This is a genomic window from Paenarthrobacter sp. 10L420 (assembly GCF_056395385.1).
Window position 1 is genome coordinate 1 of sequence record NZ_JBFTJK010000009.1, and the last position, 55,620, is coordinate 55,620.

The 55,620-nt window shown below is 62.8% G+C and carries 53 protein-coding genes; 29 read left to right on the top strand and 24 right to left on the bottom strand.

What is annotated here, in order from left to right; all coding sequences use genetic code 11:
- Nucleotides 1-209 precede the first annotated feature (209 nt).
- Nucleotides 210-1,058, bottom strand: a complete 849-nt coding sequence (locus AC1DD5_RS14330; protein ID WP_477521869.1) for a DMP19 family protein — start codon at nucleotides 1,056-1,058, stop codon at nucleotides 210-212.
- A 165-nt stretch (nucleotides 1,059-1,223) separates the two neighbouring features.
- Between AC1DD5_RS14330 and AC1DD5_RS14335 the strand changes: the two genes are divergently transcribed.
- On the top strand, nucleotides 1,224-4,658 hold the full coding sequence (locus AC1DD5_RS14335) for a DEAD/DEAH box helicase (protein WP_477521870.1): 3,435 nt from the start codon (nucleotides 1,224-1,226) through the stop codon (nucleotides 4,656-4,658).
- A gap of 78 nt (nucleotides 4,659-4,736) precedes the next feature.
- On the opposite strand, the gene AC1DD5_RS14340 is transcribed toward AC1DD5_RS14335, so the two are convergent.
- The 3 genes from AC1DD5_RS14340 to AC1DD5_RS14350 form a co-directional block, all read right to left on the bottom strand.
- Nucleotides 4,737-5,915: an MFS transporter gene (locus AC1DD5_RS14340; protein WP_477521871.1), complete on the bottom strand. Its 1,179-nt coding sequence runs from the start codon at nucleotides 5,913-5,915 to the stop codon at nucleotides 4,737-4,739.
- A complete protein-coding gene (locus AC1DD5_RS14345) occupies nucleotides 5,912-6,574 on the bottom strand; it encodes a GntR family transcriptional regulator (RefSeq protein ID WP_477521872.1) in 663 nt (220 codons plus the stop codon). Before AC1DD5_RS14345 ends, AC1DD5_RS14340 begins: the two co-directional genes overlap by 4 nt.
- A 213-nt stretch (nucleotides 6,575-6,787) precedes the next feature.
- On the bottom strand, nucleotides 6,788-6,943 hold the full coding sequence (locus AC1DD5_RS14350; RefSeq protein ID WP_477521873.1) for a hypothetical protein: 156 nt from the start codon (nucleotides 6,941-6,943) through the stop codon (nucleotides 6,788-6,790).
- On the opposite strand from AC1DD5_RS14350, the gene AC1DD5_RS14355 reads away from it, so the two are divergent.
- A complete protein-coding gene (locus AC1DD5_RS14355) occupies nucleotides 6,942-10,382 on the top strand; it encodes a discoidin domain-containing protein (RefSeq protein WP_477521874.1) in 3,441 nt (1,146 codons plus the stop codon). The two genes, AC1DD5_RS14350 and AC1DD5_RS14355, sit on opposite strands and share 2 nt — an antisense overlap.
- Before the next feature lie 86 nt (nucleotides 10,383-10,468).
- On the opposite strand, the gene AC1DD5_RS14360 is transcribed toward AC1DD5_RS14355, so the two are convergent.
- From AC1DD5_RS14360 to AC1DD5_RS14375, 4 genes are all read right to left on the bottom strand, one after another.
- Entirely contained in the window at nucleotides 10,469-11,269 is an 801-nt protein-coding gene (locus AC1DD5_RS14360) for a GNAT family N-acetyltransferase (protein ID WP_477521875.1), read from the bottom strand.
- Nucleotides 11,270-11,352: 83 nt separating this feature from the next.
- Complete coding sequence (locus AC1DD5_RS14365; RefSeq protein ID WP_477521876.1) at nucleotides 11,353-13,260, bottom strand: DUF2264 domain-containing protein; 1,908 nt, start codon at nucleotides 13,258-13,260, stop codon at nucleotides 11,353-11,355.
- Nucleotides 13,260-14,411, bottom strand: coding sequence for a LacI family DNA-binding transcriptional regulator (locus AC1DD5_RS14370; RefSeq protein ID WP_477521877.1), 1,152 nt, complete (start codon nucleotides 14,409-14,411; stop codon nucleotides 13,260-13,262). The genes AC1DD5_RS14365 and AC1DD5_RS14370 overlap by 1 nt, the downstream gene beginning before the upstream one ends.
- Nucleotides 14,404-16,362 (bottom strand): heparinase, encoded by a 1,959-nt coding sequence (locus tag AC1DD5_RS14375; RefSeq protein ID WP_477521878.1) that lies wholly within the window; start codon nucleotides 16,360-16,362, stop codon nucleotides 14,404-14,406. The genes AC1DD5_RS14370 and AC1DD5_RS14375 overlap by 8 nt, the downstream gene beginning before the upstream one ends.
- A 164-nt stretch (nucleotides 16,363-16,526) precedes the next feature.
- On the opposite strand from AC1DD5_RS14375, the gene AC1DD5_RS14380 reads away from it, so the two are divergent.
- The 5 genes from AC1DD5_RS14380 to AC1DD5_RS14400 are packed head-to-tail and all read left to right on the top strand — an operon-like array spanning nucleotide 16,527 to nucleotide 21,465.
- Nucleotides 16,527-17,540 (top strand): hydroxyacid dehydrogenase, encoded by a 1,014-nt coding sequence (locus AC1DD5_RS14380; protein WP_477521879.1) that lies wholly within the window; start codon nucleotides 16,527-16,529, stop codon nucleotides 17,538-17,540.
- A gap of 58 nt (nucleotides 17,541-17,598) precedes the next feature.
- Complete coding sequence (locus AC1DD5_RS14385) at nucleotides 17,599-18,879, top strand: ABC transporter substrate-binding protein (protein WP_477521880.1); 1,281 nt, start codon at nucleotides 17,599-17,601, stop codon at nucleotides 18,877-18,879.
- Between the two features lie 8 nt (nucleotides 18,880-18,887).
- The gene (locus AC1DD5_RS14390; RefSeq protein WP_442003323.1) at nucleotides 18,888-19,814 is read left to right on the top strand and encodes a carbohydrate ABC transporter permease; all 927 of its coding nucleotides are present in this window, start codon (nucleotides 18,888-18,890) and stop codon (nucleotides 19,812-19,814) included.
- The gene (locus tag AC1DD5_RS14395; protein WP_477518527.1) at nucleotides 19,814-20,758 is read left to right on the top strand and encodes a carbohydrate ABC transporter permease; all 945 of its coding nucleotides are present in this window, start codon (nucleotides 19,814-19,816) and stop codon (nucleotides 20,756-20,758) included. The genes AC1DD5_RS14390 and AC1DD5_RS14395 overlap by 1 nt, the downstream gene beginning before the upstream one ends.
- 5 nt (nucleotides 20,759-20,763) lie before the next feature.
- Nucleotides 20,764-21,465 carry a hypothetical protein gene (locus tag AC1DD5_RS14400; RefSeq protein ID WP_477521881.1) on the top strand — a complete coding sequence of 234 codons (702 nt, stop codon included), beginning with the start codon at nucleotides 20,764-20,766 and terminating at the stop codon, nucleotides 21,463-21,465.
- 131 nt (nucleotides 21,466-21,596) lie between these two features.
- Here the strand turns inward: AC1DD5_RS14400 and AC1DD5_RS14405 are convergent, their stop codons facing one another.
- Nucleotides 21,597-21,935, bottom strand: a complete 339-nt coding sequence (locus AC1DD5_RS14405) for a hypothetical protein (protein ID WP_216926732.1) — start codon at nucleotides 21,933-21,935, stop codon at nucleotides 21,597-21,599.
- Nucleotides 21,936-22,044: 109 nt separating this feature from the next.
- On the opposite strand from AC1DD5_RS14405, the gene AC1DD5_RS14410 reads away from it, so the two are divergent.
- Both AC1DD5_RS14410 and AC1DD5_RS14415 read left to right on the top strand, forming a co-directional pair.
- Nucleotides 22,045-22,689: a CG0192-related protein gene (locus tag AC1DD5_RS14410; protein ID WP_442016036.1), complete on the top strand. Its 645-nt coding sequence runs from the start codon at nucleotides 22,045-22,047 to the stop codon at nucleotides 22,687-22,689.
- A gap of 85 nt (nucleotides 22,690-22,774) precedes the next feature.
- Nucleotides 22,775-23,233 (top strand): hypothetical protein, encoded by a 459-nt coding sequence (locus AC1DD5_RS14415; protein WP_477518529.1) that lies wholly within the window; start codon nucleotides 22,775-22,777, stop codon nucleotides 23,231-23,233.
- 56 nt (nucleotides 23,234-23,289) lie between these two features.
- Here AC1DD5_RS14415 and AC1DD5_RS14420 read toward each other — a convergent pair whose 3' ends face one another.
- From AC1DD5_RS14420 to AC1DD5_RS14430, 3 genes are all read right to left on the bottom strand, one after another.
- Nucleotides 23,290-23,592, bottom strand: a complete 303-nt coding sequence (locus AC1DD5_RS14420) for a DUF3040 domain-containing protein (RefSeq protein ID WP_442003328.1) — start codon at nucleotides 23,590-23,592, stop codon at nucleotides 23,290-23,292.
- 135 nt (nucleotides 23,593-23,727) lie between these two features.
- Entirely contained in the window at nucleotides 23,728-24,495 is a 768-nt protein-coding gene (locus AC1DD5_RS14425; RefSeq protein WP_477521882.1) for a carboxymuconolactone decarboxylase family protein, read from the bottom strand.
- Between the two features lie 25 nt (nucleotides 24,496-24,520).
- On the bottom strand, nucleotides 24,521-25,915 hold the full coding sequence (locus AC1DD5_RS14430; protein ID WP_477521883.1) for an MFS transporter: 1,395 nt from the start codon (nucleotides 25,913-25,915) through the stop codon (nucleotides 24,521-24,523).
- Nucleotides 25,916-26,009: 94 nt separating this feature from the next.
- Here AC1DD5_RS14430 and AC1DD5_RS14435 point away from each other — a divergent pair, with 94 nt between their 5' ends.
- Nucleotides 26,010-26,408: a nuclear transport factor 2 family protein gene (locus tag AC1DD5_RS14435; protein ID WP_477521884.1), complete on the top strand. Its 399-nt coding sequence runs from the start codon at nucleotides 26,010-26,012 to the stop codon at nucleotides 26,406-26,408.
- A 6-nt stretch (nucleotides 26,409-26,414) separates the two neighbouring features.
- Here the strand turns inward: AC1DD5_RS14435 and AC1DD5_RS14440 are convergent, their stop codons facing one another.
- From AC1DD5_RS14440 to dnaK, 4 genes are all read right to left on the bottom strand, one after another.
- On the bottom strand, nucleotides 26,415-26,837 hold the full coding sequence (locus AC1DD5_RS14440) for a heat shock protein transcriptional repressor HspR (protein ID WP_442003331.1): 423 nt from the start codon (nucleotides 26,835-26,837) through the stop codon (nucleotides 26,415-26,417).
- 10 nt (nucleotides 26,838-26,847) lie between these two features.
- Nucleotides 26,848-27,822, bottom strand: a complete 975-nt coding sequence (locus tag AC1DD5_RS14445) for a DnaJ C-terminal domain-containing protein (protein ID WP_477521885.1) — start codon at nucleotides 27,820-27,822, stop codon at nucleotides 26,848-26,850.
- A gap of 192 nt (nucleotides 27,823-28,014) precedes the next feature.
- Nucleotides 28,015-28,674 (bottom strand): nucleotide exchange factor GrpE, encoded by a 660-nt coding sequence (locus AC1DD5_RS14450; RefSeq protein WP_477521886.1) that lies wholly within the window; start codon nucleotides 28,672-28,674, stop codon nucleotides 28,015-28,017.
- 2 nt (nucleotides 28,675-28,676) lie between these two features.
- Nucleotides 28,677-30,548, bottom strand: a complete 1,872-nt coding sequence (gene dnaK, locus AC1DD5_RS14455) for a molecular chaperone DnaK (RefSeq protein WP_477521887.1) — start codon at nucleotides 30,546-30,548, stop codon at nucleotides 28,677-28,679.
- A 368-nt stretch (nucleotides 30,549-30,916) separates the two neighbouring features.
- Here dnaK and AC1DD5_RS14460 point away from each other — a divergent pair, with 368 nt between their 5' ends.
- Nucleotides 30,917-31,240, top strand: a complete 324-nt coding sequence (locus AC1DD5_RS14460; protein WP_477521888.1) for a hypothetical protein — start codon at nucleotides 30,917-30,919, stop codon at nucleotides 31,238-31,240.
- 21 nt (nucleotides 31,241-31,261) lie between these two features.
- On the opposite strand, the gene AC1DD5_RS14465 is transcribed toward AC1DD5_RS14460, so the two are convergent.
- Genes AC1DD5_RS14465 through AC1DD5_RS14475 form a run of 3 tightly spaced genes read right to left on the bottom strand, consistent with a single transcriptional unit; the run spans nucleotide 31,262 to nucleotide 33,799 of the window.
- The gene (locus AC1DD5_RS14465; protein ID WP_477521889.1) at nucleotides 31,262-32,206 is read right to left on the bottom strand and encodes a DUF817 domain-containing protein; all 945 of its coding nucleotides are present in this window, start codon (nucleotides 32,204-32,206) and stop codon (nucleotides 31,262-31,264) included.
- Nucleotides 32,199-33,005: an oxygenase MpaB family protein gene (locus tag AC1DD5_RS14470; protein ID WP_477521890.1), complete on the bottom strand. Its 807-nt coding sequence runs from the start codon at nucleotides 33,003-33,005 to the stop codon at nucleotides 32,199-32,201. Before AC1DD5_RS14470 ends, AC1DD5_RS14465 begins: the two co-directional genes overlap by 8 nt.
- A gap of 41 nt (nucleotides 33,006-33,046) precedes the next feature.
- Nucleotides 33,047-33,799 (bottom strand): TetR/AcrR family transcriptional regulator, encoded by a 753-nt coding sequence (locus AC1DD5_RS14475; protein WP_477521891.1) that lies wholly within the window; start codon nucleotides 33,797-33,799, stop codon nucleotides 33,047-33,049.
- A gap of 139 nt (nucleotides 33,800-33,938) precedes the next feature.
- Between AC1DD5_RS14475 and AC1DD5_RS14480 the strand changes: the two genes are divergently transcribed.
- Nucleotides 33,939-34,871, top strand: coding sequence for an NAD-dependent epimerase/dehydratase family protein (locus AC1DD5_RS14480; protein WP_477521892.1), 933 nt, complete (start codon nucleotides 33,939-33,941; stop codon nucleotides 34,869-34,871).
- Between the two features lie 49 nt (nucleotides 34,872-34,920).
- The gene (locus AC1DD5_RS14485) at nucleotides 34,921-35,175 is read left to right on the top strand and encodes a hypothetical protein (protein ID WP_477521893.1); all 255 of its coding nucleotides are present in this window, start codon (nucleotides 34,921-34,923) and stop codon (nucleotides 35,173-35,175) included.
- A 10-nt stretch (nucleotides 35,176-35,185) separates the two neighbouring features.
- Here AC1DD5_RS14485 and AC1DD5_RS14490 read toward each other — a convergent pair whose 3' ends face one another.
- Nucleotides 35,186-36,019, bottom strand: coding sequence for an alpha/beta fold hydrolase (locus tag AC1DD5_RS14490; RefSeq protein WP_477521894.1), 834 nt, complete (start codon nucleotides 36,017-36,019; stop codon nucleotides 35,186-35,188).
- A 97-nt stretch (nucleotides 36,020-36,116) separates the two neighbouring features.
- Nucleotides 36,117-37,187 (bottom strand): PDDEXK nuclease domain-containing protein, encoded by a 1,071-nt coding sequence (locus tag AC1DD5_RS14495; RefSeq protein WP_477521895.1) that lies wholly within the window; start codon nucleotides 37,185-37,187, stop codon nucleotides 36,117-36,119.
- A gap of 57 nt (nucleotides 37,188-37,244) precedes the next feature.
- Here AC1DD5_RS14495 and AC1DD5_RS14500 point away from each other — a divergent pair, with 57 nt between their 5' ends.
- The 14 genes from AC1DD5_RS14500 to AC1DD5_RS14565 all read left to right on the top strand — a co-directional run bounded on the left by AC1DD5_RS14500 (nucleotide 37,245) and on the right by AC1DD5_RS14565 (nucleotide 51,329).
- Nucleotides 37,245-37,403 (top strand): hypothetical protein, encoded by a 159-nt coding sequence (locus tag AC1DD5_RS14500; protein ID WP_477521896.1) that lies wholly within the window; start codon nucleotides 37,245-37,247, stop codon nucleotides 37,401-37,403.
- On the top strand, nucleotides 37,400-38,413 hold the full coding sequence (locus AC1DD5_RS14505; RefSeq protein WP_477521897.1) for a hydroxyacid dehydrogenase: 1,014 nt from the start codon (nucleotides 37,400-37,402) through the stop codon (nucleotides 38,411-38,413). The genes AC1DD5_RS14500 and AC1DD5_RS14505 overlap by 4 nt, the downstream gene beginning before the upstream one ends.
- Before the next feature lie 52 nt (nucleotides 38,414-38,465).
- Nucleotides 38,466-39,203, top strand: coding sequence for a hypothetical protein (locus AC1DD5_RS14510; protein WP_477521898.1), 738 nt, complete (start codon nucleotides 38,466-38,468; stop codon nucleotides 39,201-39,203).
- 37 nt (nucleotides 39,204-39,240) lie between these two features.
- Nucleotides 39,241-40,665, top strand: coding sequence for a phage tail sheath family protein (locus AC1DD5_RS14515; protein WP_477521899.1), 1,425 nt, complete (start codon nucleotides 39,241-39,243; stop codon nucleotides 40,663-40,665).
- 1 nt (nucleotide 40,666) lies between these two features.
- Nucleotides 40,667-41,146, top strand: a complete 480-nt coding sequence (locus AC1DD5_RS14520; protein WP_159708998.1) for a phage tail protein — start codon at nucleotides 40,667-40,669, stop codon at nucleotides 41,144-41,146.
- A gap of 1,193 nt (nucleotides 41,147-42,339) precedes the next feature.
- Nucleotides 42,340-43,098: a CIS tube protein gene (locus AC1DD5_RS14525; RefSeq protein ID WP_477521900.1), complete on the top strand. Its 759-nt coding sequence runs from the start codon at nucleotides 42,340-42,342 to the stop codon at nucleotides 43,096-43,098.
- Nucleotides 43,095-44,615: a phage baseplate assembly protein V gene (locus AC1DD5_RS14530; RefSeq protein WP_477521901.1), complete on the top strand. Its 1,521-nt coding sequence runs from the start codon at nucleotides 43,095-43,097 to the stop codon at nucleotides 44,613-44,615. The genes AC1DD5_RS14525 and AC1DD5_RS14530 overlap by 4 nt, the downstream gene beginning before the upstream one ends.
- A 3-nt stretch (nucleotides 44,616-44,618) precedes the next feature.
- Complete coding sequence (locus tag AC1DD5_RS14535) at nucleotides 44,619-44,957, top strand: hypothetical protein (protein ID WP_477521902.1); 339 nt, start codon at nucleotides 44,619-44,621, stop codon at nucleotides 44,955-44,957.
- A gap of 13 nt (nucleotides 44,958-44,970) precedes the next feature.
- Nucleotides 44,971-45,405 (top strand): GPW/gp25 family protein, encoded by a 435-nt coding sequence (locus AC1DD5_RS14540; protein ID WP_477521903.1) that lies wholly within the window; start codon nucleotides 44,971-44,973, stop codon nucleotides 45,403-45,405.
- Entirely contained in the window at nucleotides 45,402-48,023 is a 2,622-nt protein-coding gene (locus AC1DD5_RS14545) for a hypothetical protein (RefSeq protein ID WP_477521904.1), read from the top strand. Before AC1DD5_RS14540 ends, AC1DD5_RS14545 begins: the two co-directional genes overlap by 4 nt.
- A complete protein-coding gene (locus AC1DD5_RS14550; protein WP_477521905.1) occupies nucleotides 48,010-48,597 on the top strand; it encodes a hypothetical protein in 588 nt (195 codons plus the stop codon). Before AC1DD5_RS14545 ends, AC1DD5_RS14550 begins: the two co-directional genes overlap by 14 nt.
- Entirely contained in the window at nucleotides 48,590-49,066 is a 477-nt protein-coding gene (locus AC1DD5_RS14555) for a hypothetical protein (protein ID WP_477521906.1), read from the top strand. Before AC1DD5_RS14550 ends, AC1DD5_RS14555 begins: the two co-directional genes overlap by 8 nt.
- 54 nt (nucleotides 49,067-49,120) lie before the next feature.
- Nucleotides 49,121-50,050 carry a PASTA domain-containing protein gene (locus tag AC1DD5_RS14560; RefSeq protein WP_477521907.1) on the top strand — a complete coding sequence of 310 codons (930 nt, stop codon included), beginning with the start codon at nucleotides 49,121-49,123 and terminating at the stop codon, nucleotides 50,048-50,050.
- Nucleotides 50,051-50,102: 52 nt separating this feature from the next.
- Nucleotides 50,103-51,329 (top strand): pyridoxal phosphate-dependent aminotransferase, encoded by a 1,227-nt coding sequence (locus AC1DD5_RS14565; protein ID WP_477521992.1) that lies wholly within the window; start codon nucleotides 50,103-50,105, stop codon nucleotides 51,327-51,329.
- A 10-nt stretch (nucleotides 51,330-51,339) separates the two neighbouring features.
- Here AC1DD5_RS14565 and AC1DD5_RS14570 read toward each other — a convergent pair whose 3' ends face one another.
- From AC1DD5_RS14570 to AC1DD5_RS14580, 3 genes are read right to left on the bottom strand one after another with little or no spacing between them, the layout of a single operon-like run.
- The gene (locus AC1DD5_RS14570; protein WP_477521908.1) at nucleotides 51,340-52,377 is read right to left on the bottom strand and encodes a zinc-dependent alcohol dehydrogenase family protein; all 1,038 of its coding nucleotides are present in this window, start codon (nucleotides 52,375-52,377) and stop codon (nucleotides 51,340-51,342) included.
- Nucleotides 52,378-52,422: 45 nt separating this feature from the next.
- Nucleotides 52,423-53,475, bottom strand: a complete 1,053-nt coding sequence (locus AC1DD5_RS14575) for a CU044_5270 family protein (RefSeq protein ID WP_477521909.1) — start codon at nucleotides 53,473-53,475, stop codon at nucleotides 52,423-52,425.
- Nucleotides 53,441-54,037, bottom strand: a complete 597-nt coding sequence (locus AC1DD5_RS14580) for an RNA polymerase sigma factor (RefSeq protein WP_477521910.1) — start codon at nucleotides 54,035-54,037, stop codon at nucleotides 53,441-53,443. The genes AC1DD5_RS14575 and AC1DD5_RS14580 overlap by 35 nt, the downstream gene beginning before the upstream one ends.
- Nucleotides 54,038-54,223: 186 nt before the next feature.
- Here AC1DD5_RS14580 and AC1DD5_RS14585 point away from each other — a divergent pair, with 186 nt between their 5' ends.
- Nucleotides 54,224-54,682: a carboxymuconolactone decarboxylase family protein gene (locus AC1DD5_RS14585; RefSeq protein WP_477521911.1), complete on the top strand. Its 459-nt coding sequence runs from the start codon at nucleotides 54,224-54,226 to the stop codon at nucleotides 54,680-54,682.
- A 17-nt stretch (nucleotides 54,683-54,699) separates the two neighbouring features.
- Nucleotides 54,700-55,593, top strand: coding sequence for a sigma-70 family RNA polymerase sigma factor (locus tag AC1DD5_RS14590; protein WP_477521912.1), 894 nt, complete (start codon nucleotides 54,700-54,702; stop codon nucleotides 55,591-55,593).
- Nucleotides 55,594-55,620 lie beyond the last annotated feature (27 nt).

The following is a 55,620-nucleotide window of genomic DNA, read 5'->3' on the forward strand; positions in this document are numbered from 1 at the left end:
GCCGGCAACGGCAAACAACACTCGATGCCTGCTACGCCCGCAACCCACACCGCTACCGCCGCAGGCCCACCGCACCCGGAGTCCCTCCCCGGGCCGGCATCAACCACAAACAACCCACCCCGCTGTCACAAACAGCTTGATATATACCGACGCTACGGCGATCTCGCAGTGTTCCGGCGTTCTCGGCGGGTCACGCGCGATCGAACGAATTACGCGTCCGCGAGCTCCTCGGACTCTTCGAACTCCACGGCAGCGATGATTTCCTTGGTCTCCGGGTGGATCATGAATGCTTCGTCGTCGTCCTCCACCATGATGTAGTCGCCGTGGTCGGTGGCGAAGTGCCAGGCGAGGGTCTTCACGCCGTCGTGCTCGTAGTTGGGGTCTCCCATGGTGATCTTCTGCAGCGCGTAGCCAGCCACATCGCACAGTTCCCGGATGATGACCTCGAACTCGGGAGCGTTGGCAAGGGCTTCTTCGTCTGCGTCAGCCTGGCGCTCGGCAAGGTCCGGAATCAGGGCGACGCGCTCAGCAATGTGCGCTTCAAGCTCCTCATCGGAGAGGACCAGCAGTTCGGACGAGCCGCGAAGGTAGGCGGCGTTGAGGTCGATGATGTCCTCTTCTTCCAGCAATGCCTCGAATTCGCCGTCGAGCTCATCCAGGACGACAACAGCGGCGAGAGGCGTTTCGGACTCGTCCAGCTCGCCGTCGAGGTAGGCCTCGGCGTCGTCCTCACTCAACGCATCAAAGGCTGCTGCGGTGCGGTTGAACAGGTCAAGGTGCCGGGTGGCGCCCATGCCTTCCAAACCGGCACGCACGTAGGCGTCAACCTCTTCACGCTCCGGGGCGGTGAACACGTACTGGGCGAATCCACCGGCCAATGCCTGGGTCATGTAGAAATCGACAAAGTAGCTGTTGAGCGCAGCCGGCGCGATTTCGTCGCTGTTGAGGAGCTCCGCGTACATCTGGTTCACGACGTTGACGTTGGAATCCACTACGTCTGCATTGCCCGCTTCAAAGCTGGTTTTGTTCAGGACGACGGGGTACTCGTTGGTAGTCATGGGAAATCCTCACTGCTGAAAGCTGTTGGTGCTCCGGACGCTTTCAACGTACGCGTGGGAGCAGCGCGGCAATCGAGGTAGAGGTTAACGGAGGGCGAAGTTTGGGAGCCGTTTTCTGCTGACTAAGATTGAGCAGATAACCTCCTGCCGAAAGTAGCCCGACGCATGCCGTCCCACACAGACGAAACCTGGGAACTGGCCATTCAGACTCCTGCCATTAACGACCGCTCTTTGGCGGCCGGACTGGCCTATGCCATGGGCAGCCGCGTGAGCGGAATTTCTTTCGATTCGGCCACCGGTCTCTTGCTTGGCAAGGTCCGCGGCACTGGGCCGCAACCGTATTCGACGTCGGCCAAGCTGGTTCGCAAGCCCAGCGGCTGGAGCTGCACAGTAGGTATTTGCAGCTGCCCGGTCCGCAAGGATTGCAAGCATGTGGCCGCGTTGCTTTTCACGGCTGAAGACCACCCCACCATTCGCGCCCAGCTCCTGTCCCAGGCACCGGGGATCCAGACCTCGCGCCTTGGGTCCTCCGAGCAGGGCGGTTCCGGGCGGCCGGCTTGGGAGCAAGCCCTCAACAGGCTGATCGCGAAGCCGGGCACCGCACCGAGCACTGCCGGCATTCCGCTCGCCCTGCAGTTCGAGGTGGAGGAACCGGCCGCCCACTTCTCCTACACAGGCCGCCGTGACCCCATGCGCAGTGTCCGGCAGCTCAAGGCCCGCCCCGTGATGATGGGTGCCAAGGGCAAATGGATCCGCGGCGACGTCTCCTGGAACAACCTCAGCTACGTCAGTTTCCGCCGCGAATTCAATGAGGCACACGTCGAGTGGCTTCAGACTTTCCTCGCTGCGCACGGTTCCAGCAATGGCCGCCAGCAACCGTCCGGCGCCATGTGGTTGAGCCTGAACGACTTCGCCGCCAAGAACCTCTGGACCCTCCTCGCCGACGCCACTAAAGCCGGCATTCCGCTGATTCACGCGGCTGGTAGCGAGCCTGTCCACGTCGAGACCCAACCCGCCGTCGTCGGACTCAGTTTGGCGCGCCTTGAAGCGTTGGGCGCCAAAGACGGGAAGCAAACGCCCGACGGCGGCCTGCAGCTTGCGCCGTCGGTGACGGTAGGCGGCGAGCAGGTTGATGCCGGAACTGTGGGCTTCCTGGGCAAGCCTGCGTATGGGATTTTCTTCACGCATTCCGGCGCCGAAGCCCTGCCCGGCGTGCCTCAGCAGAACAACCTGATCACGCTCGCCCCGATTGAAGGCGGCGTCAGTGATGAACTGCTGGAGTTTGTTACCGAGGGCGAAACGCTTCAGATTCCGGCCGAGGACGAGAGCAGGTTCCTGACCTCGTTCTACCCGAAGCTGCGGCAGTCAACGCCCGTCAAGGCGGCGGATGAATCCGTGGAACTGCCAACTCTGGCGGTGCCTACGCTCTCCTTGCTCGCCAATTACGGCACCGATCACAAGGTCCGGCTGCACTGGGAGTGGCACTACAAGTCCGGCACGTTGGTCACCGCGCAGCCCTTGTGGCGGCATCCGGATGACCGTGGCTACCGCGATGACCTCGAGGAAGCCCGGATCCTGGATTCGATCGGCCGGCCGTGGGACGTGGTGCCTGCGCTGGCGGAATCCGCTACTGGCGGCTGGGGCGCTCCGCGGCTCGCTGCCTCGGCTGAGCTTTCCGGGCTGGACACGCTGGCTTTCACCGAGGAGATCCTGCCAGCGCTCAAGGACCTGCCCGACGTCGTGGTCGAAACCTCCGGCGACATCGCAGATTATCGCGAAGCCGCCGAAGCTCCCGTTGTCTCCATCTCCACGAAGGAAACGGCGAGCGGCGACTGGTTCGATCTCGGCATCGTCATCACACTCGAAGGCGAACCGGTCTCGTTCGCCGCCGTGTTCTCCGCCCTTGCCGCCGGAATGAGCCGCATGCTGTTGCCCAGCGGCGCCTACTTCTCGCTCGACCTGCCCGAGCTGCACCAGCTGCGCGCACTGATCGACGAAGCCAGGTCCCTCCAGGACAACCCGGATAACAAGGACGGCACCCTGCAGATCAGCCGCTTCCAGGCCGGACTCTGGGACGAGCTCGCACAGCTGGGGATCGTCGACGAGCAGGCCGCCGCGTGGCGTGAGGCCGTGGGCGGATTGCTCGACGACGGCGTCACCGGGCTTCCGCTGCCGGCTGGCCTTAACGCTGAGCTGCGTCCGTATCAGCTTGAGGGCTTCAACTGGCTCAGCTTCCTGTTCAAGCACAGCCTGGGCGGCGTGCTGGCCGATGACATGGGCCTGGGCAAGACTGTGCAGGCGATCGCACTGATCTGTGCGGCCAAGGAGTTGGCTGCTGCTACGGCTGATTCCTCAACGCGCGCTCCGTTCTTGGTGGTGGCCCCCACCAGCGTGGTGAGCAACTGGGCCGCGGAAGCGCAGCGCTTCGCTCCCGGGCTTGTGGTGCGGACCGTGGGTGAAACTTTTGCGAAGAGCGGCCTGTCACCCGTCGACGCGTTGGCGGGTGCCGACGTCGTTATTACGTCCTATGCCCTGTTCCGCATTGATTACGATGCCTACGCAACATTCCAGTGGGCCGGCCTGATGCTGGACGAGGCGCAGTTCGTGAAGAACCACCAATCCAAGGCATACCAGTGCGCGCGCAAGCTGCCGGCCCGGTTCAAACTGGCCATCACGGGCACTCCGCTGGAGAACAACCTCATGGAGTTCTGGGCGCTGACATCGATCGTGGCGCCCGGCCTGTTCCCGAGTCCCAAGCGGTTCGCGGAAAATTACCAGAAGCCAGTGGAGAAGAACGGCGACTCGGCGCAGCTGGCCAAGCTCCGGCGTCGTGTCCGTCCGCTCATGATGCGCCGCACGAAAGAGCAGGTCATCAAGGACCTGCCGCCCAAGCAGGAGCAGGTCCTGGAGGTGGTGCTCAACCCGCGGCACCAGAAGGTTTACCAGACGCACCTGCAGCGCGAACGCCAGAAGATCCTGGGGCTGATCGATGACGTGAACAAGAACCGTTTCACGATCTTCCAGTCACTGACCTTGCTGCGACAGCTTAGTTTGGATGCGTCGTTGGTGGATTCGTCGCTGTCAGGGGTGCGGTCATCCAAGCTCGATGTGCTGTTCGAGCAGCTGGAGGACCTCATCTCCGGGGGCCACAGGGCGCTGATCTTCAGCCAGTTCACGGGATTCCTGGGCAAGGTGCGTGAGCGTTTGGACGCCGAGGGTGTGGAGTACTGCTACCTCGATGGCAGCACCCGAAACCGCGGCGATGTGGTCAGCGAGTTCAAGAACGGTGCTGCTCCGGTGTTCCTGATTTCACTGAAGGCCGGTGGCTTCGGGCTCAACCTGACCGAGGCGGATTACGTGTTCCTGCTGGATCCGTGGTGGAATCCCGCGTCCGAGGCGCAGGCTGTGGACCGTACCCACCGCATCGGACAGGCCCGCAACGTCATGGTCTACCGCTTGGTCGCGAAGGACACTATCGAGGAAAAGGTCATGGCGCTGAAGGCCAAGAAGTCGCAGCTGTTCGCGGATGTGATGGAAGGCGACGCGCTGGCTGGTGGCTCGTTGACGGCGGATGACCTGGCGGCGCTGTTCGCCGAATAATCTCCCCAAACTAGCTCGCATTAGTGGTTGTTCCCAGCGCTGGGAACAACCACTAATGCCAGTCAGTTGGGCCGGAGGTCAGTCGTCCAGCCGCACCCCACGCAGTAACAGCATCGTCCCGCCAACAGCCACTGCGGAAGCCAGGAAGACGCCTGCCGCGCCGAGTCCCACGGCCACAACTCCGATCGCGCTCGGCAGGACAACTTGGCCCACCCTGTTGCCGGCGAGCCTCAAGGCCAGCGCACGTCCGCGTTGGCCTTCGGGGGCCTGGGCTGAGAGCCAGGACATGGTCAGCGGCTGGCCGATTCCCAGGCCTAGGCCTAGGAACGCCATGACGACGAAGAGCAACCACATGGGCATCGGAATGGCAGCTACTGCCAGTGACACCGTGGAAACCGCCAGGCTCAGGACCAGCAGCCTCATCCGTCCCAGTTTCCGGGACATGTTGCCAAGCCCCAGCCGCGAAACCATGGACAACACCGCGCGAACAGTCAGCATCAGGCCAACAGTTGCCGCACTCAGGCCCCGCTCTGCACCCAGGGCGGGTAGATAGACGACGGTCAGGTCCACCACTGCCAGGACGGTGGCGCTGGTTGCCAACGCCCGGACCACGCCAGGGGTTTTGAGCAGTGCCATGGCGCCGCCCTTGGCGCCAGCGGATCCCTTGGACATACGCCTTCTCCGGCTGACCTTGGACGAGACAACAAAAGTTGTTACGAAGAGCACCAGGCTCATGGCCGTCGCCAGAAGGAAGATCGCGTTAGTATCCGGGCGGACGGAGGCGCCGCCCACCAAGGAAATCACCAGCGGTCCAAGTGCCTGACCCAGCGATGCGGCGAACGTCAGATATCCGAAGGCGGAGTCCAAGCGCGCCGACTCTGCATTGTTCGCAACCACCGCCTGCTGCCCCACAACACAAGCGAGCTGCCCGGCGCCAAGAAGGGCCGTCCCAGCTACGAGGGCGGGAACTGATGTTCCGAAGAACAGCAGAAAAGCGGAACAACCCAGCACGACGGCGGACCCTATCGCCATGAGCCGACGCTCACCAAGGCGATCCACGAGTCCGCCGATGGGCAGCGCGAGGAGCAGTGGGAAGACTGCGTAGCTTGCAGCGAGAAGACCGAGCGCAAACCCGGGGACGTCCAGTTCCAACGCCCTGTAGCTGGTGGCTGGCCGGACCAGGAAAGTAACGGCCTGGATGAGGGCCGAATGGATCAGAAGAGCGGTGGACGAGCGCCGTCCCAGTTCGCCAATCATCCGATCACGGGACCGGCGCCTGAAATGGCGCGCAGCGTCTCATCCCGGGCGGCGATGACGTGGTCGAACGCGATCTTCGCCGCCTTGTCCGGCTTTTTCGAGGCTATGGCTTCCACAAGTACCCGGTGGTCGGCGAGGGCCTCTTCCCGGCGGTCGGGGGAGTTGTTGGTGAAGTGCCTGTACCGCTCAACTTGGCTCGAGATCTGGTCATGGAAGCGTTGAGCCCACGAGTTCCCGGCGATAGCTGCGATGGTGGCGTGCAAGGTCACGCCATACTTCATGGCTTCATCAGCGAATCCCACCATGGCTGCATTGCGTTCAAGGATCCCGTGCAGCTTCTCGATTTCCTCCATTGTCGCCTTGGCACACGCTTCGCGGGCCATCAACGATTCCAGTGCAGCCCGTACATCGTAGAGTTCGGAAATCGCCGTCGCGTCCAGCAACGGAACAACTACTCCCCCGGTGGCTTGCTGCTCCAACAGGCTCTCGGAAATCAAGCGCCGGATGGCTTCCCTCAGAGGCGTTCGACTGACTTGGAGCTCAGTGGCCATCGCTGGCTCGTAGATGCGCTCTCCGGGTTTGAGCTCGAGACTGAGGATGCGCCGTTTGAGCTCGCTGTAAACGAGATGCGCTCCCGTGTTCCGTGGTTGATCTGCCATGCTGCCACCCTGGCTAAGAGTTGTGTGTACTTGTATACATCTATACAACTTGTGGGAATTGTGAGCAAACCGGAAGCAACCCGGGGTCACTTATGGCCCCTTCCGAGGCGAAACATGGGCCAGAAGTGACCCCGCGTTGCTTGAATGGAGGCGACCACTTCTGACCAACCCCGTTCGAGCCTGTTCGAGTGCCTTGTTGCCCCGTCAAGGGCCTCATAGGGTCGCATTGCCCAGCCTTCCAAAAGCCGGGCCAAGCACCGAGACAACCCTGACGATGAGGTCCACCATGGCGTTTACCGCGCGAAGAATCCGAAGGCCAGTGGCTGTGCTGGCGGCAGCTGTCACTACCGCAGCGAGCCTTGCACTCATGCCCGCAACAGCACCGAAAGCAACAGCCGACGATGCAGCAGCCGTAACCATCACCCCTAACCCCGCCAGCCGGGGCAAGGCCTTTGAAGGTTGGGGAACGAGCCTGGTGTGGTTTGCGAATGCGACGGCGGGCTACTCCCCCGAGCTGCGTGAGGAGCTGTACCAGAAGGTCTTCGGCGAGGACGGCCTCAACCTCAACATCGCCCGTTACAACGTGGGCGGCGGCAATGCCTCGGACGTAGCCAACTATCTCAACGACGGCAGCGCTGTGGAGGGATGGTGGAAGCCGGTCACCGACGCGCAAGCCGGCCAGGCGCCGTCGAACCTTTACAACCCCGACGGGACAGTCGACAAAACACAAGCCAACAAGCTCGCATTCCTGAATCAGTGGAACCCGGATGACCCCGCGTCCTATAACCCCGACGCCGATCAGAACCAACGGTGGTGGGTGGAGCGCCTCGCCGCCGACCAGCAAATCACCCACTGGGAGGCCTTCAGCAACTCCCCACCCTGGTTCATGACCAAGAGTGGCTACGTATCCGGCCAGGTCAACACCAACAAGGGCGAGAACCTGCTGCCCGAAGCTGAAGGTAAGTTCGCCTCTTACATGAGGCACGCCGTCGAGCTTCTCGAAAAGGGCAGTGGCATCAAGGTGGACACTATCGATCCGTTCAACGAGCCGAACTCGGGCTACTGGGGCACGGACATCAACGCCGCCACGGGGAAGCCGCCGACGACGTACACGCAAAAGCAGGAGGGCGCGCTGATCTACCCTGCCGCCCAGGATCGCGTCACCAAACTCCTGGCCGCGGAACTGGAGAAGGGCAGTACGGATGCGGTCATCTCCGCGATGGACGAGACGGATCCCACCAAGTTCATGACCAACTGGAACGGCTACAGCCAAGAGGCCAAGGACGCGGTTGGGCAGCTTAATGTCCACACTTACGGAACCAATGATCGCCGCAGGGTCCGCGACCTCGCCAACTCCACGGACAAGCCGCTGTGGATGAGCGAAGTGGGCGGATTCTGGACGGGCAACCCGGCGCTCGGCGATTCCACCAGCGGCTGGGACCGTTCCAACATCACCAACGGCCTGGGCATTGCAGGGCGCATGGTGAACGACCTCCGCGAACTCGAACCGGACGCGTGGGTCTTCTGGCAGCCTGTTGAGGACACGTACAAACAGGAAAAGGCGGACAAGGGCTGGGGTTCCATCTACGTTGACTTCGACTGCAATTACGAGGGCCGCGAAGGCTTCTCCAATCGCCGGCTCAATGACGGCGCTTCGCAGGAACAAGCCAAGTGCAAGGTCCTGACCAACCAGAAGTACAACACCACCCGCAACTTCACCCACTATATCCGTCCGGGCGACTTCCTCATCCAGAACGACAACGCCAAGACCGCCAGCGCCCTCCGCGCGGACGGCAACGGCGCCACCCTGGTCCACTTCAATGACACCCCGACGCCGGAAAAGGTCACCATCGATCTGAGCCGTTTTGGCAGCATCGCGGCAGGCGCTAGCGTCACGCCGGTGGTCACCACCAAGTCCCCGCTGGATGACATCGAGAAGAACGCGCTGGTGAAAGGTGCGCCTGTCGCCGTCAACACCACGTCAAAGTCCGCCACGCTTGAGGTTCCTGCCGCCTCAGTGGTGACGTTCGTCGTCGACGGCGTCAGCGGAGTTTCAGACGACGCCGCGCCTGTGCAGGACGGCCACAGCTATCACCTCACCGGTGAGGCAAGCGGCAAGTACCTGACGGCGCGCCCGGATGGTTCTTCCTCGATCGAAGAACTGGGTACGGACGCTGCGGGCGTGGCTCCGCAGATCTGGACGTTCAACGCAGTGAATGCTGACGATGAGTTCGCGAATGATCGCCGTTGGGTCCTGACGAACAAGGACGGCCAGGTGCTCACAGGCAATGGTGGTGTGCTGAACGCCAGTCAATCCGGTGCTGCTTCGCTTGCTTCCCTGACCTTGGACCAAGCCAAGGCGACTCCTGCTGCACAGTGGATAGTGACGACGGAGAACGGCAAGCAGTGGTCGCTGGTGAACGCTGGCGCTGCAATTGCCCTGCAGGTGTCGGGTAACCAGACTGCGGCCGGAACGTCTGTGGCGTTGGCGTCCTCAACAGGAACCACAGCTACAGCAACAGGCAGCCCGCACCAGTCCTGGGCCTTCACGGACATCGCGGACTTGAAACTTCTGGGCACTCAGCCTTTGGAGCTCAGCACGCTCACCGGCGTCGCACCTGTCCTCCCCAGCACGGTGACTCCGCTCTACAAAGCCGGCCCGGGCAAACCGCTTGCAGTCACGTGGTCCCCTGTAGATCCAGCAGCGTGGCAGAAGGAAGGGAAGGTTGCACTCCACGGTTCAGGTGTTGATCCGTACGGCCAGACGTTCACTGATGCGCTCTTGACTGTGACTGTAGGGCAGTACGTGGCAACGGATCCGGCGTCTGTGACTGTTGGTGTCGGCTCCACTTTGGCCTCGGTCCAAGCGGCAGCGCCGAGCACGGTCCCCGGCCAAATCGCTGACGGTCCTGCCCGCAATCCACTGCCAGTGGCGTGGGACTGGTCTTCTTTTGATGCTTCATCGCTGCAATCGACTGGTTCAGTGACCGTTCCGGGTAAGGCTGGCTCCCTGTCCGCGACCCTCTCTGTCGTGGTGGTGGACCGGGTTCCGAGCAGCAACATCTGCAAGGACGACCCCACAACAAGCGCAACCGCCAGCTACACCGAGGGCTCCTACATCGCCAAGAACACGTGCGACGCCAACGCCTCCACCCGCTGGTCCAACTGGGTAAGCGGTGGCCGGGCCGGTGACAGCCTGAGCTACGCCTTCAGCCGGGACTACACCGTTTCCTCCGTGGCCGTGACGTCTGCGGAAAAAGCAGCGCAGAGCCTCAAGATCCAGTACCAGGACGCCGCTGGCATCTGGAAGGATACGTCCGCCGGAACCATCACGGGACTCTCGACGGCGGCACCGGTCACCGTCCGCTTCGACCCCGTGACCACACGTGGGATCAGGGTTTCGTTCGTGACCACGGGTTCGTACACGAAGGTCGCTGAGGTGGCCATCGCCGGTTCCCGCTTGGCGGATGCCGGGCTCGCCGATCTCGGCAGGCTCCTTGTGAACCAAGCCTCGGTCGTGGGTTTTGCTGCCGGAACCAGCGACTATCGGGTGTTGTCGACGTCGGCGACTCCCGCCGTCGTCGGCTACCCGCTGGACACCAACGCGAAGGTTACGGTCCAGCAGCCCACCGCTGAGAACCCGACGGCGGTCGTCACCGTGACAGCGCCGAATGGGACCACGAAGGAGTACCGGGTGACGTTCTCCACCGGTAAGGACGCGTGCAAGAGCAATGGATGGAAGACGAGTCCATCGCCGGTGTTCGGTGATCAGGGCGAGTGCGTGACCTACTTCGCCGAGCGGAAGTAGGCACGATTTGTCACTACCCGTGCCTCCTCCAGATCCGTCCGGAGGAGGCGCGGGGTGCTTAAACGTGTTGGCCACAGACGGATTCTTCAGCCACGCGCCCAGCGGTACGGGGTGGTCGTCGAGACCTTGAGCAGTCCGGAGCGCTCCAGAATTGGGCGCGAGAATTCGGTGGAGTCGCTGTGGATGAGGGTCTTTCCCTTAGCGAGCGCGGACTGGGCACGGCGCGCCGTCAACGCCCGGTAAATCCCGCGGCCACGCCATTCTTGGCGGGTCGCGCCACCCCAGATTCCGGCGAAGTCGGTGCCGGGGACGGGTTCCAGCCGTCCGGCGCTGACGAGGTGACCGTCCGCCTCTGCCACCCACAGCTCCATGCTCTCGTCCAGAGAAAGCCGGCGCAGCAAGGCATCAGCCATCTCATCCGACACCGGTTCGCCGAACACCTCGTCCTGCATCGCGCTCATGGCTCGCACGTCCGGTTCGTCGACCACTTGCCGCAGCGTCACGCCGTCGGGAAGAGGCACATCGACGCTCAACGCCCGGGCTTCGCCGATCATGATCGATTCCGGATCGTCTTGAGTGAAGCCATTGTGCAACAGAGCCTCGTGCAAACCAGGAGCATGATCGTGGCCACGGGTTTTCCATTCGACTTTGATGATTTCGGGTTTGGCCTGGAAGTACGCGATCGCCTCTTCGACGAGCCGCCTGACGCTTTGCTCATCCGCATCGCCGAGGTCCCGGTACGTGATGAACCCGCGTCCGCCAAGGAACGTCGCCAGACGGAGGGGGCCGTGCTTAGTGACCTCCAATGCGCTCGGAGTCTCCGCATCGGTACGAAGCTGCTGATCATAGGCTGCGAGGAACCGGGCCTTCGTCTCGAGTTGAGTCATTCCGCGAGCCTACTGCAACGTGGCGAGTCGCCCGATTCGATGGCTGGCTGCGCACAAGGCCGTGCGCAACGTCGAATGCGCAGCTACGCGTCGAAATGGGCGAGCCGCTCGAGGTCCACGGAAGCACCATCCGGGAACACGAAGCGCCCCTCGCCCTGCCCTTCCCCGGCAACAAACGTGACCCCTGCTTCCGGCGAAGCACCTCCCTCACCGGCGAGAATCACGACGGCGGCATAGTCGCCGCCGTGCACGGTGCCCGCGGTTCCCACCCACGGAATAGTGAGTTCCGAACCCATCGGGTGTGCCCCGGACTGGACAAATGTCCCGGACGCGTCCAGTGCGAAGCCAAAACCAGGCACCGCCCGGACAGAGCTCACCACGGAAGACGCAGCATCCACCGGCCACCCGCCAATCCGCAGCGAAGCCCCCGAAGAAGCAGCACCCCGCACCCGAACCAGCCGAAGCTCCACAGTCCCGCGCGTCACAGAAACCACTGTGACCGAAGGCCCGGGAGTCGCAGTTCCGGCAACCCCACTGCCGTGGTCGGGGCCGGCGTCGGGATCAGGAGTAATCCAGTGAGCAGTGAACCGTGATGCGCCCACCTGGACTCCGCCCTCGGAAGACGAACCAAGGTACTCAAACCCGGTCCGATGCGTCAGCGCACCATCAGCGTCAGCGAACGTCACGGCGTTGTCCACGGACTCTGCGGAGAGGTCGGGGAACGTGTGCGTGGAGTACCCCATCCGGGCGTAAAGAGGGCTGTCGGCAACCAAAGCCCCAACCACAGCGTGATCGGTCGCGTGGTTCCGGATCCGAACCACCCCGTCGGCAACAGTCCCGTCCACCTGCCACCCCGGAGCCGCGATTAAGCGCTGGGTGTCAGAAACCTCAACAGGCAGGGGAGCTTCCACCGCAGTCCACGCAGGGTGATCCGCTGGCAACGCCAACCCGAGCATCCCCTTCGCAGCCCAGTACGGCGATCCAGCGCCGGAGTACGCCTGCTTCATGCCTGCGAACTCGCCGTGCCAGCCGATGGACAGGAGCCCATCCTCAGTGATGGACCCGTGCCTGGCAAAGTAGTCGAGCATTCCGGAGGCAGTCCGGCGCGCCAAACCCGGCTGCAGACGTGTGTGCCCGGACAACTCCCCTGCCCAGAACGGCGCTGCGGCTGCGAACCGGTATATCAAGCTTCGCCCCTGAATCATAGGAGCCCCGTTGGACCCGACCAGGTAAGAAGCGTCATCCAGGAAATCAGCCAGCCGGTCGCCGTCGAGCTTCTTGCGTGCGGAAACCCGGGGATCGGAAGGTGCCATCAGAGCCCACAGCTGCGGGTACACCTGGAAAGCCCAGCCGACGTAGTGGTCGTACGCGCGCTCCGGTCCATCAGCAAACCAGCCCCCGCCCCGGTAGAGCGAGTCGTGGATGGCGAGTCCGGCGTCGATGTCTTCGTCCGAGTAGCGCCCACCAACAGAAGCCAGGAACGTCTCCACCACAATCTGGAACCACACCCAGTTGATGGGCGGATAGTCCTCGCCGATCACGGTCTCAAACCAGGCTATGATCTGCTCCTGCACACGCTGCGGGAGCTTGTCCCACAGCACATCGCGGGTCAGTGCCAGGCCAACCGCCAACGACGCCGCCTCTACCTTCGCCTGTCCCAGCTCCCCTGGTGTCGGCCACCGGTTGGGGTTTGCGGGGTTGGTTCCGGCGTCGAGCCCCTCGGCGTACCACTCGGCGATCCAGCCGGTGGTGGCAGGATCCCCGGCGATGCGGAAGGAAGCAAGCAGGAAGGTCCGGGCGAAGGCTTCCAGCGAATCACTCCGCGGGCCGTACCGGCTGTTGGCGCCCGGGAGGTGAATGTTCGCGTGGTCCTCGGTCCCAAATTGGTGGGCCGAACGCAACAAGTAGTCCGTATAAGCGCACCAGTGATCGCGGGTCAAGCCGGTAAAAGGTGACAATGCAAAGTCCAGCGGAGGCAGCACAAGAGCCATCAGAGCGAATCCTCCAGCACAACGCCTGTCCGGACGCGCGGAGCACCCACGGACGATTCCCGTACGATCAATTCGGGGTTCAGGTCAATCCGATGCACGGGGCGCATCCTTCCTTCGGCCAGGCGGGCAGCCATGAGCTGCACTGCAACCTTGCCGACGTAGCTTTTGGGGGGCCGCACCGCGGAGATCGCAGGCTCGGCAAGGTAGGCAACTTCGTCGTCGTATCCCACGATCGCCATGCTGCCGGGAACGTCCACGCCACGGTCCACGCAGTGCTGCACGAACGCCACGGCTTGGGTATCTGAGTGCACCAACATAGCGGTGGTCCCCGAAGAACGGCAGAGTTCCAGGACGTGGTCAAAGTGTTTGGCGCGTTCGCCATTATCCAGCTTGGCCGAATCCTCGTGGATGGATTTGTCCAGCGGGATCTTGAGCGCGGCAAGGGCTTGCTTCCAGCCGCGGACCACGTGCGGGCTGGTGGGACTGGTGGAATCCGTGAGGCAGCCGATCATCCGGTGCCCCTCCTGCCACAGGTGCCGCACAGCCATTCCCGCCCCGAATGCATGATCAGTCGCCACCCATTCAAGGCGGTGGGCCGGGATCTCGGAGGGCGCACGCCGCTCGGTCAGGATCACGGGGATGGGCAAAGCATTGAGCCAGCGCAGCAGCTCCTTGCCATGCTCACCGCTCATATCCGGCGCCACGATCAGCCCGTCGATGTTCTGGGTATCCAGCAGTGCCTGGACTTGGCGACGATTATCAGCAGCATCGTAGGCTGAGCCGCGAACCAGAATCCGGAGGTTCTGCAGTTCGGCCTCGCCGCGGGCACCGCTGATGACTTGCGGCCAGTAGTAGTCGAGCGAGGGAACCACCATGCCGATGGAATAGCTGTGCGCCGATGGCCTTCCCACCGCAACTGAGCGGTCCAGTGGACTGGGAAGCGTAGCGCCGCCATGCACGCGGGAAACGAGGCCTTCATCGGCCAGAATGTTCACGTCACGCCGGATGGTCAGTTCGCTGACACCGAGTTTCAAGGCGATGTCGCGCACGGTGATAGCACCGTGGGCGCGCAGTTCCTCCATCAACCGCTCCCGGCGTTGCAGCGAAAACAGCGACTTACCGCTGCCCTCGGGACTTGTTTCGTTAGTCATCGATGGTCTCCACAGTGAGGGTGAATGCGCCCGAAGCGCGGGTTTCGGCGGGCATGCGGAATCGCAGGCGCGTTAGCTTTTCGCCCCAAACGCCGCTGAGGAGCGGATCGTCGAGGTGCCATTCGTCCACGAGCACGACGGCGGTGGCCGGCTTCCAGCGGAGGTGCACTCCCCTGGTGGTGTCCACGTTGGGAATGCCGTCGGGCGTGACCGTCGCCGTCGCGTCATGACCCAAGCGAACGGTGCCGGCCGCGAGATAGGTGATGTCGACGTCGGCCGTTCCCTCCGCTGGGGCTGGCGGCAGGTTCCAACGGTCATCTATCACCACGGTTCCAAGTTCCCGGTTCAGCATGGAGGTCCGGATCCACTGCTCAGCGTGGTCCAGCCCGTAGGCGGAGCCAAGTCCGAGTGCGAGGGCCGGCTCCTCGGGAGTGGGCTCCTGGAGAACCGTAGCGGCGAAGGACGAACCGGTCCCCTGCTCCAGGCCGAACGGCGCCGGCACGCTGTGCCACGCGCTTTGCATGGCCCGGATCTGATACCGATCAGGGCCGAACGTCTGCGCGGTGTAGGTGGGCTGGCCGGCGTCGACCAGCAAGGGGACCCCGTCCATGGTGACCACCACGGAGCCGACGTCGCGGTGATTGTGGTGCTCACCGTTATGGCCGCCCTTGGCTGCGAGCGTGAGCCCGTCTGTGGTGCCGGGAGTTTGCCGGGCGATCATGATCTGGACGGAAGGAAGGTACGTCCCCCAACTAGGTCGCAGCTGTGCGCGTTTTGAGGGCTCAAAACGCGCTGTGCTGCTACTTAGTTGGGTAAGGGAGGTGAGGACGCGGCCTAGCCCAGCCCACGGTTCGGGTTCGGGTTCGACGGCGGCAAAGGTTGCGGCATGGTGGGCTGCCTCGGAGTCACCGAGTCGCACGGCCCAACGGTGCAGCATGTCCCAGGGAAGGCCTGCGGGCGCGCGGGCAGGACCGTCGGCGACGTTCAGGAACCAACGATGCCCCAGATGCATCCGGTACGGGAAGGCGACGAGTTCCCGGATCACCGGCAGGTCCACGTTGAGCATTCCACCGGTAGCTTGCTCCAGGACGGCGAGGCCTTCCAGGGCACGGCCGGCCCCGTTCCACCAATAGGCGAAGCCTTCGTCAATAGCGCCGTCAGCAGGAATCGAGGCAAGAAAACGGTCAAGTCCCTCGATGCACCGGGCGACAGTTTGAGCCTGCACTTCCGGATCATCTACCAGCAACAGCGCGGCCACAATGATGTTCGAGTGGATCCACGGATTCCAGTTGTGGACGTCCCCGTCAAGGCCCAGCCAGTGCCAGTCCAGCCTGTCCAGGAACGGGCGGATTACCCGCTCGTCGGCCTCCAAGTGAATGCGTTTCCGCAGGCCAGGAGCGCGCTCATCCAGCTGCTCACCAAGCACCAAATCCAGCCACGCGAGCTGGGCAACTACCTCACCGGCGCCCAGGTCCAGGTAAGGGCGGGAGCGGTCAGGAACCACTTCGCCGTTGCGCGTAAAAATATCATCGTGGGCGGCCCAACTCCAGGAGCTCTGCTCGCACAGGAGGTAGGCGCCGTCGATTACTTCATCAAGCCACTCGGCTGGGTCCGAGCCCTCCACCGCAGCCATCACGACGGCGCGCGTCAGCCGCTGCTGCCGGCTCGCCACCAGTTCTTCGTACGCCGTGCGATTGCCGTCGCGAAAGTAGCGGGCGTAGTGGGACACGAGCGGTTGAGGCCAGGGAGTGCCCTTCTCCGTCGTGGCCTGGCTGCGTATCTTCGTGAGCGAGCATGCAGCAACGCGCTGCCATCCGGCGTCGGACACTGGACGAATGGTGAGTCGATCGCGGGCGCCGCGAAGCGATTCAACGAGGGACCCAGCCTCAGCCTGGGAGCCCCACGAAGTGAGCAATGGTGGCGCTTGGACGGCGTCGGTGCCGATTGCCATAGGAATTCTTCTCTCATTTGTTCGAGTGTGAACGTTTAAGATCAAGCTCGATTGAGTTGAATGAACTGTCTTGTTCATGAGTATGTACTGATTATTAGATGTGATGCAACACATAAATAACCGGTCGAACAGGCCGGCTGAAATCCGAAGGGAGGATCCCCTCAATGTCGCTCAAGCCCCAGGCAATGCTGGTCATGAATAGCGGAACCTTTGCTGATCAGTTCGATTCCACGCGACTGGAGCGGCTGGCAGAATTGGTGGATCTTGGTGATGAGCCGTGGACGGATTCCCTGGACAATCCTGAGCTGTACGGTCGCTTGGAAGAGGTGGAAATCCTCCTCACCAGTTGGGGAGTTCCCCGGCTCAACGCCGAGCGCCTGGAGCGCATGCCCAAACTCCGGGCAATTTTTCACTGTGCAGGAACGGTACGTAGCTTCGTCAGCGAGGAACTCTGGGACCGCGGAATCACTGTCACCAATGGTGCCGATGCCAACGCGATCCCCGTCGCCGAATTCACCTTCGCTTCGATTGTCCTGGCTGGCAAGAAGGCCCAGGTGCTGGCCAATGATGCCCGCTCCTTCCGCGAAGACTGGAGCTACATCAGCGAGCGCGGCGAACTGGGCAATATCGGCCGCGTGGTGGGCGTGATCGGATTCTCGCGGATCGGACGACGGGTGGTCCAATTGGTCCAGCAGCTCCAAGACGTAACCTGCCTGGTCAGCGACCCCCATGCCAGTCCCCTTGAGGTGGCGGCCGCGGGCGGGAAGCTGGTGACGCTTGAAGAACTGCTGCCCGTATCTGACGTAGTGACTATCCACGCGCCTGCCCTACCGGAAACACGCAATATGATCAGTACTCAGGAACTGAACGCCCTGAAAGACCACGCCACCCTCATCAACACCGCACGTGGTTCCCTGGTTGACACCGCGGCCTTGGAAAAAGAGTGCGCCACCGGACGAATCACCGCCCTGCTGGACGTCACGGAACCTGAACCACTGCCCGCTGACTCCACACTGTACGACCTCCCCAATGTGATCATCACCCCACACATCGCAGGCTCACTCGGAACCGAAACCCGGCGGATGTCCGATGCCGCCCTTGACGACCTGGAACGGTACCTCGCCGGCAAGGACCTCCTGGCCCAAGTAGTTCACGAGGACCTCGGCCTCAGCGCCTAGCCTCTCAGACACAGCCGCAGCTGCGGCAGACTTCCCAACCCCAACCAAGGAGAACGCAATGAAGCGCACAACCCTCGCCGCAATCGCCCTTGCGGTGACTGCAGGACTCGGACTCACCGGCTGTGCCGGCGCTGCGGGTCCCGCTGAACCGCAGGCGGCCGACGGCAAGACCAAGCTGACTGTCTCGGTATGGAACTATGCGGGCACTCCGGAGTTCAAAGCCCTTTTTGACGGCTACGAGGCCTCCCACCCCAACGTGGACATTGAACCCGTGGACATCCTGGCTGACGACTACCCCCAGAAGGTCACCACCATGCTGGCGGGTGGCGACACCACCGACGTCCTCACCATGAAGAACGTGATTGATTACTCCCGCTACGCCAACAACGGCCAGCTGCAGGAAATCAACAGCGTGGTGGACAAGGTGGGCAAGGACAACCTGGCCAGCATCGATGCGTTCGATATCAATGGAAAGTACTTCGCTGCACCCTACCGTCAGGACTTCTGGCTCCTGTACTACAACAAGGACCTGTTCAAGGCCGCCGGCGTTGAGGACCCCAAGGACCTGACCTGGGAGAAGTACACAGAGCTTGCCAAGAAGCTCACCAGCGAAGCGGACGGCAAGAAGGTATACGGTACCTACCACCACATCTGGCGTTCCGTGGTTCAGGCAATCTCAGCAGCGCAGAACGGCGCTGACCAGAACAGCGGCGAGTACGGCTACTTCCAGGACCAGTACAACACCGCCCTGGACTTGCAGAAATCCGGTGCCACATTGGACTTCGGCACCGCCAAGAGCCAGAAAACCAGCTACCGCACCATGTTCGAGTCCGGCCAGGCAGCCATGATGCCCATGGGCACCTGGTACATTTCCAGTCTTCTGCAGGCCAAGAAGGACGGCAAAACCAACGTAAATTGGGGCTTGGCTCCAATGCCTCAGAAGAACGACGACGGTAAGGTCACCACGTTCGGTTCGCCCACTGCTTTCGCTGTGAACAAGAACGCAGTGCACTCCGATGAAGCCAAGAAGTTCATCGAATGGGCAGCCGGCGAAGATGGAGCCAAGGCTATCTCCAAGATCGGCGTTGTGCCTGCCCTGCAGAACGATTCCGTGACAGCCGAATACTTCAAGCTCGACGGAATGCCCACGGACGAGCTGTCCAAGAAGGCCTTCACTCCGGACGACACCGCCCTGGAAATGCCCGTCAGCGATAAGTCCGCAGCCGCGGACAAGATCCTCAACCAGGAGCACGAGCTCATCATGGTCGGCGAGAAGTCCGTCACCGACGGCATCGCTGAGATGGACAAGCGCGTCAAGAGTGAAGTTCTCGGCCAGTAAGAACCATCATGACTACAGAAACCATCACCCCGACGCCTGCCCCGGCACTCAGCCGGGGCAACAGGAAGCAGGCCAGGCGTAATACGTTGATCGGCTGGACGTTCATCCTTCCGAACTTCCTTGGGTTCCTGGCCTTCACCCTCATTCCGGTCCTGGCGGCGTTCGCGCTCTCCTTCATGGAATGGACCTCGTTCAGCGCACCCAAGTGGGTGGGCCTGGCCAACTTCCAGCGCATGTTCGCCAGCGACTCCTTCTGGATCGCATTGCGGAACACGGTTGTCTACGCACTCGGCCATGTCCCGCTCACCATGGCGCTCGCTCTCATCCTCGCGATGCTCCTGAACCGCAAGCTCAAGGGCATCGGCTTCTTCCGGGTAGCGATCTTCTTTCCGTACATTACGTCCCTGGTGGCCGTAGCGGTCGTCTGGAACATGCTGTTCAGCCCGGACACCGGCCCGATCAACCAGTTCCTTCACTCTGTGGGCATCGCCGAGGCTCCGGGCTGGACATCCAGCTCGGACTGGGCCTTGCCCGCCGTGATCATCACCAGCGTATGGCGTGACATGGGCTACTACATGGTGCTGTATTTGGCCGGGCTACAGGCCATTCCGACGGAGCTGTACGAAGCCGCGGAAGTGGATGGGGCCAGCGCCTGGCAGCGTTTCTGGAACGTCACCATCCCGTCGCTTCGGCCCACCACGTTCTTCGTGGTGGTGATGCTGACGGTCTCCAGCTTCAAGGTGTTCGACCTCATTGTGGTTATGACCAATGGTGGCCCTGGCCGATCCACCACGGTGCTGTCCCAGCTCATCTACCAGGAGGGCATCGGCGAAGGTAAGTTCGGCTACTCCTCGGCCATTTCACTGGTCCTGTTCATCATCGTGCTGACGATCACCGTCCTGCAATTCAAGATCCAACAGCGGAGGGAACGCTGATGACCAACATGGCTGAAGACCTCAAAGCCCTGGAACTCAACGTACACGCGTCGTCCGTACAGGGCGGCGCACCCAGCGCGGAAGACCGCCGTCGTACGGATCGAAAGCGCTCGCCCCGCGAGCAGAAGAAGCGGACCGCGAACTACGTCATCTACGGCGTTCTAGTGGTGCTGGTGGTGGCGCTCATGGTGCCGTTCATCTGGATGCTTTCCTCTTCCCTGAAGGAAAACAACCAGGTCCTCACCGTCCCCATCCAGTGGATTCCCAAAGAATTCGTTTGGAGCAACTACGCGGACATCTGGACGCGCATCCCCATGATGGGCTATCTGCAGAACTCCCTGTACCTTGCAGTGGTCATCACGTGCCTCCAGGTGCTGACGGGTTCGCTGGCCGCTTACGGTTTCTCCAAGGTCCGTTTCCCAGGCCGCGATGTGCTCTTTCTCTGCTACATCGGCACCATCGCGGTTCCGTGGCAGGCCTACATGGTTCCGCAGTACATCATGATGCAGCAGCTCGGACTGACCAACAGCTTCAACGCCCTGATCCTGCTGCAGGCATTCGGTGCGTTCGGTGTGTTCCTGATGCGCCAGTACTACATGACCATTCCGGACGAACTCTGCGAAGCCGCCCGCATCGATGGCCTGAGCGAGTACGGTATCTGGGCCCGCGTGATACTGCCCTTGTCCAAGCCTGCGCTCGCAAGCCTGGCGTTGCTGACCTTCGTCAACACCTGGAACGACTACATGGGCCCGTTCATCTACCTCACCTCCAACCGCCTCTGGACTGTCCAGCTGGGCCTGCGTTCCTTCGTTGGCCAGTTCGACGCCGAGTACGCCATGATCATGACCGGCTCAGTGATCTCCGTGATCCCGATCCTCATCATCTTCCTGATCGGGCAGCGCTACTTCATCCAGGGCATCGCAACCAGCGGGATGAAAGGATGAGTGCTGTGGGTGCGACGACTTTGCAGCAGAAGCGGCGCCGGTGGGCCGGGCCGGGGTTCGAAACCTTTGGGAGCATTTTCGGCTTCATTTACACGTTCCTGGTCGGCAACGTCCTGCTCGCCATAGCCAACGCTCCGCTGGTCCTCAGCCTGTCGTTGGTGGCCGATCCCGCCGCTGCGTGGCCGTTCTTCCTGGCGCTTTCGGTAACTATCGCGCCGTCCCTGGCCGGCATCTTCGCTGCCTTCAAGGCCTTGAACGACGACGGCGGCGCGGTCAAGCCGGTGGCTGCTTTCCTTCAGGGATACAAGCGCAGTTTTGGCAGGACAGCCGTGCTGGGCTTGGGTGCCGTTGGCCTGCTGATGTTCCTCGGTGTGGACCTGGCGATCGTTTCGGCCATGCCGGCTGCGGCGGCCCTCGTGCCGCTAATCGTCGTAGTAGCCGCCGTGGCGGTGAGCCTTACTGTGACGGCGATTGCCGGCGTCGTGCTTCTGCCCGAGGCAAGGCTGAAAAGCATCCTCAAGGCCTCGCTCTATTTGGCCGTCCAGCGCTGGTATCTGAGCCTGGCCATGCTGGTCCTGCTCGGGATCATTGCCTCTGCAGCCGTGCTTCAGCCCGTTCTGGGCATCGCGTTGGCCCCGGCGCCCCTGCTGTTCGTGATCTGGAGCAACGCTTCGTTCGCCTTCCACGCGGCGCTCCGCGCCCCCTAGCCCCCGGATGTTCTCTCACATCCCGACGTCTTTTCCCGGATGTTCTTTCACATCATGTGAGAGAACGTCCGGGTTTAAAGGCTGTGATGTGAGAGAACATCGGGGTTGTAGCAGTCAGGCCACGGGCGTCATTAGCCGCGGCAGAGCTCGCCGTACTTGGTGCCGGCTTCCTGGTAGGCGGCGGAAAGCTCACCCATCTTGTTCTCGTCCGGGGATTCCTTCACGAGTTCATCCGAGTATTCAAGGATGGCCGTGACCACGGGCTTCATCTCATTGGAAGCAACCGGTTCAATCGGGCGGATGGCGTTGGCGACGCGAATGGTTGCGGTCTTGCTGGCGTTGCTCGGGAGGCTGGCAACGGCGACACCCACCCGGTCACACGTTTCTGCGGTGGTCAGCTGCGGCGAAGAGCAAGCTGAAGCCGTGGCAAGCAGCCCGGCAGCGATCAGGACAGTGGTGAGTTTCTTCATGATTCCCTCAATAGTCGGCGCGTCACTTCGATTGTAAACAGTGCAGGGGCGAGGCCGCGCATCGGGACCCGTATCGAACAGCACGCCGCCCTGGCCTAGGCTGGAGAACATGGCGATCATTCACAAGGCAACCCTGTCCCCGTCCAAGCTCGAACTCATCGCTGGATACCTGCCGACACAGCCCTGGTTCGTCCAGGAAGGTGCCCCGGAGCTCATCGGAGCCTACCGTTTTGACGACCCCGCCGGCGAGGTCGGGCTCGAGACACATGTCGTCGCTGCGGGAGAGCGGATCTATCAGGTCCCCCTGAGCTATAGGGGCTACGAACTGGCCGGCGCCCAAGAATGGCTCATCGGCACCATGGACCACTCCGTCCTCGGCAAGCGGTGGGTCTACGACGCCTGCGCCGACCCCGTTTACGTCAAGGCCCTCGCCACTGCCATCCTCACCGGCCAGGAAGAGGCTGCACTGATCGTCGACGGCGAACGCGAGCCCCGGCCCAGCACGGTCAACGTGAAGGGAAGCGGAACGCTCGACGTCGGTGTCCCCGCCTTGAGTGCCTCGGCCCCGGTATCGGGCAGTGGCGTGACCATCATTGATGCTGGTGAGCTTCGCTTGAAGGTATCGCGGGTTGTCGATGTTGATTCTTCGGCCAGCGCAGCTGCATCTCCGGAGCTCCACAGCGAGTTGATCCTCAGCGGGAAGTGGGCCGGACTGGAGAAGCCTGTGGAGCTGGCAGCGGTAATCCGGACCTGAACGAGCGTTGTGTTCGGGCACCTGTTGGTCCCGCGGCCCGCGGCGTAGTCTGGCAACGGGGCCATCTACTCCGTGAGGGGTTCACATGTACAAAGCACAAAACATCATTCCCGCAGTCCAGGACCTGGCCGGCGAGTGGGTGAAGCACGCAGCGGAGGGCACGTCGTCGCAAGCGGATGCAGTTGTGGGGTGGGCGTTGTCCCGGATCAATCACGCCGACGTTCCATCTGTGGTGCACGGTGTGATGCTCACACTGACCGGGAACCGTAAAGCCGCAAAAAGGGCTCAGCGCACCGCGGCCAGAGCGGTCAAGAGAACAACGCAAACTTTGAGCCGCCGCACCAGTCAGCGGAGTTCCCCGCGTGCCGGATGGATGGTTGCCCTCGCAGTTGCTGGCGTCGGCGCAGGGCTTGTGCTCGCATGGCGAATGATGGTGCCTCCCGGGGAGCCTGTCCCTGCCAAACCGGCCGCGCAGACGGCCAAGCCGACCACGCCGAATGACCTCGCTGCTTCGCCTACGGATGTGCCACCGGAGACGTACTGAAGCTGGCCGGACGTACTGAAGCTGGCCGGATTTCTACCGGCTGGCCCGGTGCCGGGCTAGTCGGGCTTGCCCTCATCGTGTCGGCGAGTCCGTCTCCTGAGGACCATCCTGCTGAACAGTAAGTAGGCGCCTGTTCCAGCGAGCAGGAACCCGACCACACCCACAAGGACGAGTTGTGTGATGATCCCGGCAATGACCATCGCGAAACCGGCCAAAACTGCCAGGACACCAAAAACTGAGCGCGCCACTGCACCGCGGGGGCGCCCCGACTTCAGCTGGAGGTCCAAGTCAGGATCCGATGAAGCGAGATCCCGCTCAAGCTCTTCCAAACTCCTGCGTTCTTCATCCGACAACGACATCGGAATCTTCCCTCACTACACGAGCATGGGACGCTTTCCAGCGCCTACACGCCAACCACTAGCACGTGCCCTTCTTGCCGTGCCATGACTTTATTATCGTCCTTTTATGGCCACTATCCACAGCTAAAGCCAGCCCTACCCTGCGTTGGATGCCGGCACCGTCTCGTTGAGTACGCGCAGGGCGTTGAGCGTACGGGGATACCCAATGTACGGCAGCAATTGCGTGATGACGTCCAGCATCAGCCCGCGGCTGTTCCCTACGTTCAGATTCGCGAGAATGTGCCCCTTGACCTGTGGCTCGCAGCCGCCAAGGGAGACAAGCATGGACAACGTGAGGAGTTCACGCCTCGGAACATCAATGCCGGTGCGTGTCAGATAGTCGCCGAAGCAGTTCCCGGCAAGGTACTCCTGGAAGTGCATTTCATCAGCTGAAGCAGCTGCACGCATATCGTCGATGCGTTCTGCGCCTGCGATCTCCCTCTGGATAGCCAGACCTTTCTCCCCTCGGTCTTTCGGGGTAGTGGTGGACTGGCCTGAAACAGGTAGTTCCACGCCGTGCTCCTTGAGGATTTCATTGGTGGCGTGCAGGAAGTCGGAAACCTTGCCCATGCCGACGTAGGGGACGGCTTGGTAGACAAGTTCCTTCACCTCCACCGGGGTCACTCCCACCGTAAGCGCGGCTCCAAGCAAGGCACGGTAGTCACCCATTGCTTGTGACGCGATAAGAGCGGCGAGCTGAACCATGAGCCTCGTCCGTGTATCCAGTTTTCCGCGACTCAATACCTCGTCGAAAGCGAAGTTGTTGAAAATCTCGACGAGCTCGGGGTCTGTAACCGCCAAGGCTGGGAGCTGACCGGGGAAAAGTTCGTCGTGATTCCGTCGTGCCGTTTCGCTGGGTGCCATCGTGGGCCTCTCTTTCACTGATTCGTTAGGCGATGTCATTAGTGGTTCGGCGGATGAAAGCGCTGGCGATCGCCGTCACCAAGAGAAGCAGCGCAGCGATCAGCAGGCTCACTTGCAGACCGGGCACAAATCCGGCGGGGCCTGCGAGAAGCGCGCCGAAGACCGCAACTCCCACGGCTCCGCCAAGTTGCCGAAAGGTATTGAAGACCGCACTGGCCGTACCCGATCGGTGAGCCGGGACGCTATCCAGAACGTGCGCCGTCACGGGAGGCATGGCCAACGCTCCACCCACCCCAATCGGCACGAGCAATATGGTCACTGCCATCAACGATCCCAAAGGAACTGCCAGAAGCATTCCCAGAAGACCGACGACCATCAGCAGCTGCCCAATCATTGCCGGAACCCTTGGTCCAAACCTCGCGGCCATGCGCCCCGCAGCGACATTGCTGACGGCGATGAGGACGGAGGCGGGAAGAAAAGCCATTCCAGCAAGCAAAGGGGACAGGCCTAGATGTTGTTGAAGGAACAGGCTGATGACGAACACCATTCCGTACCAACCAACCATGAAGCTGAAACCCACCGCCAGGGCGATTCGCAGCCCAGACGACTGGAACAGGTCCAAAGGCATCATGGGATGTTGGCCCCGGGCCTGGGCCAGGAGGAAAACGGTGATCGCAAGGACTGCGCCGCCCAGGGAAAGCATGACCCCAGGGTCCGCGAACCCAAGAACCCCTCCTTCGATGAGCCCGAAAATGAGGGCCGCTACGCCAATGAGCGCGGCTATCTGTCCCAACCAGTCGAACGTTGCCGGCCGCACCGGTGACACAGGAACCTTGACCAGCAATGCGACGGCGACGATGCCCACTGGGACATTGATCACGAAGACGAGGCGCCAGTCCACGGTTGTGAGCAAACCGCCCAGTGCTGGTCCGGCTGCAGCTGCTACCGCTCCCCCAAGCGCCCAGACGCCAATGGCCCGCGCGCGTTGGGTTGCACCCGGGAACGCCTCCCGGATCAGTGCCATTGACGGCGGCAACATCAGTGAGGCTGCGGCACCCTGAACAAACCTGGCGACGATCAACACCCACAGAGCTGGGGCGACGGCGCAGGCAGCCGAGGCCAGCCCGAAGAGCACCAGCCCGAGCGTAAAGGCCCTTTTAGCGCCGATGCGGTCAGAAAGGTTGCCGGCAAACAGCAACAAGGACGCAAACATCAGCGTGTAGCCGTCCACGATCCACTGTTGCCCGGCGGTGCCCCCACCAAGTTGCGAACCGATCGTAGCCAACGCAACATTGACGATTAGTGCATCAAGGGTGATCACGAAGAACCCGAGCATCGATACGGCAAGCGCGAATCGGCGGGAGGTGGAAGTCTTCGGGGGCAAAGCCCTGATTTGGCTGGGATTGCTGGTTGAGGTCACGTATCAATGACACTCCTTTTGGTGGCGGCGCGGGAGTGTCCGCTGTTACGGGTTCTGGCAGTACCTCCTTTGCGTGCGGGAGCATACTGGGGACATGACCGAGAACGATGAGTTCCTTGCTTGGGTCAGGACCACGCTTTATCACGCTGAGGTGGCCCTCCTCAACGGAGACTCCGCTCCGCGTCGGGCAATTTGGTCCAGCCACGAGCCCGTAAGCGTCCTGGGCGCCTGGCGCAACGCCGTCGGGCAGGAAGAAGTCGGCCGGCTTTTCACAGATCTGGCCAACAGGTTCTCCGACTGCACTGCCTACTCATTCGAGCTGCAGGCCTACGACGTCGTTGGCGACATGGCCTACACCGTTGGTTTGGAGCGATCCTCAATCTCGGTCACCGGGCAGCAGGCGAGCCAGGTTCTGAGGGCCACTCAGGTCTACCGCCGCGAGGATGGCGAGTGGAAGGTTGCGCACCGGCATGCCGACACGGTCGTGGAGTGAGATGACCTACTGCTCTGGCCGCGGCCTCCACACCACAACGGCTTGCGACCTCGCACGGGGACGTTGACCGCGGGCCAGACTGACGACGTCGCCCGCTGCTCCGGCCGCGAAAATACGCGTGTCCAACGGGCTACGGCGGCGGGTAAGTTCTTCTGTGAGCTCAGCGACTCGGTACTGCAACGCCGCTACCTGGTTTTCAAGGTCCAGGATGCGCCTGATGCCTTCGAGTGAGACGCCGGACTGGGAGAGGCGCTGGACCTCCCGCAGCTTATCGACGTCGTTCTGGGAGTACCGCCGGGACTTCCCGGGGGCACGGCTGGGCGAGACAATGCCCAGACGATCGTACTGGCGCAACGTCTGCGGATGCATGTCGGCAAGCTCCGCGGCGACGGAGATGACAAAGATCGGCTGGTTGACGTCGATTGCCATGACCGTCTCCTTATAACCGGGCCTTCGCGGCCAGATCGTGACGCGGGTTGGCGTCGGTGGTCGCGGCAGCAAATGCCTTCACGGCCTCCTCCGCTTCCTTGTTCAGGTTCTGGGGGACGGCGACGTCGATAGTCACCAGCAGGTCACCGGTCGCCTTGGACGTTTTCACGCCGCGGCCCTTGACCCGGAGGGTGCGACCGGACGGCGTCCCGGCCGGGACGCGTACCTTCACGGTGTCGCCGTCGATCGTTGGAACATCGATAGTCGCGCCGAGCGCAGCTTCTGCGAAGGTGACGGGCACGTGGATGCGGATGTTGTCGCCGTCGCGCTGAAAAAACTCGTGGGGCTTCACATTCACGGTGATGATGAGGTCACCGTTTCCGGCGGGACCAACGTTGCCCTTGCCCCGTTGCCGCACCTTCTGCCCGTCCTTGATGCCCGCGGGAATCTTGACGTCGATCACGTGGCCGTTGCTTTCACGCAGGCTCACAGTAGTGCCCTTGATGGAACCGGCAAACGAGATGGACGTCGTCGCAGTGCGATCCGAGCCCTTCTGCGGGGCCCGCTGGAACCCGGTCTGGCCACCACCGAAGCCACCCCCAAACAAGTCAGCAAACTCCGGAGGGATACCACCGGCACCCGAAGGCTGTCGCCCGCCGCCACCAAACAAACCACCGAACAGGTCCTCGAACCCACCGTTGGCGCCAGCACCACCACGCCCGGCGCCGGCACCCGGAGCGAACCGGGCACCACCCATGGCACGGATAGCGTCGTACTGCTGCCGGTCCTCAGGGTTGGACAACACCGAGTAGGCCTCGGAAATGTCCTTGAACTTCTTCTCCGCAGCTGCATTCCCCGAGTTCGTATCAGGGTGATGCTCGCGGGCTAGCTTGCGGTAAGCCTTCTTAATATCCGCGTCGGACGCGTCCTTGGCAATACCAAGGATCGCGTAAAAATCCTTTTCAACCCAGTCCTGGCTGGCCAAGAGCGTTTCCTTTCAAATCAATAAACAAGCACCTGCGTCCACCCACCTTAGGCGAGTCGACCGCCGAGCCGTAGCGGATGAGGGGGCCCGGGAGTGGCATCGGGCCTGCCGAAGCCGGGTGGCCAAGGATCGCAGATCCTCGGTCACCCGGCGAAGGGGCGGGGCCCCCTCATCCGCGAAGGCGGAAGGTGACTACGCCGGTACAGCCACGATCACTTGGGCCGCGCGCAGGACACGCTCGCCGGAACGGTATCCCGAGCGCAGCACCTGGCTGACCGTGTCCACGTCGATGTCCTCGCCGGGCTGCTGGATGAGTGCTTCGTGGATGGTGGGGTCGAATTCGACACCTGTTTCCGCGATGCGTTCCAGTCCGTACGTCTTCAGCGCGTTCTCCAGTTTGGTGGCGATGGCGGCGAAGGGGCCGTCTTCGAGGTCACCGTGCTGGCGGGCGGCGTCGACGTCGTCCAGCACCGGGAGCAGGGAGTTCAGGACGCCGATGACGGCCATCTCCCCTGCTACGGCGCGGTCGCGTTCGACGCGCTTGCGGTAGTTGACATACTCAGCCTGAAGGCGAAGGAGGTCATTTCGGAGCTCCGCTGCCTGGGCTTCAGCCGCGGCGCCGGAGGCTACCGACTCCTCGGCCGGGACCTCTACCCCGTTGAGGATTTCCTCAGCCTGGGAGAGAGCGTCACCTTCCGTGGGGGCGGTGTTGCCTTCGGTGGGAGCAGCAGCTTCGCCTTCGGGGTGGCGGGCAGCCCCGGTTTCCGGGTCAACCTTGCGGTTGTCCCGAATTACGGGCTTGCGGGGCTCGTTTCCTTCAGAGTGCTCTGCTTCGTTGCCGTGGTGGGGCATGGCTACTTCTTCGCTTCGTCTTCGTCGATGATTTCAGCGTCGACGATGTCTTCGTCGGACGCACCGGAACCAGCGCCGCCGGCCGGAGCACCTTCAGCACCGGCACCCGGAGCGTCTGCTGCGGCTGCCTGCGAGTAGATGGCTTCGCCGAGCTTGGTCTGAGAAGCCTGGAGCTTCTCGAAGGCCGTCTTCACAGCGGCGTCGTCGGTGCCTTCCAGCGCGGACTTGAGGGCGTCGACGTCGGCCTTGACCTCGGTCTTGACCTCTTCCGGCAGCTTGTCGTCGTTGTCGGCGATCAGCTTGTCCACAGAGTAGGCGAGCTGCTCGGCGGAGTTACGGGTGTCTGTAGCTTCGCGGCGGGCCTTGTCCTCTGCGGCGTGCTCCTCGGCTTCACGGACCATGCGGTCGATGTCTTCCTTGGAGAGCGCCGTACCACCAGTGATGGTCATGGACTGTTCCTTGCCGGTGCCCTTGTCCTTGGCGGACACGTGGACGATGCCGTTGGCGTCGATGTCGAAGGTGACCTCGACCTGCGGGACGCCGCGGGGTGCCGGAGCGATGCCGGTCAGTTCGAACGTGCCCAGCGGCTTGTTGTCGCGGGTGAATTCACGCTCGCCCTGGAAGACCTGGATGGCCACGGACGGCTGGTTGTCATCTGCCGTGGTGAAGGTCTCGGAACGCTTGGTGGGGATAGCCGTGTTGCGCTCGATGAGGTGCGTCATGACGCCACCCTTGGTTTCGATGCCGAGGGACAGCGGCGTGACGTCGATGAGGAGGACGTCCTTGCGCTCACCCTTCAGGACACCGGCCTGGAGTGCAGCACCGACGGCTACAACTTCGTCCGGGTTGACGCCCTTGTTGGGCTCCTTGCCGCCAGCAAGTTCCTTGACCAGCTCAGAGACAGCGGGCATACGGGTGGAGCCACCGACGAGCACGATGTGATCGATGTCGGAGACCTTGATGCCGGCTTCAGCGATGACGTCGTGGAACGGCTTCTTGGTGCGGTCCAGCAGGTCCTTGGTGAGGTCCTGGAACTTGGCGCGGGTCAGCTGCTCGTCCAGGTGGACCGGGCCGTCGGGGGTGACGGACAGGTACTGGAGGGAGATGTTGGTGCTGGTGGAGGAAGAGAGTTCCTTCTTTGCCTGCTCTGAAGCTTCGCGGAGACGCTGGAGGGCGATCTTGTCCTTGGAGAGATCGATGCCCTTGATCTTGAGCTGGTTCAGCAGCCATTCGACGACGCGGTTGTCCCAGTCGTCGCCACCGAGGCGGTTGTCACCTGCGGTTGCGCGGACCTGGATGGTGGAGAAGTTGTCTTCGTCCTTGCCGACTTCGAGAAGGGAGACGTCGAAGGTACCGCCACCGAGGTCGAAGACCAGGATGAGTTCGTCTTCCTTGCCCTTGTCCAGACCGTAAGCCAGTGCAGCCGCGGTGGGCTCGTTGACGATGCGGAGGACGTTGAGGCCTGCGATTTCGCCGGCTTCCTTGGTGGACTGGCGCTCGGCGTCGTTGAAGTATGCCGGAACGGTGATGACGGCGTCGGTGACCTTTTCACCCAAGTAGCTCTCGGCGTCGTTCTTGAGCTTCATGAGGATACGCGCGGAGATTTCCTGCGGCGTGTACTTCTTGTCATCGATGGCGACAGACCAGTCGGTGCCCATGTGGCGCTTGACGGAAGCGATGGTGCGGTCGATGTTGTTGACGGCCTGGCGCTTGGCGATCTCGCCAACCAGGACTTCGCCAGACTTCGAGAACGCAACGACCGACGGCGTGGTGCGGCCGCCTTCTGCGTTGGCGATGACGGTGGGCTCGCCACCTTCAAGGACAGAGACCACGGAGTTAGTGGTTCCGAGGTCGATACCTACTGCACGTGACATATCTTGTTTCCTTTCAATGGCCGATGTTCGAGATTGCCCCCGGCACCGGTCCGCTGGGCGGTTGGGTTATCGGGAGCCCACTCAACAATCGGCTAGTTGAGCGTTCTGCACTCAACTGTACTCAGCCTCGTTTCAATGTCAATCCAAAGTTGAGTCAAGTACGCTCAACTTTGGCTTTGGTGCCGAAATTTCCCCCAGAAGTACACGGTTCAGGGGCTGGTTTCGCCCTGCGTGAACTGGCAGACTTGCGCGATGGAGCTCGCGGGATTCGTGCCGCGCTATAGCCTGCGGAGAAGCGTGGAGACACAGAACGGAGGCTCGCTATGGTCCGGAGACACCCATTTCTTGTGCTGGCCATCTTCTTAAGCTTGAGCTGGTTCGTTCTGGTTGGGTTCCTGGACCGCGGACTCCTGAACCACAATGCTGGGGGCATTTCCGGGCTCTGCCTCGGCGAATATCTTCCCGCCGGAACCATCCATAACCCCGAGGGCTCACCCGTACCACCCCGGGGAGAGTATGCCTTCCTGCCTTTGGGGATCGAGTGCACTTTCACGATGACTGACGGCACTCATCAGCAGTCCGTCCACCCGCGAATTATGCAGATCATTCTTGGTGCATTGCCCGCGGCCGCGGTTCTGGCATGGGGAGTGGCTAGGGCTTCAGCGTCAATTCGCAGGAGTAGGGCTGCCTGACGACGCGCAAACTGCCCAGCGTCACTCCGGCGGGCGGGCGACACGAATATCCGGGTGTCCCTGGCGAATGTGGGTGGCGCCAGGGGTTTGGGTGGCGCTAGCCGTTTGTGCGGCGCTGGCCGGCGGCGACTCCGGTTTGTACACCCACGCCACGAGCACCACGGAAATGATCATCAGCAAGAACCAGGCAAGGAGCTTCTCGATCGAGACCGCCTGCCAGCCATTCACCTGGTTGGGGTAGAGCCAAGCGTGGGACCACGTGCCGATGTTCTCGGCGAACCAAATGAACAGCGCCACCAACAGGAAAGACACCAGGATAGGCATCCGGAAGCGCTTACGGAATACCCGGAAGTGCATCACGCACCGCCCGTAGACAAGCACGACGGCGGCAAGAAGCACCCAGCGCGCGTCGAAGACGTAGTGGTGCGAGAAGAAATTAATGTAGATCCCGGCCGCCACTAGGGCAGTGATCCACCGCCAGGGGTAGTGGTCGAAGTGGAGGTCAAATAGCCGGAAGACGCGCACCATGTACGAGCCAACGGCCGCATACATGAAGCCACTGAACAGCGGAACAGCACCGATCCGGAGGAAGCCCTCGGCCTCGTAAGACCACGAGCCCACGTCCGTCTTGAACAGCTCCATGACTGTTCCCACTGCATGGAACAGCAGGATCACCCGCAACTCGCGCAGTGTTTCCAGCTTGAAGCTGATCATCAGGATCTGAATGACGACTGCGGCGATGGTCAGGAAGTCATTCCGGGCCAAGCCGGCGTCGTCCGGATACCAGAGGCGGGCTGCGATGATCACCGCGAGCAGTGCTGCACCAAAGACGCAAGCCCACGCCTGCTTCAGTCCGAACACCACGAACTCGGTCAGCCGCATGCGGAGTCGGCCGCCGTGGGCGTGCTGCAGATAGCGATGCGCAAGGTCATCGATGGCTTGCTCCACCGAGGTCGAATTACGCATTCCTTGACCTGCCCCTCGTCCTGGAAGGGGTGGTTTCCAGCCGACCCAGGTAGTAATCCCTGGGCCAGTGCCGTATCCCCTGCGGGAGCCGGGGATAGACTCGTCCGAGCCACCGCATGGTCCGCTCGAAGCGACGGCTATCGCGGGGAGTCCACTCCAAGCCGAAGCCGTCGCGCAGATGGTCCGGAAGCAGGCCAGCCGTCAAGAAGCGGGCAAGCGGCATCGTCAGGCGTAAGAGTGCAGGCCCACCTGCCGGATACAGCAGATCCTTGGCTATCTTGCGGGCTTTTTCATCAGGTCGAAGCACGTCCACGTGCGAAGACCAATACCCAGCGAAGGCCCCACGATCGGGCGGCCACATGTTCGCCGGAAGCTGCAGCGCCGTCCCAATGCGCGCATAGTCGCGGTACATGCGGTCGGCGGTCTCGTCGTCGAGCGGTCCATGCACTTGCTCGTAAACGGTGACGGCGGTGTCGTACAGAGTGGCGACAACCCAAAGCTGGGACTCGGGGTCGAAAGCGTTGTAGCCCTTTGTTGCATCATCAGGGTTCCGGCGCACCGGAGCGTGGGCGCGGTTAACGGCGCGGCGAACCGCGGCGACTTGCTCCTCCGTGCCATAAACAATCGCATAAACGTAAGTCAGCGTCGCCCGAAGACGGTCCTGCGGCCGTTGGGAAAAGTCGCTGTGATCGGCGACTCCGTGACCCACCCTGGGGTCCGCAATCTGAAGGAGGATGGCACGCCCGGCTCCGGCGAGCAATATGCCCTCCGCGCCGATATCAGCAAGCCCTCGAACCATCTTGATACTTTACCGTCTGCTGCTCGTCACAGGCCCGCTCGTCACAGCCCCGCCATGCCCTGGAGGACGAGCAGTTGGTGCTCGAACAATTCATCGCGCGCGGCAAACGTATCCCGCCCGTACTGGCCAAACACTTCGAAGCTCACAGCCCCGAAGACGGACGTCCACGCCAGCACGCCCCGCGCGAGCGCAGCATCGGGCACGGTGAGGCCCATTTCAGTCCGGATGCTCCGCATGTCTGCCGCCAAGGCCGGTGGGATGACGACGGCGGGACTCACCTCCGTCTCCAGGGCGCCCGCGCGATGGGCTGCGTCAAAGATGCTTACGAGGCGAAAGATGACACGTGTTCCGGGAACCGTGGTTCGCTCACCTGGTGCCTGATAGCCGGGAACGGGGCTCCCGAAAAGCAGGGCGTAGCTGGCGGGTTCCCTGAGCGCCCAAGCACGAATCGCCTTACCCAGGGCACGAAACTGACCTGCGAAATCATTCTCAGGAACCGCCGCTACAGCTGCATCCACTTCGTCGCCGAGCTCGTTGTAGCCGTCGATGAGCAAGAGTGTGAGAAGTTCGTCCCGGCTTTCCACGTAGCGATAAACGGCCGAAGAAACGACGCCAAGGTCCCGGGCCACAGCCCGCAGCGAGACAGCCGCCGCGCCGTGGACTGCCAAGTGCTCCCGGCCGAGTCGCACTATGTCGGCGATGGTTTGTGCCCGCGCACGCTCACGGGGAGTTGGCGGCTTGGCTTTGGGCTGGGCTTTTGGCGCAGCTTCGACGCCTCGCGCAGTGGAAGACATGACACCACCTTGCCACAACACAGAGAGCACCATCAACAAATGAGAGCAGTGCTCTTGACTCTGACTTTATTGAGGGCCATTCTGGATTCAGAGAGCAGTGCTCTCGTTTACGTTCAGGACTTCGAGGAAAGAGATCAGCATGTACGTCGTCACCGGAGCAGGACCCGTTGGTTGGACAGTCGCCGAACAACTCGCTGAGCAGGGGGAAGACGTTCGCATTCTGACGCGGTCCGGCAGCGGCCCGGACCATCCCCTCATTGAGCGCATGCGCGTTGATGCCTCCGATCCCAGGCAATTGGGCCAAGCCGTCAAAGACGCTTCCGCAGTTTTCCACTGCATTCACGGATCCGCTTACCGTGCCGCAGTATGGGCGGCCGAGCTCCCTCAAGCCGAACAAGTGGTGATGGATGCAGCGGCAGCCGCGGGCGCCGTCGTCGTATTTCCAGAGAGCCTCTACTCCTACAGCGAGCCGGACAGTGTGATGACCGAGGCGGGTCCCCGGGCGGCGTTGGGCGGTAAGCGAGGCATCAGGACCCAACTGCTGAACGCGCGGCAGCTGCATCCTGCGAATACTGTGAGTGTGGTGGCTGGTGACTTCTTTGGCCCGCTGGTGCGTACGGCGCATGCAGGCGAACGAATGGTCCCGCTGGTTCTGGAGGGAAAGTCGGTTCAAGTCCTGGGCAGCGCTGAGCAACCGCACTCGTTCACGTATGTCCCTGACCTGGCTGCGGCCATGATCGCCGCGGCCCGGAATCCAAAGCTCTGGAACACTGTGCTCCACGCGCCGACCAGCCCGGCGCTAACCCAACGCGAGCTTGCCGGGACGTTCGCTGACGCTGCTGGCGTTTCTGCTCCGAAGGTGAGCGCTGTACCGGGATGGGTGCTGAGGACGGCAGGTCTCTTTTCGACCGATATGCGCGAGCTTGCCGAGATGCTCTACCAATTCGAGGGCCCGTTCGTGATGGATTCCTCCCAAAGCCAGCGCGTCCTGGGCCTGGAACCGACGCCCTTCCCGGAAGCTGCCGCAGCAACAGTGGCTTGGTGGCGGGACGCTGTCCGGCAAGTGAAGTAGGCGGCGGGGGTGACACCATGGTTTGAGAAATCATCCGTAGGAGCCACTCATGAAAAAGGTCAGCTACTCACCCGCACTTACCGCGGCCATGGCGAAGAAGCGAACAGCCATCCGCGTTCCTGCCGACGTTCTCGTTGAACAGGTGAGTGCTTCCATGGCCATTGAGGGACGGACGCTTATCGCTAAGCCGACAGTGAAGCACACCCGGGCATCTGCCGAAGCAGTTGCAACCATTGCCGCTAGATCGTCCGAGCGCAGGAAGAGTTCTCTTCGGAGCACACCACCGGGAGCAGCCAGCGAGTAGCTCCGGCCAATCACTGGTCCTTCCATGCGCCAGGCGGTGGAGCGTCCAGAAAGGTTGTGACGACGTCCTGCACCAGCGCGGTCCTCGCCAACCCGAAGAAATGCGTGGTGCCGGGAAACACAGCGAGTTGCGATGCGGGTACGCCTTCGAAGTCGCCATTCACGTCTCCTCCCCTCAGTTGGAGGAACCGCACGGCATGCTCGAGCTTGACCATGTCGCAATCTCCCACCGTGATCAACGTTGGGGCTGCGATTCCGCGGATTTCGTCATCGCTCCATCCGGTGGAGCCAGCGTCATAGCGCCCGAGTTTGTCCAACAGTCCCTGCAGGTGCTCGCGATCCGGATGCGGTGAAACCGCAAGATAGCGCTGCTCCATCGGGGTGCCGGCGATCATATCCACGGTCATGGAGGCAACAGCTTCGGCATTTCCGCCGCGATCGCCGTCGGGCCGGAAAGACACCGAAGACACGATGAGTTTGCGGACAAGGTCAGGGCGTTTGATCGCCAAGTGCAGGGCCACGGCACCGCCAACGCTGAAGCCGAAGACATCAACCTCGCCGGCGTCCAGGTGCTCCAGAAGGCCAACGACGTCCGAGGCCAAATCAGCGGTGTTCAGTGGACGGTCGACGTCGTTGGTTCTACCGTGGCCTTGGAAGTCCGTAGCGATAACCCTGCGTCCATTCGAGAGCGCCGGAATGAGCGCGCCGAATTGCTGTTCGATGTCGAACAACCCGCCATGCAGGAGCAGCAACGGTGTGCCACCGGAACCGTGCAGCTCGTAGTACATCTGAAGTCCGTTGACCTCTGCGTAACCGGTCTCCGGGGCTGGTGTCGGCTGGTCCATCGTTTGTCCTCCGCGTTGTACGAATCGCTCTACGTTGCGCGTCATCCTAGCCCGGCGGCGGAGCTGGCGGGAGGGTCGCAGGGTGGGCTGAACGCGGCTAATTTGCGAGCGTCTCCTGGCAGGCGTTTCGCTGTTCCTCGACTGGTTCTACCCATTCAAGGGCCGCGACGAGGTGCCCTTCGTTAGGCAGGGCCTGTTGCTCGGCCGCTGGGAGTTTGTCGTATGTGTAGGCCGCGACGGCCATGGGTGAGGTTGACCGCCCGAGGCTGTACCTGACGCTGCGGTCGTTCTTCGTGCCGCAGATCAGGATGCCAATCGTTTCGTTGTGATGCTCACGGCGAAGCATGTCATCGACAAGGGCAACGTAGAAGTTCAGTTTGCCGGCGTACTCGGGCTGGAACTTCCCCGTCTTAAGCTCGATGACCACATACCGGTTCTGGTCCATGTGGAAGAACAGCATGTCGATGTAGTAGTCGTCGCCGTCGACATCGAAGTGGACCTGCCGGCCCACGAATGAAAACCCGGGCCCCAGTTCCCGCAGGGTTTCGGTGATTCGGCTGGTCAGGGCCAGTTCCAAATCCCGTTCGGCGACTTCCCCCGACAGGCCGAGAAACTCGAAGCTGTAGGGGTCCTTGGCGACCTGCTGGGCCAGCTCAGAATCTAGTCCAACAAGCCGTTGGACAAAGTTCGACGGCGCCGCGCCGGTCCGCTCCAGGGTCCGGTTCATGATCATGTTCAGGAGGACGTTGCGCGACCATCCGTGTTCAACTGCGGCACCGGCGTACCAATCCCGATCCACCTGGTTGTCCAGTTTGTCCAACAGCACCGTAATGTGGCCCCATGGCAATTGTCCAACAGCTTGTTGGACAATTGGATCCGGCCAGGCGGTTGCGAATCCCCGCATATAAAAGAGGTTGGATCGCGACAGGCCCTTCATCTCCGTGAACTCTGCCCGGAGGTCTTCGGCCAGGCGCCCCATGACGCCGCTCCCCCATTGCTCGACCTGCTGGCGCTCCAACACAGTCTTCCCGATCGACCAATACAACTCGATCACCTGTGTGTTGACGGTTCTAAGGGCGGTCTGACGTGCGTCGCGCACGCGTTTCTTGAGCGCGTCCAAGAGATCTGTGTAATCTGCGGGCAAGGTCAAGGCGCGCGAATCAGTCATGCACGCAACCCTATTGGCCTCCACTGACATTCAGCCCCAGAGCAACTCCCGGTCAGTGTGGGTATTTCCGTCTGGCAGGGGTATTCCGTTCCGCAGCCGGAGTTCATCCCTATGGTCATCACGGGATCGCTGCTATCCATCCTTCCGCTGCTGGTGGCCTTCATTATGCTCCAGCGTTTCTGGAAGTCCGGCCTCACCGCAGGGAGCGTCAAATGACCACGAGCAAACTGAACGTCGCACTGGCGATGGGTCCCGGCGTCGTATCCCGGGTCTTTCCCGCACGACGACTCGAGTCCCTGGCTCCTGAACTGCAGTTGTTGAGCCCGGAACCTATAGAGGATTTCACATCTCCCCGTTCCCTGAAACTCCTGGCCGATACGGACATCCTCATCACCGGCTGGGGCTGCCCGCGGCTCGATGCCGCCGCTTTGACGGCGGCACCACGGTTGAGCCACGTCCTGCACGCCGGCGGAACCGTCAAGCATCACGTGGGCCAGGAATGTTGGGACCGCGGCATCGAAGTCAGTACAGCTGCTGATGCCAACGCCATTCCCGTAGCTGAATACACGGTGGCCATGATCCTGCTGGCCAACAAGAGGGTCCTGCAGATCGCCCGGAAACTGCACACGGAAAAAACGGAAATCGAGCCCGACGAGGTGTTCCCGGATATGGGCAACTTCGGCAAGCGTGTGGGCATCATTGGGGCCTCGAAGATTGGCAGGCACGTCATCAGGCTCCTGCAGCCCTACGACGTCCAGCTCGTCGTCGCCGACCCCTACCTCGACGATGCAGCGGCGGCAGAACTCGGCGTCGAGCGTGCCACCCTGGAGCAACTGGTGGCGAGCTGCGACGTCGTCAGCCTCCACGCGCCGTCGCTCCCCTCCACATTCCATCTGATCCATGCGGGACTGGTGGATTCCCTCAAGCCCGGCGCCACGTTCATCAACACGTCCCGCGGCGAGCTGGTGGACCAGGACGCGCTGCTGGCCCGTATTGAACGGGGTGACCTGTTCACTGTCCTGGATGTCACCACTCCGTGGGTGCTCCCCGCAGAATCCAGGCTCTACACGCATCCGAACGTCCTCCTCACCCCGCACCTTGCCGGGTCCTTGGGGACTGAACTCGAAAGAATGGCTGTCAGCACCATCGAGGAAGCCCTGCGCATCTCCCGTGGCGAACCACTCCTCCACAGGCTGCATGCACAGGATCTCGCCTTCACAGCGTGACTCACGTTCCCACCTGCACATTCAATCGAATGGAGTTACTCCTGATTCCCCAGTGACTACACGCAACAGCGGGAGTAACCTAGTCCCAGTTGCAATTCTGGTCACCTTTCGAGTTCTGGGTTCTGCCGTGGGCTATGTGCGTTCGTCGTTGACCGACCTCCTGGGGGTACTTTCCGACGCCGTCGCTCCCCAGCGCGTAAGGTTCGACGACGGCTCCCCCGAAGCCGTCATTCCCACCCCGGACGCTCCGGTCACCGTTCATGCAGTCACGCTCAACCGTGTGGGAAGGTCCCGTCGTGATGGCCCGGTCCTTGACCTCGAACTGCGGGTAGCGGTGGAATGCCATGGGCCCGAACAACTGGACAACATGGAGCAACTGCTCTTGGCCGTGGAGCGCCATAGCCAGTACTCGGTGGTTTCCGCGGGCGAATTCCATCCCGAGGAGTACTCCGGAGCTATCCGGCAAGGGCTCGGATTCCTGGTCCGGATCCCCGTGGCGCTGCGCTTCGAAGAGCCCTCCGGGCCTCCAGTCCTTGAACCGCTCATCGCCAAGACCGGCGTTGCCCGGCGCATCCACGGACGGCTCGTGGACGTCCACAACAAAGGCATCCCCAACGCCTACATCCATGCCCATTCTTCCGCCACGGCCGTCGTCAGCGATGCGACCGGCCACTTCGAGGTCCTGGCCTCGGCGGATGAACTCCAGCACTTTGCCGTAGCAGTACGCGGCACCGAAAAGGAAGTCTCGGCCAGCACCAGCAGCCTGCCGGTCATCATCCGGTGGCAGTGAATCCGCGGACTACCGCGGGCAGGAAAGGGAGCGCACCATGGCGAACTATCAGGCGCCAGGCGTTTATGTTCAGGAAGTGCCCAGCGGCGCGCGAGCCATCGGGCAGGTCAACACCAGCATCGCAGCGTTCGTAGGCCTGGCTCCGGACCCGGACGCCTTGGTGGATGAGCTCCGTGTGCTGGACAACTGGACCCAGTTCGTGGACCAATATGTCGGCAACGCGACAGCGGGCACACCGCTCTCCAACGCTGTTTACGGCTTCTTCTCAAACGGAGGGAGCCGTTGTTATGTGGTGAACATTGGGGCCAACGGCAGCCTCACCGGGACGGCCACCAAACCCACCGGCCTCACGCTCTTCGAGGCCGTGGACGACATCTCCATGGTGGCAGCGCCGGGCTTCGCGGATGCCGAATCCTACGCTGCACTGGCTGCGCATGTAGAGCACCCGCTCCGGCAGGACCGCATGGCCATCATGGACACGGTGGAAAAAGTGGACGACGTCGGGGCTCTCACCAGGGCCGCGACGTCGGGCGTTCCGGAGGGTGCGCGGGATTCGGGCCCGGAAGAGGAGCGGACGACGGCGGACGCTGGCTCGGGTGGGGATGGTGGCCCGGGTGACGCCGACGAAGCCGAAGACGCATCTGACGAACCTGTAGGCGCAGAAGCCAGCGACAGCACGCCGTCGTCTGCATCCTCGGTGTCCTCCGACCACCCCGACTGGCCCGACTCAACCCGGCCCCCGGCGGCCCGCTCGGCGGATCCGGATACGGAAGCCGGCGACCAGGTGGACCTCGGCGCCCCGCAATCCCCCGGCGGTTACACGGCCCTGTATTTCCCCTGGATCGTGATGATCGATCCCGTGTCCGGGAAAAAGGTGACGCAGCCGCCGTCGGGCCATATTGCAGGCGTTTGGGCGCGCGTTGACGCGACCCGGGGCGTCCATAAGGCGCCGGCCAACGAGCCCATCCAAGGCGCGATCGACCTTGTGCGGCGCGTGAGCCGTGGTGAGCAGGAGGTCCTGAACCCGGCGGGCGTGAACTGCATCCGGTACTTCCCCGGTGAGGGCATCCGGATTTGGGGCGCCCGAACCAAAGCTCCCGAGGCGAGCGAATACCGGTACGTGAATGTGCGGCGGCTGACCAACATGATCAAGGAGTCCGTGGCGGACGGGACGCGCTGGGTGGTGTTCGAGCCCAATGATCACACGCTGTGGAAGTCGATCCGGCGCGACATCGGTGCGTTCCTGACCAATGTGTGGCGGGATGGCGCCCTGCTCGGGACTACCCCTCAACAGGCATTTTTCGTGAAGTGCGACGAAGAAACCAACCCTCCAGAGGTCCGCGACGCGGGGCAAGTGGTCACGCTGATCGGAATCGCACCCGTGAAACCGGCCGAGTTTGTGATCTTCAAGCTCATGCAGTCGGCGGACAACACCAGCGAGACAGAGAGCGCAGGAGCCTGACATGACAACCCCAACACCTGCCGCCCAGCCGGGCAACGTGGTGGACCCGTACCGGGCCTACAACTTCAAGCTCGTGATCCAGGGCGTGGTTCAGGGACACTTCACAAAGGTGGAGGGGCTCGGCCTGAAGATCGACCGCATCCTCTACCGCTCCGGCGGCGAAAACAGCACAGTCCGCGTCATACCCGGGCAAGTGGAATACACGCCAGTGACCTTGAAGTATGGGCTCACCGACTCCACCGAAATGCTGCAGTGGCTCTTCAAAGCCGTCGACGGAAAAGTAGAACGCCGGAACGTCTCCATCGCGATGCTCAACGATGCCGGCTCCGTGGAAGTCCGCCGCTGGAACCTTCTGGGGGCCTGGCCGTGCGACTGGTTCGGCGCACCCCTTGACGCTTTGGGCAAGGATCTCGCCATCGAATCCCTCAGCATCGCGTACGACCGCCTGGAGCTCGACGATGCCCGCGCTCCCGTCGCCTGAGCATGGGTTTTCCTGGCGACGGGCAGCTGCGCACCGGTTGCGAGGTGTGGCTGCGTGGCTGGATCGCGGGTCGGCTTCTCCGGGCACGGGTTCTCCGGGCACGGGCGCGTCGGTGCCTTCGGTTTCGGAACTTGATTCGTCGGAAAGTTCGACGACGGTGCGAGGCCTGAACGTGGAAGGCGCACCCGAGCACTGGGTTCAGTTGCTGCGCGACGCCGGGTTGGTTCCTCCCGCCGCTGCCACCAACACCCCTCCCGTTGTGAGGCCCACTCTTCGTGCCTGGGGGCGCTCTTGGCGCGCAAAGCAGGCCCCACAACACGCCACACCCATGCTGCGCCTTCGCACGGATCGCCCGGCGACACCTCCCGTTGCGGGGCCCGATGTGCGTGCTTCGGACCCAACATCGGACGCAGAGCAGGCCCCAGAACGCACACCGGGCACCACCTCCGTCGTTGCGGGGCCCGGTGTGCGCGCTTCGGGGCCAAACTGGGGCGCAAAGCAGGCCCCACAACAAACGCCCAGGTTGCGCCTTCGCACGGATCGATCTGAATCTCCCGGCGTTGGGAGGCCTGATCTGAGTGCTTCGGGGCCAACATGGGACGCAGAGCAGGCCCCAGAACGCATACCCATGCTGCGCCTAAGCCCTGATCGATCTGAATCACCCCAAGTTGCGCGGCCCGATGTGCGTGCCAAAGCCCAAGATTGGGGCGCAGAGCAGGCCCCACTACGCACCCCCACCACGACACCCCACATTGTGGGGCCCGATGTGCGTGCCAAAACCCAAGATTCGGGCGCAAAGCAGGCCCCACAACACATACCCATGCTCCCCCTTCGCACCGATCGGCCCGAAACACCCCACGTTGCGGGGCCCGGTGTGCATGCCAAAACCCAAGATTCGGGCGCAGAGCGCGCCCCACAACACACCCCCAACACGACGCCTCCCATTGCGGGACCTACTCTGCTTGCTAAACCCCAAAATCGGGACGCAAAGCAGGGCCCACAACGCACACAACCCCAGGGCCACCCCAGCGCGAGCACAACCCATATCCCGACGCCAGCGCTCAAGGGGGACTGGCCGGAGCTCGCCCCGCGCCCCACTCCCACCGCCAACCAAGCCAGCCCGACAACCACCCCGGTAACCGAAGCTATCGCCCGCCAAGCCCGCCTCACCGACGAACACTTGGCGCTCTGACATGGAACGTGTCGCCTTCCTGATCGAGGACACCGGGGAACACCTGGGCTGCCTGCTCAACCCGGAAACGGTCGTGATGCAGCGCTCCGCCGGTGTGGAGCCCCGGAGAAGTGCCGGCGGCAAACTCAGCGGCAGCGGACTGGCGGACGACCCCCTGCTCTTCACGGGAGGCGGCCACACCGAGCTAAGGCTGGATCTCCTCTTCGACGTCGACCTCGCGCCGGCGTCGCTCCATGTGCAGGACGTTCGGCAAATGACCAGGCCTATCTGGGCGCTCGCCGAGAACAGTGCGGAGGTCGAGCGCCAGCGGAGGCCGCCGTCGGTCCGGTTTGTGTGGGGCCGCGCGTGGAACGTGCCGGGCATCGTGACGGAGGTGGCGGAACGCTTTGACCGCTTCGCCGCGGACGGTTCACCGCTCAGGTCCTGGATGCGGATGGTCTTCGTGCGCGTCGGCCAGTCCGCGGATGAGGAAGGGGGCGAGAATTACGAGCTCGCCCAGCGACTCCCCGCCGTGGATCTGACGGCCCCACCCGTGGATACGCTGGCGGTCACGGGCGATGGCAGCACGGACAGGGATGCGGCAATGCCCGACGGCGGCGAGCTCCTTCCTGAGGTGCCGCCGGCTGAGTTGGGGCGACTTTCCGTGGAAGCCTTCGGGACACCCCTCCTTTGGAAGCTGCTCCTGGAATACAACAACATCGACGACCCCGCGCACTTCAGCGGCCCGCTCGCCGTCCCACCGGTTGGTGAAGCATCATGAGGCAAGTCCAGGGTCTCCCCGAACTCATCGTCACCTTGGGGCGGCGCAGACTCAGCACGGCCGAAACGGCGGCGATAGTGTCCGTCCAGGTGCTCACTTCACTCGCGAGGCCAGCCCAGTGCCTCATCAGCTGGCGACCCGGTCCGGGCAGGACAGCAGCGGCGAGGGGTGGCGTGGATCCGGCGCCCGGTGATGCCCTGCGGGTGGAGCTCGGCGGTCATCGGACTCCACTATTCGTAGGCGAGGTGACCGTGGTGGAGTACAGCTACGGAGCCAACCTTGGTCAGGAAATCCGCATCAGGGCCTACGATGCCCTGCATCGGCTGAGGAAGCGCCAATTCACCAGGCTGCACGAGGACGTCGATCTCGCTGGCTTGGCAAGGACACTCTGCGAAGGCACGGGGTTGGACGTCGTGGGCGGCGGGGAGAAGCTCGGCCAGGTGTACCAGTGCGCCCGCACGGACCTGAGCCTCCTGGTTGAACAGAGTGCCCGGGTGGGCGCCTACCCCGTGGTGCACGACGGCGCCCTCAGGCTCACAGGACTCGACGGCGAAGGCGAACCCCTGGAGCTCAGCCTCGGGGCATCCCTTCATTCGGCGGAGATCGAGGTCAGCCAGGAACCGGCGTACGCGTCCGCTGCAATCAACGGCTGGCGCGCCGAGGACGCCTCAGTCCACCAGGCTGAAACCAGCAGCAGCGACGCGAAAGCCCACGTCACAGCCGACCCAACATTGGCCAGCGTGGGTGCAGGCGGCGAGCTCCGGCGAGACAACGAAGTGCTCGAGTCCACCCAAGAGGCGAACGGATTGGCGCGGTCCGAGCTGGACGTCAGGATGGCCGGTCAGGTCACGGCAGTGTTTGTGGCTGAGGGCAATCCCGGGCTCAGGGCGGGTGGGCGCGTCAGGATCAAGGGGGTAGCACCGTCTATCGAGGGAACGTATCTGATCGCGAGCGCCTCACACCGTTTGGACGGCACGGGCTACGAAACCACCCTTACCACCCGCCCACCGAGCCCTGTCCCCGAACGACGCCCGGACGTCTTCACTCTCGGGATCATTACGGACGTGGACGATCCCGAGGCCCGGGGGCGTGCCCGTGTACAACTACCGGCCTACCCGGACCTCCAGACAGCGTGGGCTCCCGTGCTTACTGCGGCCGCGGGTCCTGGGAAGGGTATGGTCACCCCGCCGGCTCCCGGCGATCACGTCCTGGTCCTTCTTCCTGCCACGGATCCGGGCCAGGCCATCATCGTGGGCGGCCTGTACGGCAGTGAACAGACGCCCGACAACCGCGTCAACACTGCCCGGGAGAGCCGTTACACGTTCCGCAGTGCGGACGGTCAACAAATAGTGCTCGACGGCGGTGCCCGCACCGTGAGTTTCACGGATGGCCACGGCTCGTCGGTGGAGCTGGGGCCGGACAAGCTCCGTATCACCGCTGCCACGGACCTGGTGCTGGAAGCTCCGGGCAAAGCCATGAAGATCCGTGCGAAATCCGTCGACTTCGAGGAGGCCTAAGCCATGAGGATTCTGGTCGAGGAGGCCATCCTGCGCTGCGGGCACGACGGCAAAGTCAAGAACGTGCCATCGCAGGAGTGGGTCCGTGTCAAAGGATCGCCGGTGCTCGTGGACAACGATCCCCAGGGCAGGGATATCAGCATGTGCCCGAATGTTGGCATCAACATCAAACCGTGCAATAAGACGCTGCCGGTCACCAAGGGCTATTCCACCTTCATCAGAATCGGGGGCAAGGCCGTCTGCCTGGACAGTGTGGAGGGCTTCACCGACGGCACACCCCCGGGCGGCGTGAAGTACAACGTGCGCCGGCCTGGGCAAACGTTCGTGGGGTCGGGTTCATGAAAAGGGGACAGTCATGAGCGCGCCACGCTACACATCGATCGCTTTCATCCATCCGGATTTCGACGCCGCAGCCGGCGTCCCGGGTCTGCGCATCACTCCGGCAGGGAGGCTGGCGACTGTTACGGACGCAGCCTCCATCCGCCAAGCCCTCCTCCTCCTGCTGAGCACCAGGCCTGGCGAGCGCGTGAACCGCCCGACCTACGGCTGCCACTTGTTCCGTTTGGCATTCGCTCCGGCTGATGACACCACCGCCGGACTCGCTATCCACTACGTGGCCCGCGCGGTGGAACAGTGGGAGCGGCGCATCACGGTCCTTTCCTTGGATGCCTCACGCTCGCCGGAGGACCCCGAAGTCCTTGAGGTCCGGCTGAAATACCGTGTCCGGACCACCCAGCTTGAGGACGAGATCGCCATCGCCTTGCCCGTGGAATCCGGAGGTGCACTGTGAGTATCCCCGTGCCAAACCTGGACGATCGGAGCTTCGCGGACCTCGTGGCCGGTGCCCGCGAACGCATCCAGCAAATCGCCCCTGAATGGACGGACCTCTCGGTCCACGATCCCGGCATCACCATTGTGGAGGCCTTCGCCTACCTCACGGATACGCTCATGTACCGGCTCAACCGCGTGCCGGACAAGCTTTACGCCGTCTACTTGAACCTTCTGGGCACGTCGCTGTATCCGCCGAGCAGCGCCGAAACGATGCTGGAATTCGGTCGCTCAAGTGTGGGCGATCAGGAGATCCGGATCCCCCGCGGCACGCAGGTCAGCTGCCCACCCGGCGTTCCCGGTTCACCCCAGCCAGTATTTACGACGACGGCGGCAGCCACTTTGGCGGCTGGCATGAGCAGCGTCCTGGTCCCCGCAGCCGATGTCACCACGTACGACGCCGTACCGATTGGTACTGGGACGGGAAGACCAGGTCAGAGCTTCGTGATCCCCAACGCGCCGATCGTCTCGGGCGCAGGGCTGGCGATCGCCGTCGAAGTTCCGCCAGGGACGCGGCTGAGCAGCGGCGAGGCAGTGCTCGTAGACGGAAAGCCGTTCCGGTACTGCAAGGAAGTGGAGGCGTTCGCCGACGCAAGGCCGGGTGAGATGCCGGTGCGGATCGACCGAAGTGCCGGCGTCGCAATGTTCGCTTGGTGGGACGAAGAGTCCAGGGCGCGGACGGAAAGTGGTCAAGGGCCATTAGTGCCGGGGGCAGGTGCCGAAGTTCGCGCTTGGTATCGCAGCGGTGGCGGTTCGGGAGGTAACGTTGCCGCGGGTCAGCTCACGGTGCTACGTTCCCCTGTTCCGGGAGCCAAGGTCACTAATCCAGAGCCGGCAACGGGCGGCCGCGATGGCGAGTCCTTGGAGAACGCCCTCCGGCGCGCGCCTCAGGATTTCCAAGCCCGCGACCGTGCAGTTACTGTCCGGGACTACGAAGTGCTGGCGCGTCGGCACGGCGGTGTGGGCCGTGCGCGGGCTTTCACGCGCAAGGATCTGTGGGCGTTTGCCCTGCCGGGGGAAGTGGAAATTGTGCTGGTGCCGTTAGTTCCTGGCGGCAGAGCAGGGGCTGCCGAACCATTAGGCGCAGCGGACCTTATGTCACACGCACGCGACGAAGTGCGGCTTGAAGTGGAACAATATCTCCGCAGGCGGTCCACGGTTGGCGCCGAGCCTGTAGTGCGCTGGGGCCTCTACAAACAGGTGCTGGTGGATGCGCGGATCGTTGTTCGTCCCGATGAGGATGCCGACGCCGTGAAGTCCAGGATCGTGGGCCGCCTGTCTGACGGGATCAGTCCGCTGAGCCCGGATTCGTCCAGTTACGGATCCGGCTTTGGGAAGCCACTGCGTGTCTCCAACCTGTACCGCGCCATGGAGGAGGCCGAGCCTGGCGTTCAGTATGTAGACCGGGTCAGGCTGGAAGTGGACAAAGTTCCGGACAGTGATGCCGTGTCCTTGGTACAGGCTGAAGGCCAGGACAGAACGTGGTTCGTGGCCCAGGGCGGCACGCTGTTCCGCACCACCAACGCCGCTGACGGCTGGGAAGCCTGTGCGGATTTTGGAGATGCCTCCGACGGCGACCAGACCGAAGAAACCGTCCGTGCCATCGCTCCGTTTCGTTCCCCCGCAGCCGGCCGGGTGGGTCCAGAGCGGCACCCAGGCATGGTGGCTGTCAACACGGTGACGGGCACGGGGTCCCGCATTTATATCAGCGAGGACCTCGGCGAATCCTGGCGCAAAGCAGCCGAACTGGGGTTCGTCGTCGCCGATTTGTGTTGGGTGGACCGCCAGGGTGAGCCGTTGTTGTTGCTGGCAGGCGAGCGCGGCCTCTACGAACTTCCGATGAGCCAAGGTGCCATTCCCGTGCAGAACGTAGTAGACACGTCCCAGCCGGATCGTGGTTTTTACGCCGTGGACGCCTTGGTGGACGTCCGCGGGCGAACAGGTGTTGTGGTGGCCGCCGAGGCCTCGGCCGGCGTCTGGCTCTCTCCCGACGCCGGTACCGCCGACAGCTTCAAGCAGGTCAAGGCCTCCGGCGAGGACATCCGTTGCATGACCATCCAGTACGACGGCGGTGCAAGCTATGTGTGGCTTGGCCGCGCAGTGCCGGAAGGGACCGGGACGGGATGCCTGCGGCTGAAGATCGATGAGTTGGGCCGCACGGATCTTGATGAGTCGTTCATGAATTCGTGGGAGGAGTTCAGTAGTGGCTGGACCGGGGGCAGTTGCTGGGGTGTCCACGTGATGGGTAACGCTGCCTACGCCGCTACCCAGAGCGGCGGGGTGTTACGGCTGCAGCTGGGCCAGGCGTCGGCGCAGTGGAGCGTGCCGGACGTTAACTGCAATCTGCCGCTGAGGGACCGTACCCGGTTCGAGCCCGTTCGTTCCGTGTCCGGGGCGATCCTTGACGGCAAGCCCGTGGTCCTTGCTGCCGGTCCCAAAGGCGTTTATCGCAGCACAGACAACGCCGTTCTATGGGAAAGCTGCACCCGACGCGTGGTGGATGATGTTGTGACGTTGCCCGACACCTGGCTGTTCTGCTCCGGCGACCACAGGATCGAGGTGGTCCATGGCAATGGCTGAGTCCATGGGGCCGTCCGAGTCCAAACTGCTGAGGGTCCTGCCGGAAGTGTTCCAGGTGGCCGCCGACACGAGCTCTCCCCTGCAGGCCCTTCTTTCAGTAGCCGAGGATATGCATGGGCCCGTCCGGCAGGTCTTGGACCGCATCCATACCGTTCCGGACCCCGGCCGGGCGCCGTCGTCGTTGATTCCCTTTCTCTCGCGCTGGGTAGATCTGGACTGGTTGACACTTCCCGGTCCGGAGGGCGGCGCTCAATACGGTGGTACAGGATCCGGTGGTACAGGGCCCGGCAGCCTGCCCGCGACCGGCGCCATTCCCATATCCCGACAGCGAGACCTCATCGCAGCCGCCGCGCAGCTCTCTGCACGCCGCGGCACAGTGGACGGGCTCACCCGCTTCCTGCACCTTGCCACGGGGGTGCCGGGGTTCGACGTCGAATCCGTCCCCGGTGCGTTCCATATAAAGGTGCTGGTTCCTGCGGAAGCGGGTGGGCAGCTGGAGCTGATCCGGCGGATCGTCAAGGGCATGAAACCCGCGCACGTGACGGATGAGCTTGAGGTGCGGGCAAATGAATAAGGAGAACCGCACGCCGATTCTTGTGGTGATTGCCTGTGGGGTGATCGCGCTGTTAGTGCTGGTGTTCGGCGTCAGTTGCGGCGGCGGGAACAACGGTGTGGCACGCGACTGGCAGGGCGGGTTCTCCGAAGCAGCCGCGGGCGCGAAACTCACCTCAGCGGACCTGTCTGCCCGGGGCGGTTCGTGTTCGGCGTCGGATACACAGCTGGTGGTTACGGGTGCGTGTGTATTCGATGTGAAGGAATTCGGTGGGGGGTTGTTCTATTTCGGACCTCCCACCAAGCGGGCAAGGCTGGCACCGCAGCAGGCGGTCACCGTCTCGCTGTTGGTGCAGGGCACGCGGGCTGAGCAGAACTCAGGTCCAGGGAAGACCGTGGACCTGACCTTCGGCACCTCGGGCGGACAGTTGGGAATCGTTTGTCCCGGCCTGGGGCCTTGTGTGTTGCTGATCCAGGAGCCCGGAGGCTGAGATGTGCTGCTGTGCCCCGAAACTACAAACCGCGATCCTAGGAGTTGTTGTGCCATGACTGCCATCACCATGACGTTGAGCTCCCCGGATGTGGTCCTTAAAGAAGGGAAGGGATCGCTGACAGCATCCGTCACCAACGGCTCCGCTGAAGCCGAGCGAGTGGTGCTCGGCGCCTTCCCCGGGCAGGTGACCAATCCGCCGTCGAAAACGTACACCACCATCCCCAACCCGTTGCGGACCATCGCCGCGGGGGCCACCGAACAGTATGTGGTCAATTTCGACACCGACGGGGCTTCCGCGGGCAGCTACCCGGTGAAGTTGATCGCCTACTCTGCCGACGACGCACCCGAGGACTACGCGGACCAGGCGCATGTGGTCACGCTGACTGTTCCGGCGGCCGAGCAGCCGAAGCCCAAGCCAGGATTCCCGTGGTTGTGGGTGATCATCGGGGGTGTGGTGCTGCTGGCGGTTATCGGCGTGATCCTGTACTTCATGTTCAAGGACGCCAACGTTCCGGACGTGAAAACCAAACCGCAGGCTGAAGCGGTCAAGATCGTGACGGACGCCGGTTTCAAAGCGGCTACGACGGAAATCGAGAGCGCCTCGCCTGAAGGAACGGTAGTCAACCAGAGTCCCGCGGGCGGCGAGAAGGTAGGGCGCGGCAGCACGGTCAACCTGGAAATTGCCGTGCCCGTGAAGGCCACCGTGCCCAGTGTCCTGGGGTCACGGATCGAAACCGCCCGCAATGCCTTCCAGACCGCACAACTGCAATTGGACTTCACCCAGGGCTCCGCCTGCCAAAGCTCGCCTCCCCTCTCCCTGATGAGGTGCGTAGTGGTGGGCGTCAATCCCGACGTCGGGTCTAAGGTCAACGTCAACGCACTCGTTTTGGTGCGGACTGAGTTGAGGTCCAGCATCATCCTTGATCCGGTGAACATCTGCCTGAGCAACCCCCAACTCTGCGAGGTGCGGCTGAACCCGTGATTATTTCCGGACACGTTTGCCTGCCTGGGCAGCTGCCATGAAAAGATCAACCATGCGTCCCATGCAGCACTCCAGCAAACTCCAGAATGTCCGCTACGAACTCCGTGGTCCCATCCTCCAGGCCGCCAAGGCCATGGAAGCCGAGGGACACCGCATCCTCAAGATGAACCTTGGGGACACAGCGCCGTTCGGGCTGGAGGCGCCGGAGTCAGTGGTGGTGGACATGATCCACCACATCCGTGGGGCACAGGGTTACAGCGATTCCAAGGGCATCTTCTCCGCCCGGACCGCGATCTCGCAGTACTACCAGACGCGCGGACTGATGACGATCGGCGTCGAGGATGTCTTCATCGGCAACGGCGTCAGCGAACTCATTTCCATGACACTGCAAGCGTTCATGGAAAACGGTGACGAGATCCTCATCCCGGCACCCGACTACCCGCTCTGGACCGCGACCGTGACCCTCACAGGTGGCAAAGCCGTCCACTACCTCTGCGATGAGGACGAGAATTGGTGGCCGGACATGGCCGACGTCGAAGCGAAGATCACGCCGCGCACACGGGGCATCGTGATCATCAACCCGAATAATCCCACGGGGGCCGTCTACCCGCGGCACATCCTTGAGCAATTCGCGGCGCTCGCGAGGAAGCATGATCTCGTCCTGTTTTCAGATGAGATTTACGAGAAGATCCGCTACGTCGACGCCCCGCACATTCATACCGCCGCAGTGGCGGACGACATCCCGGTGTTGACGTTCAGCGGGCTTTCCAAGGCTTACCGCATGCCCGGCTACCGTGCAGGCTGGGTTGCCGTGACTGGACCATTGACAGCAACGGCTGCCTATCGGGAATCCTTGGAACTGCTGGCCTCGTTGCGGTTGTGCTCCAACGTTCCGGCCCAGCACGCCATCCAGACCTGTCTGGGTGGATACCAGAGCATTGAGGCACTCATCCGTCCCGGCGGGCGCCTTCGTGAGCAACGGGATCTGGCGTTGAAATTGTTGACGGCAATCCCAGGCGTTTCGTGCGTTCCCGCGGCCGGCGCAATGTACCTGTTCCCTCGGTTGGACCCGGAGATCTACCCCATCGAGAGCGACGAGAAGTTCGTCCTCCAACTCCTGCAGGAGCAGAAGATCCTCGTCTCGCACGGAACGGCCTTCAACTGGCCCACGCCGGACCACTTCCGCTTCGTCATCCTGCCAACCGTGGAGGACATCGACGAAGCCGTGCGCAGGATCGAACACTTCCTCGCCGCGTACCGGAACCGCCCGGCGGACTAAACAGGTGTTCCTAGCGGTTCGGGTCTATCATCGTCATGCCTGCAGGGGCTGCTTTGTCGAATCCGGGCAACAATAACGCTGCTTCTTCCAAGCCGATGGTGCGTTCAATCAGCAGCTGCGGCTGAAGCGCGCCCTGCTCAATGAGCGCCATCATGCCTGGGTAATCAACTGCGGCCATGCCATGGCTGCCGAGAAGATCGAGCTCCCACCCAATAACCCTGGCCATGGGAACCTGCGGGTTGCCGTCGATGGAGGGCAACAAACCGATCTGGACATGCCGGCCCCGCCTGCGAAGGCTGAGGATTGCGTCGGCGCAGGTCTGTTCACTTCCGACGGCGTCCACCGCCACGTGGCTGCCCCCGCCGGAGAGGACGTTGACTGCGGCGGGGATGTCCGTGCCGTCGGCGAGCACCGTGTGATCCGCACCCAAACGTGCAGCCACAGCCAGGGCCTCCGGGTTCCGGTCCACGGCGATGACCCTGGCGCCCATGGCTTTGGCAATCATCACAGCGCTCAGCCCGACGCCTCCGGCACCTACAACTGTCACCCACTCACCGGCTTTCACCTGCGCACGGGCTGCCAACGCGCGGTATGCCGTTGCGAAGCGGCAGCCGAGGCTTGCCGCCGTCGTAAATTCGACGCTTTCCGGGAGGGCAACCATGTTGCTGTCGGCAGCGTGCAGGGCCACGTATTCGGCGAACGATCCCCAATGGGTGAAGCCGGGTTGCTGCTGGTCCGGGCAAACCTGTGCCTCACCCGCCAGGCACCACTCACATTTGCCGCATCCGCAGACGAACGGAACAGTTAGCCGGTCCCCGGTTTTCCAGCCGTGGACACCTTCGCCCACTGCTGCAATGACGCCGGCGAGCTCGTGGCCGGGCACGTGGGGAAAAGCGATGTCGTCGTGTCCAGCCCAGGCGTGCCAGTCGCTGCGGCACATGCCCGTGGCCTCGACCTTCACCACCACTCCACCAGCCGGTGCCTCAGGCATGGTTACTTCCCGCACTTCAGGCTGGGCCCGGACGTCATCAAATATCACTGCTCGCACGCACCGACTCTAACAAGGTCCTGGCATGCTTCGCGGCGCGACAGCTTAGGGCGCCGAGTCCACCACCGAGGTCCTCAGCGAGGTCCACGTCGTGACGGTCCCCGCGGGATATCCGGGATAATCCTTGATCAGCACGGACTGTCCCCCGATGACCACACCCGAGGCGGGATCGATGACGATGTTCGATCCCGTCACTCCGTCTGATGATGCGATACCAATGGCGATGCCTGTGCGGCCGTCGATCATTGCGTGCCTGTCAGTCACCGTAACGCCGGGAATCAGAGCAGCTGCCTTGTAGAGCGCAGCGCGGAGGTCAGCCGGAACGACTCCTGTCCGCAGGCCGTCCGCGATTGCCGTGAAAGCCTCACTGTCGGGAGACTTCCCGGTGCCCTTGGTGCGTTCGTAGATCAAGTCCAGCAGAGCCCGTGGATCCCTGGGTAGACTCGCGGCCTCCCTTAACGGCGTACCAACGATGACGGTCGGCTCATTCCCATAGAAGACACCTCCCGGGGAGCGCAGAATCCCGACGAACTCAGGTTGCCCATCCGACTCGGCTTCCTGAGCCTTACGGACCTCGTCTGGCAGAGCCTTGGCTTCCTCGCTCGGCGAGTCCAAAATCAGGCGAGGTTCCCGGTTCCAGACCCATACATCTGCCCTGTCGGCTGGCACGTACATCTGACTGCTTGTGGTCTCTTCCCATCTCACGCCGCTTACATCGGCAGCCTGCCCGCCCGATCCAAAGACCGACCTCGTTGCGATTTTCAGATACTGTCCGGGTCCGAGCATAGGGTCGGACGTTTGAATAGCTGCAGCAGCAGCGTTGTTCAGCACCTCGGCCGCCTCAGCTGTGGTTCCCGGACCACCGGATCTAACGACGTCGGCAATGACGATACCGCCGACCAACAGGGCGGCAGCGGCAGAAGCGAAAAGAGCACGTCGCCGGAACCGGATGGGCGTTACGGTGGTTTTCCGCTGAGGTGTTGAAGTGCCGGACGCTTGCACTTTGGCCATGACTTTCTCCCTTCCGCGGGCCAACGTGGCAGGCGGTGCGGAGCCGACGTCGCTACGCATCTCGCGGAGCAGCTGCAGTTCGTCCATGGTGGTTCTCCATTTCGCTAAGCTTTTCGAGGCTGAACTGGGTTCGAAGTATTTGGCGAGCACGGTTCAAGCGGGAACGGACCGTTCCCACGGGAACACTCATGGCCTGGGCGATGCCTTCGTAGGTCAAATCAGCCCATGCGTAGAGCAACAGCGTTTCCCGGTCGATCGCAGCCATGTTCCGGAGGGACTGGGCAATTCGCCCGGTGGTAACCTCGGCATCGACTTCAGCAGCGATCCGGTCCGAGTCATCGGCTATCGCCTCACGTGAAGCCGCTTTTGCGGCTGTTCTGAGGACATTGGCTTCGGCCCGGTGATGCTGTCGAAGCAAATTAGTAGCGATTCCGAACAACCATGGCCGGGCATCGTCCCGGCCCGTGTCGTAGGTTTCCAGATGCTCCCAAGCGACCAGGAAGGTTTCCGAGGTGACGTCGTCCGCGGCGAATTCCCCGGCCCTTCTGGCCGCATACCTGTAAATGGCTGAGGCATGCCGATCGTACAGCTCCCCGAAAACTGCGGGGCTGTCCCGGGACCGCCTAATGATGTCGCTGTCTGTGCTCACACTATGTATTGACCGCCCGCCGCAAAAGAGTTCACGCAGCAGCCCTTCTTCCTCCCCTGGACCTCGACGTCAGACTATCCGTCCCTCGTGATCTCATCCGGGACCGCGGCCTTGCTCAAACTGTCACACTTCCGTCCCCCCTTACGACATCCCTGATGTAAGGAACCACCACAGAAGGGAAACAGCATGACCCGCATCAATATCGGCCGCAGCAACAAACTCGGCTATGCCGCTGTCATCGGGCTGGAAGGCTACGCCCGCAAGTCGGTGGATCCCGACTTGTACGAGCTCATCAAGCTCCGCGCCTCCATCCTTAACGGCTGCGGCTTCTGCGTGGACATGCACGCGACTGACGGCCGGAAGCGCGGCATCCCGGAACGAAAGCTGCATGCTGTCGCCGCCTGGCAACACTCCAAAGTGTTCTTCGATGCCCGCGAGCAGGCCGTACTCGCCCTGACCGATGCATTGACACAGCTGGGACCCGACACCGTTACCGATGAGATCTGGAATGCGGCTGCCACCCATTTTGACGACAGCCAGATGGGAGGCCTGGTCCTGGCCATCTCCACGATCAATGTGTGGAACAGGATCGCCATCAGCACGCAGATGGAGCCGCCGGTGGATGAGAAGAACCCGATCGTCTGAGGGGTAGCGTGGAGGGCATGAGTCTTGCGGTATCGGCCACGGCCGCGTGGCAGAGCGAACGAAATCGTTTGCTGGGAATCGCCTACCGGATGCTGGGAGATTTCGGCCATGCCGAGGACGTCGTCTCCGAGGTTGCCATCGATGCCGTTCGGCAGGAGCGCAAGGCCGATGGCCACCGTGTGGAATCCTGGCCGGCGTGGCTAACCACAGTGTGCGTGCGGCGCTCCGTTGACCGGGTGCGCCAACTCGCCGCTGTGCGCGAGGACTACACCGGGCCTTGGCTGCCGGAACCGGTAGACACCTCCAGGCTTCCGGAGGAAACCGTGGCCAACCGCGAGCTCCTGTCCTTGACCTTGCTTCATCTGGCTGAGCAGCTGGCTCCGGAGGCGAGGGCCGCATTGGTGCTCCACCGCGCTTTTGGGATGTCCGCGCCGGAAATCGCGGACATCCTGGAAAAGACCCCCACTGCCGTACGCCAAATGATCTCCAGGGCCGAGCGCCGCTTGGACATCGACCCCAATGCTCCCGCGCCCAGGACCAAGGACCGCGCGGCCTTGGAGAAGCTGGTACGCGCCATCGAGCAGGGTGACATTGAGACGGTAGTGGCGATGCTCGATCGGGATGCTGTCCTCTGGGCCGACGGCGGTGGCAAGGTCAAGAGTGCCATGAACCCAGTGTTCGGGGCGGAGCGGATCGGGCGGTTCTTCGCGGGCATCCTCGGCAAAGCAGCCGCCTTCGATCCTGTAACGCCCGTCACCGCTGATCTCATCGCTGTGAACGGGGAACCAGCGCTGGTACTCCGGCACTCGGGTCGCGCCGACGTCTTGGTGCTCGACGGCGGCCCTGACGGCACCATCCGCGGGCTGCGGCAGATCTCGAATCCGGACAAGTTGACCCGGCTTTCGCTGTGAGTTGGCTCGAAGTAGCGGGAAAGCTGC

What these genes read in the sequence shown, in the direction of transcription:
- AC1DD5_RS14335 (WP_477521870.1), top strand. Translation starts at nt 1,224, where the DNA reads ATGCCGTCCCACACAGACGAAACCTGGGAACTGGCCATTCAGACTCCT.
- AC1DD5_RS14375 (WP_477521878.1), bottom strand. Translation starts at nt 16,362, where the DNA reads ATGGCAATCGGCACCGACGCCGTCCAAGCGCCACCATTGCTCACTTCG.
- AC1DD5_RS14590 (WP_477521912.1), top strand. Translation starts at nt 54,700, where the DNA reads ATGAGTCTTGCGGTATCGGCCACGGCCGCGTGGCAGAGCGAACGAAAT.
- AC1DD5_RS14385 (WP_477521880.1), top strand. Translation starts at nt 17,599, where the DNA reads ATGAAGCGCACAACCCTCGCCGCAATCGCCCTTGCGGTGACTGCAGGA.
- AC1DD5_RS14535 (WP_477521902.1), top strand. Translation starts at nt 44,619, where the DNA reads ATGAGGATTCTGGTCGAGGAGGCCATCCTGCGCTGCGGGCACGACGGC.
- AC1DD5_RS14565 (WP_477521992.1), top strand. Translation starts at nt 50,103, where the DNA reads ATGCGTCCCATGCAGCACTCCAGCAAACTCCAGAATGTCCGCTACGAA.
- AC1DD5_RS14475 (WP_477521891.1), bottom strand. Translation starts at nt 33,799, where the DNA reads ATGTCTTCCACTGCGCGAGGCGTCGAAGCTGCGCCAAAAGCCCAGCCC.
- AC1DD5_RS14415 (WP_477518529.1), top strand. Translation starts at nt 22,775, where the DNA reads ATGTACAAAGCACAAAACATCATTCCCGCAGTCCAGGACCTGGCCGGC.
- AC1DD5_RS14575 (WP_477521909.1), bottom strand. Translation starts at nt 53,475, where the DNA reads ATGGACGAACTGCAGCTGCTCCGCGAGATGCGTAGCGACGTCGGCTCC.
- AC1DD5_RS14360 (WP_477521875.1), bottom strand. Translation starts at nt 11,269, where the DNA reads ATGACTCAACTCGAGACGAAGGCCCGGTTCCTCGCAGCCTATGATCAG.
- AC1DD5_RS14540 (WP_477521903.1), top strand. Translation starts at nt 44,971, where the DNA reads ATGAGCGCGCCACGCTACACATCGATCGCTTTCATCCATCCGGATTTC.
- AC1DD5_RS14530 (WP_477521901.1), top strand. Translation starts at nt 43,095, where the DNA reads ATGAGGCAAGTCCAGGGTCTCCCCGAACTCATCGTCACCTTGGGGCGG.
- AC1DD5_RS14330 (WP_477521869.1), bottom strand. Translation starts at nt 1,058, where the DNA reads ATGACTACCAACGAGTACCCCGTCGTCCTGAACAAAACCAGCTTTGAA.
- AC1DD5_RS14345 (WP_477521872.1), bottom strand. Translation starts at nt 6,574, where the DNA reads ATGGCAGATCAACCACGGAACACGGGAGCGCATCTCGTTTACAGCGAG.
- AC1DD5_RS14350 (WP_477521873.1), bottom strand. Translation starts at nt 6,943, where the DNA reads ATGAGTGCAAGGCTCGCTGCGGTAGTGACAGCTGCCGCCAGCACAGCC.
- AC1DD5_RS14390 (WP_442003323.1), top strand. Translation starts at nt 18,888, where the DNA reads ATGACTACAGAAACCATCACCCCGACGCCTGCCCCGGCACTCAGCCGG.
- AC1DD5_RS14560 (WP_477521907.1), top strand. Translation starts at nt 49,121, where the DNA reads ATGACTGCCATCACCATGACGTTGAGCTCCCCGGATGTGGTCCTTAAA.
- AC1DD5_RS14505 (WP_477521897.1), top strand. Translation starts at nt 37,400, where the DNA reads ATGACCACGAGCAAACTGAACGTCGCACTGGCGATGGGTCCCGGCGTC.
- AC1DD5_RS14405 (WP_216926732.1), bottom strand. Translation starts at nt 21,935, where the DNA reads ATGAAGAAACTCACCACTGTCCTGATCGCTGCCGGGCTGCTTGCCACG.
- AC1DD5_RS14585 (WP_477521911.1), top strand. Translation starts at nt 54,224, where the DNA reads ATGACCCGCATCAATATCGGCCGCAGCAACAAACTCGGCTATGCCGCT.
- AC1DD5_RS14355 (WP_477521874.1), top strand. Translation starts at nt 6,942, where the DNA reads ATGCCCGCAACAGCACCGAAAGCAACAGCCGACGATGCAGCAGCCGTA.
- AC1DD5_RS14395 (WP_477518527.1), top strand. Translation starts at nt 19,814, where the DNA reads ATGACCAACATGGCTGAAGACCTCAAAGCCCTGGAACTCAACGTACAC.
- AC1DD5_RS14525 (WP_477521900.1), top strand. Translation starts at nt 42,340, where the DNA reads ATGGAACGTGTCGCCTTCCTGATCGAGGACACCGGGGAACACCTGGGC.
- AC1DD5_RS14485 (WP_477521893.1), top strand. Translation starts at nt 34,921, where the DNA reads ATGAAAAAGGTCAGCTACTCACCCGCACTTACCGCGGCCATGGCGAAG.
- dnaK (WP_477521887.1), bottom strand. Translation starts at nt 30,548, where the DNA reads ATGTCACGTGCAGTAGGTATCGACCTCGGAACCACTAACTCCGTGGTC.
- AC1DD5_RS14370 (WP_477521877.1), bottom strand. Translation starts at nt 14,411, where the DNA reads ATGACTAACGAAACAAGTCCCGAGGGCAGCGGTAAGTCGCTGTTTTCG.
- AC1DD5_RS14495 (WP_477521895.1), bottom strand. Translation starts at nt 37,187, where the DNA reads ATGACTGATTCGCGCGCCTTGACCTTGCCCGCAGATTACACAGATCTC.
- AC1DD5_RS14520 (WP_159708998.1), top strand. Translation starts at nt 40,667, where the DNA reads ATGACAACCCCAACACCTGCCGCCCAGCCGGGCAACGTGGTGGACCCG.
- AC1DD5_RS14440 (WP_442003331.1), bottom strand. Translation starts at nt 26,837, where the DNA reads ATGGCAATCGACGTCAACCAGCCGATCTTTGTCATCTCCGTCGCCGCG.
- AC1DD5_RS14365 (WP_477521876.1), bottom strand. Translation starts at nt 13,260, where the DNA reads ATGGCTCTTGTGCTGCCTCCGCTGGACTTTGCATTGTCACCTTTTACC.
- AC1DD5_RS14490 (WP_477521894.1), bottom strand. Translation starts at nt 36,019, where the DNA reads ATGGACCAGCCGACACCAGCCCCGGAGACCGGTTACGCAGAGGTCAAC.
- AC1DD5_RS14515 (WP_477521899.1), top strand. Translation starts at nt 39,241, where the DNA reads ATGGCGAACTATCAGGCGCCAGGCGTTTATGTTCAGGAAGTGCCCAGC.
- AC1DD5_RS14380 (WP_477521879.1), top strand. Translation starts at nt 16,527, where the DNA reads ATGTCGCTCAAGCCCCAGGCAATGCTGGTCATGAATAGCGGAACCTTT.
- AC1DD5_RS14425 (WP_477521882.1), bottom strand. Translation starts at nt 24,495, where the DNA reads ATGGCACCCAGCGAAACGGCACGACGGAATCACGACGAACTTTTCCCC.
- AC1DD5_RS14480 (WP_477521892.1), top strand. Translation starts at nt 33,939, where the DNA reads ATGTACGTCGTCACCGGAGCAGGACCCGTTGGTTGGACAGTCGCCGAA.
- AC1DD5_RS14465 (WP_477521889.1), bottom strand. Translation starts at nt 32,206, where the DNA reads ATGCGTAATTCGACCTCGGTGGAGCAAGCCATCGATGACCTTGCGCAT.
- AC1DD5_RS14550 (WP_477521905.1), top strand. Translation starts at nt 48,010, where the DNA reads ATGGCAATGGCTGAGTCCATGGGGCCGTCCGAGTCCAAACTGCTGAGG.
- AC1DD5_RS14435 (WP_477521884.1), top strand. Translation starts at nt 26,010, where the DNA reads ATGACCGAGAACGATGAGTTCCTTGCTTGGGTCAGGACCACGCTTTAT.
- AC1DD5_RS14555 (WP_477521906.1), top strand. Translation starts at nt 48,590, where the DNA reads ATGAATAAGGAGAACCGCACGCCGATTCTTGTGGTGATTGCCTGTGGG.
- AC1DD5_RS14450 (WP_477521886.1), bottom strand. Translation starts at nt 28,674, where the DNA reads ATGCCCCACCACGGCAACGAAGCAGAGCACTCTGAAGGAAACGAGCCC.
- AC1DD5_RS14470 (WP_477521890.1), bottom strand. Translation starts at nt 33,005, where the DNA reads ATGGTTCGAGGGCTTGCTGATATCGGCGCGGAGGGCATATTGCTCGCC.
- AC1DD5_RS14410 (WP_442016036.1), top strand. Translation starts at nt 22,045, where the DNA reads ATGGCGATCATTCACAAGGCAACCCTGTCCCCGTCCAAGCTCGAACTC.
- AC1DD5_RS14340 (WP_477521871.1), bottom strand. Translation starts at nt 5,915, where the DNA reads ATGATTGGCGAACTGGGACGGCGCTCGTCCACCGCTCTTCTGATCCAT.
- AC1DD5_RS14420 (WP_442003328.1), bottom strand. Translation starts at nt 23,592, where the DNA reads ATGTCGTTGTCGGATGAAGAACGCAGGAGTTTGGAAGAGCTTGAGCGG.